This is a genomic window from Bradyrhizobium sp. 197 (assembly GCF_023073375.1).
Taxonomy (GTDB): Bacteria; Pseudomonadota; Alphaproteobacteria; order Rhizobiales; family Xanthobacteraceae; genus Bradyrhizobium.
Genome location: NZ_JADPJJ010000071.1, coordinates 109405 through 158202, shown reverse-complemented (window position 1 = coordinate 158202; position 48798 = coordinate 109405). Strand labels below are relative to the sequence as shown.

Here is a 48798-nt window from a genome sequence, read left to right as displayed (position 1 = left end):
GCTCCGAGACCCGCATAATCCACCGAACCGCCGTATACGGACCCGTACGTACGGTGGTGTGGGAGGGGCGACGCCGCGAGGCGTCCCCCTATCCCGATTTGGGGAATGATCGTTTCACGCCGCCAGAATGACGGGAGGCCTCACCACACCTTCCCCAGCCGCTCCATGTGCGGCTCGCCGTGTTCGTCGAGCGACCAGAATATCCGCGTCACCTTGCCGACGAGATTGTCCATCGGGATGAACCCCATCACGGACATCATGCGGCTGTCGGTGGAGTTGTCGCGGTTGTCGCCAAGCGCGAAGAAATGACCTGATGGCACCGTGAAGACGCTGGTGTTGTCGAGATAACCGTCGACGCAGTCATATGTCATATAGCTCGCGCCGTTCGGCAGGGTCTCGCGCCAGCGCTTGATCTTGACGCCGGCATCCACACCGCAGGCGGAGCCCCCGGGCGCGCTCGCGAGAGCGACGCGCGTCACCGGGCGGTCATTGAGGAAGAGCTGGCCCTGCCGCATCTGGATGCGGTCGCCGGGCAGCCCGACCACGCGCTTGACGTAGTCGACCGAATTGTCCTTCGGCGTCCGGAACACCACCAGATCGCCAAACTCGGGCTCGGCCGCAAAGACGCGACCCGAGATCCATGACGGCGCGAAAGGAAAGGAATAGCGGCCATAGCCATAGGCATATTTGGCGGCGAACACGTAGTCGCCGACGACCAGCGTCGGCCTCATCGAGCCTGACGGGATGTTGAACGGCTGAAACAGGAAGATGCGAAACAGGAACGGCGGCGACCACAGCACCGGGATCAAGAGGATCAGGATGACGATCGCCTTCCATTCCCGCGATTGCGCCGACGGGCGAGTGGTGTCCTGGAGAGTGGTCATGCACCTGCCCCGATCAAGCCTGTGGTCGTCGCCAGACTACGCAACCTTCGCGTGCGCGCAATCTCATAACTTGGTCGCGCGGCGTGTGGATCGCGTTCACGCTCAGCGGCGGTCGATCAGTCGCGCGAAAGATCCCTGAAGCAGTGGCGCACCCATTCAATGGTGAGCCGCGTCGCGGGATCGCGCTTGAGGTGGTTCTGTACCAAAAGCCAAACGTCGCGGCGCCGGGGCAGCAGCGTGGCGCGCAGACTGTGGTCGGAGAGCAATCCTCCGCAGCTATGTTCGGGCAACACGCCGACGGCTTGGTGCGACTGGATCATAGTCCGGACAATGCGGACATTGTCGGTTACAGAGCGCGCGTTTGTCAGCCGCCTGGCGCGCAAATACTGCGCCTCGGGAATGGCGTCAAGCTCATCGGGAAAGCCGCAAACGACAGGCTCGCCACCCCCGAAATCGATGGGCTCGAAGAAATACAGTCTGACCTCGCCGAGCTTGGAGATGGTGAAGTCGCCCTTCTCCGGCTTCCGCAAGCGGATGGCGAGGTCGGCCTGCCAGCGCGAGAATTTGACGTTGCCGCTGGAGGTGAGGAACTGAAGAGTGAGGCCGGGGTGATCGCGCAGGAAGGCGCAGGCATGCGGCGCCAGCAGCTCCTCGGCGACCGCATTGGTCGAGGCGATGCGCAGGCGGCCGACCGGGCCGGGCTGACTCTCACCGATGCGATCAATCGCGGCGACGTGTGCCGCCATCGCACCGACATGCTCGAGCACCGCCTCGCAATGCCGGGTCGGCCGTCGCAGGCCGTCGACGGCATCGAACAGCGGTACGCCGAGATCGCGCTGGATGCGTGCGAGACGGCGGCCGACGGTGGTCTCGTCGATGCGCAGCCGCGCGCTGGCGCCGGCATAGGTGCCCTCGTCCCTCACTGCGGCGATGATGCGCAGATCGTCCCAGTTCATGGGCACGAGCCTAGCAGGTGCGGCCGGTGGCTGCAAATCTGCAGCCATAAGCTGCAATAGTCCTGCACAATGGCAGGTCACCGCCGCGCTAATGTTGCGTCACCAATACTCCCTTAGAAGGCCTGACCAGCATGACCGCTCCAAAAACCCTGCTCGAATTGTCCGGCGCTGATCTCAATCCGCCCAAACTCAGCGAGTCCTGTCTCGTGCTGATCGACATCCAGAACGAATACCGCGCCGGCCCCCTCGCTTTGCCAGACGCCGAGCCCGCAATCGCCGTCGCTGCGAAGCTTCTCGCCCGCGCCCGGAAGTCGGGCGCCGCGATCTTCCACATCGCGCACAAGGGCCGCGCCGGCAGCCTGTTCGATCGCGCCGCCGATCGCGGCGCCATCGTCGCCGAGCTCGCGCCACTTGCGGGTGAGTTCGTGATCGAGAAGGAGCTGCCGAACGCCTTCGCCGGCACCGCTCTGCAGGCGCAGCTCGCCGCGAGCGGACGCAAGAACATCGTGCTGGCCGGCTTCATGACGCATATGTGCGTCAGCTCGACCGCCCGGGCTGCGCTCGACCTCGGCTTTCGCACGACGATCGATGCCGATTCCTGCGCCACGCGCGATCTGCCCGACGGCCGCGGCGGAACGCTCGCCGCAAGGACCATTCACGAGGTCGCGTTGGCCGAATTGTCGGATCGCTTCGCGATCATTGCGCGCGGCGAAGCGCTAAGCTGACGGAGCGTTCGTGATGCTGCAACTCTATTTCTTTCCGATGGCCTGCTCGCTCGCCAGCCGTATCGCGCTGACCGAGGCCGGCGTCGAGGCGCAGTATCTCCTCGCCCATATCTGGACCAAGACAGTCGTGGACGACGGCAGCGATTTCCTCGGCGTGTCGCCGAAGGGCGCGGTGCCGGTCCTGGTTCTGGAGAACGGCGAGCGGCTAACCGAGAGCGCGGCGGTACTGCAATACATCGCTGATCTGAAACCCGAGGCCAGCCTCGCGCCGCGCTTCGGCGATCCCGAGCGCTACCGCTTGCAGGAATGGCTGAGCTTCATCGGCGCCGAGATCCACAAGGCGTTCCTGTTTCCGACCTTCTGGTACAAGGACGACGGCTCGCTCGCCAAGCCGCGGGCAAGGATTACACAGACATTGTCGGTGCCATCGGCCCATCTTGCGGACCGCGAATTTCTCGTCGGTAACAGATTCACCGTCGTGGATGCCCACCTCATTTGGGCCTTGCTGCTGCTCCGTCCGGCAGGCGTCGACATTGCGCAATGGCCGTCCTTGTCGGGCTATCTCGCGCGCATGCAGGCGCGCCCCGCAGTGCGGGAGGCGATCGCAACCGAGATGGCGCTGCGCAAGACCGTGGCGGCGAGCCCGGCATGACGGGATGCCACGGCCGCCAGATGTGAGGGTTCCATAACGACCGCAGCCGGGCTGAAACGAAGCGCAAAAAAGGGCCGCAACAAGCGGCCCTTTATATCATCTGGAATGAGCCAAGATCACTCCACTCGCGCCAGCACCGCGAGCCTGCGGATGCCCTTGTTACGATAGGCGTCGAGGAACGCGTAGTAGTCCTTGAACGACACGCAGCCGTTGGAGTCGCCATTCGGGCCGAGCATGAAGGTGTGCGCGAGCAGGCCGTCGCGGCCGTAAATCGCGCTCTCGCCGCCGATCGGGGTTAGGCGCAGCGCAGGCACGCCGTGAAACAGCGCCTCGCGCGGCTTCAGGTCGTAGATATGTGGCGGCGTCACGCCGCGCATGCGGATGCGCGAGGAACGGGGATCGTCGAGATTGGAGCCGAGGCCGGAATGTGCCTCGAGCTTGGTGCCGTCGGGCAGATACACCGTCTTCGCGCTGATGTCGTAGACCGCGGTGGAGCGGTCATAGGGCGCCGAACCGCCGAGCATGGGGTTCTGCTCCTTCGGCGCGATGGAAGCGGTCACGCTCGCATCAGCCGAGGCATAGGCGAGCAAGCCGCCGGACGGCTCACGCTTGCCCCAGAGCTTTTCCACCATCGACTGCCGCGGCCCGGTAACCGACATCACCGCGGCCTTGGCGCGATCGGCGAACGATTTTGGCTTCGCCTCCGGCGCCGGCACGATTTCGGCCGGATCTGCCGAGGCAAGCTGCACCGGCGCGTCGGCGCGCTTGGACTTCGCAGCGTCAGCGATCTTGGCGGGACCTGACTTCAGGACTTCCGCGACCCTCGCGATCACGCTCGGCTTCGCCGTGGCTTCGGCTACCTTGGTTGCGGGCGCAGCGCTCGCCGCATTCGATGTCACGCCTTGGGTCGCAGCGGCGGCAAAGCGATCGTTGAACATCTCGCGCGAGATTGGCGCGGCCACCTGCAACCGGTCGGGCAAGAGCGCAAAGGCTTCCTTGACGGCCTCACCGGCCTCGCGCAGTGCGACCCTGGGCGCCCGCTTGATCACGGGCTCGTCGTAGGCGCTGCTGCCGACGGTCGGATAGACGCTGGCGGCAAAAATATTGCTGTAGACGGTCCAGCCGGCACCAAGCACGACGCAGCCGATCACGGCGGCGCCAAGCGCGTTTTGGGTGGTCATTTTTCGGGAAGGCTTCCGATAAGAATTGCTCGATAATTCTTTGGACTTCCGTGCCGCGATACCTTGCGCAGCGATACTCGTACTCATTCGCCTTGCGTCCAGAACGGTGTCACTCAATCCCCCTTCGAAGCGCCGCTGGTCACGATCCGGGAACAGCATCTCGCAGAGGGTCGGAGCGTCATTAGGGCCACTTTTAGTTAAATGCGGATTAAGTTCGGGCGAATGTGGGGCAATGCATTAACGTCGTCCCATTTTGGGAAAAAAGCCCGCAGAACTACGGACTTAAGCGCATCTGTTAACTATAATTCTCGGCCGGATCGGTGCGGTCAGCGAACGTCTCCGACCGCATTTCTAAACGCATCCAACCAAGTCGCTTTCGTGGTCTTCGATGCCGCCGACCATAGCGGCGAAGCGTTGCGCCAGGCTGGTGGACGCCGCCTTTGTCACTCCGCGCGTGATGCGATGTGCTTCGCCTCTCCCCGTCAGAACGGCCGTCAGAACGGTGGGAGGAGAAAGACCCTGACCGAAAGTTGATCGCACGAGTCTGGAAAAGACCGTGCCGAGAAAATAGCTGCTGCCTCGGCACTTTTCAGCAGCCTCTGCGTGCGATACGGTACCGTATCAACATCGCCTTGAACTGCGCCGGGCACGCAAACGGAGGCTGGCATGAGAGGGATCGCACGCGCTGGATTTTTCACTCTGGCATCGTCGTTTCTGTTGATCGGATCTGCGATTGCGCAGCCTGCTGCCAATGCCGGCTGCACGGCGTCACCATCGACCGCAGGCACACAGACCTGGCGTTGCGACAACGGCATCACGATCGTTGCGGAAAGCGGCGCCAGATTTGAACTTAACGACGCCAACCGCGACGGACATATAGACTCCGTGGAGTTGAGCAGCAAAGCGCTGCTGGTCGAGGTCCCCAAGAAGCCCGGCGGCACCCCCTTCAAGGTGCTGACGCCGCAGGCGATCGCCGCGGTGCGCGGCACGAAATGGGCGGTCGATGTCACGGAGGCCAAGACCTCCGTCTTCGTCGCCGACGGCCGTGTCGGCGTCAGCCGCAGGAGCCGCGGACGCGGCGTCGTTTTAGCCCCCGGTGAAGGGGTCGACGTGGAAGCGACCGGTCCGTTGACCGTCAAGACATGGGGCCAGCCGCGCGTCGATGCGCTGATGGCAAGACTCGGTCAATAGGACTTGGCCAATAGGACTTGGCCAATAAGGCTTGGTCGATACGGCCCGATCAGTCAGGCCCTGACAACAGAGAAGATTGCAGTACGACGTAATGAAAAGACGCGTTCAGATCCTGATGGCACTCGCCCTTACCGCCCTGTGGGGCGCGGGCATCTATGCCGGCCACGCCAACGGTCATCTTCGCTTTCTCGATCGCCTCGAGGCGACGCTGGCGGATTGGCGGACGCAGGTCCGCGGCGTACAGGCTCCACCCGATCTCGTCACCATCGTCGCGATCGACGACACCGTCGTCAAGCGCGGCGGCAGCTATCCGCTGCCACGCGCCGATCTCGCCCGTGTCGTCGACACCATAGTGCAATTCAAGCCGAAGGTCGTCGCGATCGACCTGCTGCTGGTCGACCGCAGCGCTGCGATCGGTGACGCCACGCTGGCAAATACGCTGGCTACCGGTCCCATGGTCCTCGCCGCTGCGGCGATTTTCCCGTCCGCCAGCGAGACCGTGGCACCCAGCAGTCAGGGCCCCCTCGCCGTGCTGCCGCAGGCCGAGCGCTTCCTGCTGCCCTTGCCGGCATTCGCCGACCACGCCGAGGTCGGCGTCGTCAACGTTGCGACCGCACAATCCGGCTCGCCGCTCTCGGTGCCGATGCTGTTCCGGACGAGCGACAAGGTCGAGCTGTCATTTCCGCTGCGCGTCGCGATACGCGCGCTCGACAAGCCGCTGACGATCGCGCCGGACCACCTCCTGCTCGGCGACCGCACGGTGCCGACCGATACCGATTTCGCGCTGCCGATCACCTATTACGGCCCGCGCCGCACCATCCGCACTGTCAGCGCGCAGAGCATCTTCGACGGCACGCTCAATCGCTCGGCGATCGAGAACCGGATTGTCGTGATCGGCGCCTCGGTCGCAGGCGGCGGTGACTTCTATCCGACACCGTTCGATTCCCTGATGCCCGGCGTCGAGGTGGTCTCGACCGCGATCACCCATCTCGTCGCCGGTGACGGCATCGTGCGTGACCGCAAGGTCCACATCGCCGACGCGCTCATCGCGATCCTGTTGCCAATGCTGCTGGTGGGCCTGCTCGCCTGGCGGCGCAGCGCGCTCGGCCTCGTCGCGGCGGCCGGGGTGATGATCGCCTGGGCCGGGCTCAATCTGTTCGCGTTCACGCACGGCGTCTGGCTGAATGCCGCGACCACGCTCGCCGCAGCAGTGCCGCCGGTGGTGATCTTCGCCGGCGCGCAATTGTGGGCGGGAGGCCGCCGCACGCAATATCTCGCCGCCAAGAGCCGGTCGCTCGCGCAATTCCAGGCCCCCGCCGTGCAGGACTGGCTGGCGCGCGATCCGAATTTCCTGTCAAAACCCGTCCGGCAGGACGCGGCCGTGGTTTTCATCGATCTCTCCGGATTCACGGCGCTGAGCGAGCGGATCGATCCGGACGAGCTCCAGGACATTCTGAAGGCGTTTCACGCGCTGATCGACAAGGCCGCGGTCGATTGCGGCGGCATGATCAGCGGCTTTCTCGGCGACGGCGCCATGATCCTGTTCGGCCTGCCCGGCGCGATGCCCGACGACGCCGCACGCGCGCTGAAATGCGCGATCGACCTGCACCGCGGCGTCGAACGCTGGATCGCGTCATTGCCCCCTGCGATCAGGGATCAGCTCGACTTCAAGATCGGCGCGCATTTCGGCCCGATCGTCGCCTCCCGCCTCGGCGAAAGCCATCAGCACATCACGGCGACGGGCGACACCGTCAACGTCGCGAGCCGGTTAATGGAGGTCGCCGTCCAGAACGACGCGCGGCTCGCGCTCAGCGATGTTCTGCTGGATACGGCCGACTTCCACGGCGCTCCCGACGGCATTCTGACGGGCCCCCTGCTCACGCAGGTCCGCGGCCGCTCCGGCATCGTGACCGTGTGGTTCTGGCGCGACCAGAACAGGCCGAACCAGGCCATGACCAAGGCTGAGATGATCGACTGAAGGCTCCGCCGTCGTCCCGACGAAGAGCTACCGCGCTTCCGGCGGCGGCGAGCGGTCCAGCACGTCGCCCTTGGCGCCTTCGAGCAGATCGATGCCGTAGGTCTCGACCACGAGCGGACCGCGCTTGCGCTGCAATTGCGCAATTTGCGTCACCTTCGCAAAGAGCTCGTGGACGGCGGGATGGCCGTCGCTGCGCAGCTCGTCGACATAGATCAGCTTGCCGGCAAGCAGCTTTGGATCTGGCTCGGCCATGTTGACCCACCGGATGCGCTGGTTCTGCTGGGCCACGCAGGTGCCGCGCGGCAGATAGAAAGCGAGCCAGCCCGTGGTGCCGTAGTCAGGCGCAAGCACGCAGGTCGCGCCATTGCGGGCGCGCACGGCTTCGATCTCCGCGGCAAGCTCGCGCCAGCCGACGCCGACGCTGCGCACGGTCGCATCGCGGCGATAGAGGGACAGCCAACCGGTGTTGGCCTGCACGATCAGCGCGGCAAACATCACGATGCCCACGGGCGCAGCCCAGCGCAGGCAGAAATCCGCCAGGCGCCGCTGGCGCGGCTTCCACTGCACGAGATTGGCGGCGGCGGCCGCCGCGATAACGAAGGGCGGATAGACCGGCGCGAACCAGTTGGCCTCGACGCGGGCATGCAGCGAATGCCAGACGAAATAGGCGACGACGGTCCAGAACATCGTCTCGATCAGCACGCGCGAGGCCAGCGCGCCGGCGCGGCGCCAAGTCAGCGCGTGCAGCCCCATTGCGCCGAGGATGAAGACGAGCGGAGTTGCGAACGCGATCTGGGTCGGGATCAGCTCGGCGATAAAAACCGGCCGAAAGTCCTCGATCTTGGCGCGGCCGAGCTGCTTTGCGAACGAGACCCATTGATGGTCCGCATTCCAGAGGATCACCGGCGAGAACAGCGCGAGCGCAACGAGGCCACCGAGATAGGGCCAGGGCGAGAGAAACCAATGCCGCAGTTTCGGCACGGTCGCGAGCCAGATCAGGATCGCCAGGCCAAAGAACATCGCGGTGTATTTCGACAACAGCGCCGCGCCGACGGCTACGCCGACCGCGAGCCACCAGGCGCCGCGACCGGTTTCCAGCACTTTTGCGAGAAAGAACAGCACGAAGCTGGAGGCAACCAGAAGCGGCGCATCGGGCGTGACGATCAGCGTTCCGACCGAGGCCAGCAGCGTCACGTTGAGCAGGATGGCGCTGGTCGCCGCCACCCGCGCGCCGCCGAACAGGATCGCGGCGGAGCGATAGATCGCGTAGCTCATCGGCAGCGCGAGCAGGATCGATACCAGGCGGACGCCGAGCTCGGTGTCGCCGGCGATCATGGTGCCGGCGCGGATGACGTAGGCAACCATCGGCGGGTGGTCGTAATACCCCCCGGCTAGGTTCTTCGACCACATCCAGTAATAGGCTTCGTCGAAGGTGATCGGCGTGAAGGCGGCTGCGACGAGCCGCAAGCCGACCAGCGCAAGGATCACCAGCGCCGTATTGCGGACGATCCGCGCGTCAGCCCCGCCCATCGTGAGCTACTTCTTGCGCCAGACGAACAGTCCGGACATCGCGTAGTTCCACACCACGCCCATCAGCGCACCGGCCGCACCCGCAAGCCACCAGATCGGCTCCTGGTCATAGACCGAGAAGGCGACGCCGACATTGGCGAGCAGGCCGACGCTGCACACGATGTAAAAGGCGATCAGGCCGCGTAGCAGCGCAAAGCCCTTCAGCCGCTGGTCGCGATAGGTGAGGAAGTTGTTGAGGACGAAATTGCTGGTCATCGCGATGATGGCGCCGGAGGCCTGCGCTTCCGCGAACGGCTGCTTGAACAGCTCAAGCGATATGAACAGGGTGGTGAGATGCACCACGAGGCCGATGCCGCCGACCATTGCGAACAGCAGGAAGCGTAGCGAGACAGCATCGTTGGTGAACTTCGCCAGCACCAGGCCGAGAAAATCCAGCGCGACCATGGAATCAAGTTTGCTTTCGCCGTGCTGGCGCTCTCCGAACGTGTAAGGAATTTCGATGGCGCGCAAGGTGCCGTTCGCGCTCGCGACGAGGTCGAGCAGGATCTTGAAGCCGTGCACGGAAAGTTTCGGCGCGAGCTGCTCGAAGCGGTCGCGGCGAACCATGAAGAAGCCGCTCATGGGATCCGCGATCTCGACCCGCAGCGCCTTCCTGGCGAGTTCGGTCGCCAATGCACTGGCGCCGGCGCGCTGCTTGTTGAAGCCTTCGCTCTTGTAGCCCTCGATGTAGCGGCTGCCGACCACGAGCTCGGCCTGCCCGCTCGCGAGCAGCGACAGCATTTTCGGCAGCTGCGTCTCGTCGTGCTGGAGGTCGGCGTCGATCACGGCCGCATAGGGCGCGCTTGAGGCCAGGATGCCCTCGATGCAGGCCCCCGACAGGCCGCGGCGGCCGATACGGCGGACACAGCGCACGCGGCTGTCGCGCCGGGCCAGCGCGCGCACGACGTCCCAGGTGCCATCAGGCGAATTATCATCGACGAACACGACTTCCCAGGCGATGCCGGCCAGCGCTGCCTGCAGCCGCCGGTACAGCACCGTGACATTGTCGCGCTCGTTGAAGGTCGGGACGACGACCGACAATTCCGGCGATGGGGAAGCCGCCTGCGGGGCCTGCGGCGTGTTGTCGGAGCCCGGTCTGATCGCTTCGTTCATGAGGGCAGCGTATATCCGCCGCGTCTTGCGCTGCCAAGAACTTGCGCTGCCAAAAACTTGCGCTACCAAGCCGGGGGTTCTCTGGAGAACGGCCCAAAAGGGGCCCTAAAATGCCAACGACCCCGGAACGGCGGGCCGCGCGTACATCCGGCGCAGCCTGAGCTATCCCAAGGTCGTTCCAGCGCCGGAGTTTTTCGCTCAACGTCGCCGTTAGAAACTAAATAGGAACTACAAAGCCGGTTTGCAAGGGGCGAAAGGCGCCCTTTTCAGGCCTTTATTGGTTCGGGACTTCCTTGATCACCGGCCCGCGAGGCGCGGGCGCGGCAGGGGCCGCCGGCGCCGCAGCCGCGGCCGGGTCAACTTTCACGGGCTTGGGCGGCTTGCCGTATTGGCCGATCGGCCCGAAAACGACGGCGACCGCAAGCACGATCGCGGCGACGATCGCCCCCAAAATGCCACCCACCGACTCAGACGACATGGAAGCCCATCCCTGTTCCAGATGCCCTCACTGATACCATGGATCAGCGCACAGCCGGAAGGGCTTGCGGGACGCCAACGCTCAAGGGGGGCTATTTCTGCGGCGGCCTGTGCTTGACGAAGGCCGTCACGATGTCCTTCTGCGCCGCTTCCACGGCCCTGTTCGCGGTGGCGAGATGGGCGCCGTCATCGATGGTCGGATACTGCGTGGTGAGAAAGTCGAGCAGCGCCACACGGTAATATTGCCGCTCCGACGGACAGGCGCCGGCGACCGAGCGGCCGAAATCCTGCTCCGACTTGCCCTGATTGCTATCACGCGAATATTCCCGCGCCAGGCAATGCCAGTAATCGTCGCGGCCCTGCATGGCGAGCTTCTGCGCACCCTTGGCATCGTCATCGTCGGCCATGACTGAAGATATCATGGCAGCAGATGTCATCATAACGAGCGCCGCTCCCACCATCAGCATCCGCATCTTGTTCTCCTTTTTTTGCGGGTCCTGTCGCGACCTTAGACGGGGCGTCGCAACTGGCCAATCACATCTGGTTTGACTAGGATGAGGTCCCTCCCCTCGATGCGAGTCCTCCCGTGGCCAAAGCAAAAACCGCGTCCAAAAATCCGGCAACATCTTCATCGGCATCGGCGGCTGGACTTTCGAGCCTTGGCGCGGCGTGTTCTATCCGGAGAAGCTGACGCAGGCGAAGGAGCTGTCCTACGCGGCCTCGAAGCTGAGCTCGATCGAGATCAACGGCACCTATTACGGCTCGCAGAAGCCGGAGAGCTTTCGCAAATGGGCAGGCGAAGTGCCGGAGGGTTTCGTGTTTTCATTGAAGGGACCGCGCTTCGCCACCAACCGCCGCGTGCTGGCGGAAGCCGGCGATTCCATCAAGCGTTTCTATGATTCCGGCGTGCTGGAACTCGGCGATCGTCTTGGCCCGGTGCTGTGGCAGTTCGCGCCGACCAAGAAATTCGACGGCGCCGATTTCGGCAAGTTCCTCGAGTTGTTGCCGCGCAAGCTCGAGGGGCGCGCGCTGCGCCATGTCGTCGAGGTCCGTCACGACAGTTTTTGCACGCCAGACTTCGTCGCGCTGATCCGCGAATTCGAGACGCCCGTCGTGTTCGCCGAACACGGCAAATATCCGGCGATCGCCGACGTTGCCGGCGATTTCGTCTATGCGCGGCTCCAGAAGGGCAATGACGAGATCAAGACCTGCTATCCGCCGAAGCAGCTCGATGCCTGGGCCAAGCGGTTTCAGGACTGGGCCGAGGGAAGTGAACCCGATGACCTGCCGAAGGTCGACCAGGCCAAGCCGAAGAAGGAGCCGCGCGACGTGTTTGCCTATGTCATCCACGAGGGCAAGGTGCGCGCGCCGGCCGGCGCCATGGAACTGATCGCGCGAGTGACCTGAGGTGTTTCATGGCAAAGGCAAAAAAACTCTTCACCATTGGCTATGAGCAGACGCCGCCCAAGGCCGTGCTCGACGAGCTGGAGCGAGCCGGCGTCAAGCTCGTTGTCGACGTGCGCGCGGTAACGTCATCGCGCCGGCCCGGCTTTTCCAAGAATCAGTTATCCGCAGGCCTCGATGAACGCGGCATCGCCTATGTCCATCTCGCCGCCCTCGGCACACCCAAGGAAGGCCGCCTCGCCGCCCGCAGCGGGCAATACGATGTGCTGGAAAAGATCTACGCAAAGCACCTGAAGACGCCGCAGGCCAGGGAAGAGATGGACGAGCTTGCGGCGCTCGTGAAGAAGGCAGGCCCCGTGTGCCTGCTCTGCTACGAGCGCGACCACACCCACTGCCACCGCCAGATGATCGCAGAGGTGATCGAGGAGCGGGATGGGGTGGAGGTGAGGAATTTGGCGGGCCGGCAGGTCTAGCCCTCTTCGCGCGGGAGGACGAAACGACGGCTTTAACCGTAGCCGTCATCCTGAGCTGGCCGCTTCCTCAGCGGCCCTCGAAGGACGACGGCGTGACGCCAATGCAGCAGTCGTCCATCCTTCGAGGCCCGCAAGTGCTCGCACCTCATGATGACGGGCTTATCTTGGGCTGTGGCGCGAGCCCGAAATGACGGGTGGACAGGCCTATCCCTCACCCGCCAACCGGAACGTCCCTTCCATCATCTGCACGCAGCTGCCGCCGACATGGGCTGAGACGATCTTGCCGTCCTGCTTGCGCACGCGCGTCAGCAGGATGCTCGGCCTGCCCATGTCAAAACCCTGGCCGACCGTCAGCTTCAATTCACCGTCGCGCGCCGAATCGAGATCGGCGAACAGCGCGGCGGCTGCGACCGTGGCACTGCCGGTGGCGGGATCCTCCACGAGGCCGTTGGCGCCGCGCATGAACATCCGCGCCTGGCGCTCGCAAGGCGCCTCTGCCGCAGGCACATCGCGCGTATAGAACCACGCCGAGAATGCGTCATCGCGCGGAAATACCCTGCCGAAGGCCGCCGCGTCGGGCCTCGCCCGTTTGAGCGCATCGCGCGAATGCACCTCGATCACCAGAAACGGCGTTCCAACGCTGACGACCTGCGGCGCGTGACGGTCGACCTTGATGTCCTCAGCGCTGAGCGAGATGCAGCGCGCGGCATCAGCAGCAGACAATTGCGACAGCCGAGACAGCGGCTGCGGCGCTGTAAGCTCGGTGCTGATGACCTGGCCCTGCTCTCGAAAGATATCGACCGGCACCAGCCCGGCCTTCTCCTCGAACCGCAGGCACGACTTCGGGTCCTTCGCGATCGTCGCCAGCACGAAGGCGGTACCGACATTGGGATGGCCAGCGAAAGGAAGCTCCCTGACCGGCGTGAAGATGCGCACCTCGGCATCATTCGCCTTGTCGCGCGGCGGCAGCACGAAGGTCGTCTCGGAATAGTTGAACTCGGTCGCGATCGACTGCATCTGCGTGGTCGACAACCTGCCGGCATCGAGCACCACGGCGAGCTGGTTGCCGCCGAAGGCGCGGTCGGTGAACACGTCGACGGTGATGTAGCGGCGCTGCATCTTCACTTCCTCATGCAAGTCGCGACCGCGACCGGCCGCGTCGCCGGCAGTCTACAAGCCGTCGACGTCGGCCGTCATGCCCCAATATTCGGAGCAATCGGAGCAATTGCGGTGACGGGTTGAAAGCCGAGAAGCGGCTTCCACAATGCAAGACCCGAAAGCTAGCAGAGATAGTTCATCCCACGCCTTCACCGCGCGTTACCCCAGCTGAAACACCGGGACCTTCTGCTCATAGCCGCGCACCTCGACCTCGCCGAGCGCAACGGCATCGTCGCAGTCCTCGCCAAGCGCCTCGCGAACGGCGGCGGAGATCAGAAGCTGCGAGCCGAACTCCTTGTTCAGCGCCTCCAGCCGCGAAGCGAAGTTCACGGCGTCGCCAATGACCGTATATTCCTTGCGCCGGGGCGAGCCGATATTGCCGGCGACAACCTCGCCGAAATGGATGCCGATTCCGATTCTGAGCGGCCAGCTCGTCTCGGCGTTGATGCGGCCCATCGCGGTCAGCATCTCGCGGCCTGCGGCGACCGCGCGATGCACGGCGTCGGAGGCCTCCAGCGGCGCGCCGAACAGTGCGAGAAAGCCGTCGCCCAAAAATTTGTTCACGATGCCGCCCTCGCGATCGAGGATATCGACGAGCACGGCGAAGGCGCCATCGAGCCGGTCGACCACCTCTTGTGGGGTGCGCGTCTGCGCGCCGGCGGTGAAGCCGCGGAAATCGACGAACATCACGGCGACGCGGCGAAGGTCGCCGCCGGCGCTGGTTCCCGCCGCCATCAGCCGCTCCACCACCTGAGGAGAAACGTGCTGGCCGAACAGGTTCGTCACCCGGTCGCGCGCGGTGGCCGCGGCAATGCTCGCAGCAAACTGACGCCGGAGTTGCGCACCGACCGCGCCCGCGAGCACGCCGCAGACCAGGATGATGGTGCTGCGCACTGCATGGAAATAGGTCTGCGGCTCACCGACGCCGCTGGCGCGATCGTAGATCAGCGCCACGGCGAGCAGCTCGGCTGCGGCGACAAAACCAGTGAAGGTCGAAAGCCGAAAATCAAGCCGCAGTGTCGAGAGAATGATGAAGATGAAATACATCAGCGGCACGGCAAAGCCGAGCGCCTGGCTCGCGCCCATGGTCCGGATCTGCAGGATCAAGATCAGCGTCGGCAGCGACGTTTCGATCAGTGCACCGATATAGCGCCTGATCACCGGGAGGTCGCGATCGAGCCGGAGGTTCCTTCTGATCTGGACGTGCACCCAGACCTCGAACAGGATGAAGCCGACCAGCAGGCCGTAGACCTCGGCCAGGCCTTCCGTCCCGCGCCAGACCCGGTTCACGACGGCTGGATCGACCAGATAGATGGCAGTGAGAAACACGGTCATGACGCAGCCCGTGAGGATCAGCGTCCGCACCCGCAACAGCTCGGTGCGCAGCACCTCTCGCGTCAGCTCGCGCTCGAAATCCTCCGATAGCGCGGCGTGCTGCCGCGTCTTCCTGCTCGCGAACCTGACCATTCCACCCCTCGATTCCGGGGCATTGTGCCTTAATCCAACGTGCGGCGGAAGCGCGTCACGGCAATGGTCATGGCGAGCAGCATCAGGACCGCTAATGCCAGCGCATCGAAACGCAAATTCTGCATGGTCGCGCCCTTCAGCATGATGGCGCGGACGATGCGCAAATAGTGCGTCAGCGGCAGGCACTCGCCGACATATTGCGCCCAGACCGGCATGCCCGCGAACGGAAACATGAAGCCCGACAACAAAATGCTCGGCAGGAAGAACATCATCGACATCTGCATGGCCTGGAGCTGGTTCTGCACCAGCGTCGAGATCGTGTAGCCGATCGCAAGATTAGTACTGATGAACAGGGTCGACAGAACGGCCAGCAGGAACAAGTTGCCGAGTATCGGCACGCCAAACAGGACGACGCCGATGCCGATGATCAGGAAGGCCTGGACGAACCCGACCAGCACGTAAGGGATGATCTTGCCGAACATCACCTCGACTGGCTTGATCGGCATCGACAGCAGGTTCTCCATCGTGCCGCGCTCGACCTCGCGCGTGACCGAGAGCGCGGTGAAGATCAGCATGGTCATGGTGAGGATGGTGCCGACGAGACCGGGAACGATGTTGAGGCTCGACGCCGCGGCGGGGTTGTAGCGCGCATGTGCGCGGATCTCGAACGGCATCTCCGGGGGATCGCCGATGTAGAGATCGTGCTTGAGTGCGGTCTGCACGATCATGCCGAGTGAGCCGATCGCCGCGCTCGCTGCGATCGGATCGGTCGCGTCGGCGGCGACCAGCAGCGCCGGTCTGTCGCCGCGCCGCACCGCCCGCTCGAAGCCGCGCGGAATCTCGACGCCGAACAGAACCTTGCCGGATTTCAGGAGATTGTCGAAATCCTCGACGTCGTGCACCTCGTAGAGGAAGCGGAAATATTTGGTGTTCTCCAGCGCCTTCAGGATCGAGCGGGCGAGATCAGAGTCCTCCTGGAGCAGCACCGCACTCGGCAGATTGTGGGGTGTGGTGTTGATGGCATAGCCGAACAACAGGAGCTGCATCACCGGCAGCATCACGATCATCGCGAACGACACGCGATCGCGCTTGAGCTGGATGAACTCCTTGACCAGCATCGCATAGGAGCGTGTCCAGAAGCCAAAGCGCTCCCGGATCGCGTGCTGTGGTTCGGGATGATCGACGGCGCTCATTGGAAATTGTCCTTGGAACGGCCCATCAATTCGATGAACACGTCCTCCAGTGACGGCGACGATTTATTCCAGTGCAGCCCGCTTTTCGCCTGCCACGGCGCGACGCTGGCTTCGAGCGCGGCGAGGTCGCGCCCCGAAACGTGCAGCGAGGTACCGAACGGCGCCACCATGTCGATTCCGGGCTTGCCGGTGAGGCCAGCCGCGAGCTCGTTCAGCCCCTCGCCTGTCACGGTGTAGGTCGTCAGCGCGGATTTGGCGATCACCTCCTCCACGGTGCCGTGCGCCAGCAGATGGCCATAGGCGATATAAGCAATCTCGTGACAGCGCTCGGCCTCGTCCATGTAGTGGGTCGAGACCAGCACGGTGAGACCGTCGGCCGCGAGCGCATGGATCTCGTTCCAGAAATCGCGCCGCGCCTTGGGATCGACGCCGGCGGTCGGCTCGTCCAGCAGCAGCAATTTTGGACTGGACAGCGTGCAGGCGCCTAGCGCCAGCCGCTGCTTCCAGCCGCCGGAGAGTTCGCCCGCGAGCTGCTCCTCGCGGCCCGAGAGCCCCAGCCGCTTGATCATGTCGCGCGCGGCGCCGCGCGCATCGCGAAGGCCATACAGCCGCGCGACGAATTCGAGGTTCTCGCGGACAGAGAGATCCTGATAGAGGCTGAAGCGCTGGGTCATGTAGCCGACCTGGCGCTTGATCTTGTCAGCGTCGCGCCGGATGTCGTAGCCGAGACAGGTGCCCTCGCCGCTGTCGGGCGTGAGCAGGCCGCAGAGGATGCGGATGGTCGTCGTCTTGCCCGAACCGTTCGGGCCGAGGAAGCCGTAGATCGAGCCGCGCTTCACCTGCATCGACAGATCGTGCACGACTTCGCGGCCGCCGAACGACTTGGTCAGGCCCTTGACGTCGATCGCGATGCCGTTGTCGCCGCTCATCGCTTGTCCGCCACGGGCGTTTTTGGAGTGAGATAGACGTCGATCGGCTGTCCGACCCGCAACGCGTCGGGCCGCGACGGCCGCGCCTGAATCAGGTAGACGAGCTTGTTGCGCTCCTCGAGGCTGTAGATGACGGGCGGGGTATATTCGGCCGAAGTCGCAATGAAATAAATCTTTGCGGTGAGATCGGCCGCGCAATTGTCGCACGCGATCCGCACCGTGTCGGCGATCGCAAGCTTCGGCAGCTCGGTCTCCGGCACGAAGAAGCGCAGCTTCATGTTGCCGGGCGGCATGATCGAGAGCACGGGCCGCTGCGCCGCCACCATCTCGCCCTCACGAAAATAGATCTGCTGGACGGTGCCGGCGACTGGCGCAAAACCTTTGCGCCGCGCCATCCGCGTCTCCGAGGTCGCCACCCGTGCCTCGGCAACGCGCAAGGAGGAGACCGCGGAATCGAGATTGGCCTGCGTGCCCGAGCCGGTCTTGCTCAGCGAAGCCGCGCGATCATAGGTTTGCTGCGCATTCGCCAGCGTCGCCTTGTTCTGGTTGAGGTCGGCAAGCTGGAGATCGTCGTCGACGGAATAAAGGTGATCGCCGACCTTGACCTCGTCGCCCTCGCGGATGTTCAGCTTCGTCACGCGGCCGGCCTCGTCCGGGCTGACATAGATCATGTCGGCCTCGACCCAGCCCTGGAAGCCGGGATCGCGCTTCTCCTTGCAACCGGCAAGTCCCGTTGCGAGGGCTAGAATCGCGATCGAACAGAACCGCGCCGAAAACTGAATCGCGTTTGGCGGCAGCAACGGCTGTCGACCCCTCACCCTGAGGAGCCGCGAAGCGGCGTCTCGAAGGGCGAAGGGCCACAGCCGGGCCTGCATCCTTCGAGACGCGCGTTCCGCGCTCCTCAGGATGAGGTGAGAGATGTTTAGCGACGACCTCATGTCGTCCTCCGTTCGCCAAAAATCAAATCGAGATGGACCCGCAGCATGTCCTGCGCATCAAGCGGCGCGTGCCGCGCAAACAGGCTCTGCCAGATCACCGCGATCATCGCCGGCGCGACCAGGATTTGCGGGTAGCGCGCGAGGTTCTTCTCGCGGATCTCGCCGCGGGCAATGCCGAGCTCGATCAGCGCGCGCATGCCGGCCATTCCGCGCGAGACGACCTCGCGGTAGTAGAAGTCGGCGACGGAAGGAAAGCGCGGCCCCTCCGCTACGATCAGTCGCACGAGATCGCCGCGCCTGGTGCCGATGACCTCCTTCAAAAAATTGCTGGCAAAAGCCTCGACGAGATCGCGCACCGAGCCTGTCGGCGGCGGCAACGCATTCAGCTTCGCCACGACGGGCACGATCACGGTGCGCACCAACTCCTCGAACATCGATTCCTTGTCCTTGAAGTGCAGATAGATCGTGCCCTTCGCCACGCCCGCGCGCTTCGCAATGTCGTCGAGACGCGTCGCGGTAAAGCCGCGCACGATGAACTCCTCCATCGCCGCGTCCACGATCGCCGCGCGCCGTTCCGCCGCACGCGTGGCGCGGCTCGACGCGGGCGCCTCGTCGCTTCTGGCGACCACAGAGACCTTCGCATTGGCTCGAGCTGCGGATGGGGCGGCGGTTTTGGTCGGCTTCCTTGTCATGCCAAATTTGTGACTGACTAGTCAGTCATTGTCAAGTCAGGGCCACAGACGTAAACCGGCTAATGAATTAGTCTTGACTAATTCATTAGCCGGTGCTAATTGAACTACTATGATTGAAACCGCCCGAAACCCAGTCACCAGCGTCATGCGCGCCCTCGCCGATCCAACCCGGCGCGCGGTGTTCGAGCGCGTGTTCGAGAGCAACGAGATCAGCGTCGCCGAACTCACGCGCGGCAGCGGCGTGACCCAAGGCGCGATCTCGCAACATTTGAAGTCCCTCAAGCAGGCCGGCCTGGTTGCCGAGCGCGCCGAGGGCCGCAACGTCTATTACCGCGCCGCGCCGCAAGGACTCGAGCCGCTGGTCACCTGGATGGACCATTACGGCGTGTTCTGGCGCGAGCGCTTCCAGAACCTGCGTGACCTCTTGAAGGAGATCGATCCGTGAGTGCTGTTGAATTGAAAGCCGAGACAAAAGACATCGTCATCGACGAGGTGCTCCCTCACGCGCCGGAGACGATCTGGAAGGCGCTGACCAGCGCCCAGCTGATCGCGCGCTGGCTGATGCCGCCGACCGGTTTCGAGGCCGTCGAAGGCAACACTTTCACCTACCAGACCACGCCGGGCGGCGCCTGGGATGGCGTCATCCATTGCCGCGTCCTGGAAGTCATGCCGAACCGGCGCCTCGTCTACGCCTGGAAGGGCGGGGATGAGCGCAACACCGGCTACGGCGCGCCGCTCGACACTGTCGTGACGTGGTCCCTCACCCCGGTCGAGGCCGGCACGCGGATCCGTCTGGTTCATGCGGGCTTCGTCATACCCAGGAACGAATCGGCCTACACGGGCATGAGCGGCGGCTGGAAGAAAGTCGTCCGCCAGCTCGACGAGATCAGCGGCGAAGACAAATAAGAAGACAAGTAAGGAGTTATCTCAATGACCAAGCCCTTTACCGGCGGCTGCGCCTGCGGCTCGATCCGCTATTCGATCGCCAGTGAGCCCCTGTTCAGCAATCACTGCCAGTGCCGGGACTGCCAGCGGGAAAGCGGCAGCGGCCATGGCTCGTACATGACCTTCGCGCGCGCCGGTGTCACAGTGACGGGCGAGGCGAAGCACTGGGACATGGTCGGCGACAGTGGCAACGTGAAGACTCGCGGTTTCTGCTCCGTCTGCGGCTTGCCGGTCTACATGACCTTCGCGGCAATGCCTGACATCTTCACCATCCGCGCCGCAAGCCTCGACGAGCCCGCCCGCTACAAGCCGCAAGTGGTGACCTACGCCGCGCGCGGTCATGACTGGGATCGCCTCGACCCGGACCTGCCGAAGTTTGAGGGCATGCCGCCGGGGTGAGGCACTGGCCCCACGTGGGGGTGTGCTCCCTCTCCCGCTTGCGGGAGAGGGTTGGGGAGAGGGTGTCTCACCAACGGGACAATCCCCTAGTGGAGAGAACCCTCACGCCGACCTCTCCCGCAAGCGGGAGAGGTGAAACCAACCAGCACCTACGTCAGCTATGGAACTTCAAGCCATCGACGATCTTGTCGATCACCTTGCGCTCGGCGCGCATTGCGAGACCGACGAGATTGAGGTCAGTGCGCGCCACCGCCCTCACCGCCTCGCGATTGGCGGCATCGTGCGTGGTCCTGAACATGTCCTCGGTGTAGACCGCCGCCGCGACGTTGCGCGTCAGGGCCCGATCGAGCGCGCGCGCGAGCGCCTGACCGTCGGCGCCGTAGATCAGGATCGGCTGGCCGATCAGCGCGTGATATTTGGTGCCTGATGCATCTTCATAGGGTTCGCCGATGCATTCCGGAAAGGCCGCGGCGATGCCGCTTGTGAGGAAGGACGCGACGTTGAGCTTCTGCCAGGCCGCAAGATCGGCGCGGATCACGATGGCGACCTTGGTATCGAACTGCATGCATATCCCTAACTGTTATTCCGGATACGATGCTACGCATCGCCCCGGAATGACAGCAAGAGGAATTACCCCTTGACGTCGCAGGCCCAGGCGCGGATCACACATTCCTTGCCGCCGAACTTGTAGCATTCGCGCGTCGCGGCATTGAGCGAGGCCGAGATCTTCGGCTTGACGGCATAGCCATAGGCGCCGCAGGGATTGGAAAGGTCGACCGACATCGCCGCGCAAGCACGCTTCATCGTCACGGTCGTGCAATCGCCCTTGCATTGCTTCTGCGCCGCCGCACGCGCTTCGTGCTCGGCACCATAATCGAAGGCCTGGCCGTAGGCGCCGCACTTGCCGACTGCAAATGCGCCGGCGGCGTGCGCATCCGTGATGTGGCGCGCGCCGGCGACAAAAACCGACAGCGCAAAGAAAAACATCGCGCAACGGTGCGCGACGACGTTCGAAGGCATGGAAATCCCCTCCCCCAAGGCAGGCGAAGGCGACTGTAAGCCGCGGTCGTTTCCAGATGGTGAACGGAGGGTTGAAAACAGCCGTGTAGGGCGGATTGGCCGAGCGCAATCCACCAAAGTACCTCACCGCGGAAGCAGAAGTGGTGGGTTACCCTAGCGGACTGCGCAAGCGCGCAACCGCAAGGCTAACTATCCCCGTCTTGCCGCTTCCAGCGCCTGCGGCGTGTCGATATCGAGGAAGGCACTCTTGCCGTCGACCGGCACTTCGGCAACCGCTTCGGTATGCTTGACGATCAGGTGGCGCGCGCCGACATCGCCGTCGAGCGTCATCAACTCCTTGAAGAAGCGGCGCGACCACAGCACGGGGTTGCCGCGGCGGCCTTCGCTGACCGGCACGACGATGAGATTGCCGCGGTCCGGCGCAAAGCCGTCGATGAGGCGGTCGATCAGGCCGGCATCGATCAGCGGCATGTCGCCGAGGCAGACCACAGCACCGTCGGAAGCCTCGGGGACGGCCGCGATGCCTGCCTTGACCGAGCTTGCGATGCCGCCGGCAAAATCCGGATTCTTGACGAACCGCACCTTCAGGCCTTGCAGTGCCTGCTCGACCAGCTCGGTCTGATGGCCGGTGACGACGATCACCTCGGATGCTTTCGACGCCAGTGCCTGTTCGGTCGCAATCCGCACCAGCTTCCTGCCGTCGAGCTCGGCGAGCAGCTTGTTCGGTCCGCCCATGCGGGTCGAGCGTCCCGCCGCGAGCACGATGGCCGCGATATTGCTGTTCCCTTCGATCTCCGGCTTGGCGCGCGGCTGCGGCCGCGTCACGATCTCCATCAGGAGGCCGCCGACGCCCATGCCCATCAGCTCGGAACGCGTCACCTTGATGCCGGCGAGGAGCCGCATCAGCACCCAATCAAAACCGTTCTCGACCGGCGAACGCGCGCAGCCGGGCGCCCCCAGCACCGGCACGCTGCCGGCACGGGCGATCAGCAGCAGGTTGCCGGGATCGACCGGCATGCCGAAATGCTCGATCTCGCCGCCGATCCCGGTGACGGCCGCCGGGATCACGTCGCGCCGGTCGGCGATCGCAGACGCGCCGAACACGATCACGAGTTCAGCGCCAAGGGCGAGCAATTCCTTGATCGCGGCGGACAGCTCCCGCTCCTCGTGCTGGACTCGCCGCTCGGCGATGATGCCGGCGCCGGCCGGCGCCAGCCGCTCGGCGGTGACACGCAATGTCTTGTCGATCACCTTGGAGGACAGGCCCGGCAGCAGCGTCGAGACCACGCCGACGCGCTTGATGACATACGGCGCGATCTTCAGCACGTCGCGGCCCGCGGCCTTCACCGCGGCATCACGCAAGTTTCCTTCGACGCCGAACGGGATGATCTTGACGGTGCCGACCATCTCGCCCTCGACCACCGGCTTGAAGGCGGAGAGCGTCGCGAAGGTGATGGCCTCGTCGATATTGTTGATGCGGTCGACCGCGCCGCGGTCGATCACCAGCACGCCCGGGCGAGCCGCAAACAGATTGGCGCGGCCGGTGAAGGCGCGCTCGACATGAATGCCATCGCCGCCGACGGCGAGCGCGATGCTGGCGGCGGCAATGTCCTCGGAGACATCGCCCTCCTCCATCCGCACCACCACGACGTCCTTGATGCCGGCCCGCTCCAGCGCCTCGATCTCGGCCGGGCCGATCGTCGTGCCTTTCTTCAGCACCAGCGGTCCCTGACAAAGGGTGTGGACGGTCACCCCGCCGATCGCATCCTTGGGGCTCGCCGGGCCGAATTTCATGCCGCTTCTTCTTTTTCTTTGGGCGGCAGGCGAAGCACCGCCGTGATCTCGGCCATGATCGACACCGCAATCTCGGACGGCGAGACCGCGCCGATTGCAAGCCCGATGGGCGCGTGGATGCGCGCGATGTCAGAGTCATTGGCGCCTTGCGCCCGCAGCCGGTCGCCGCGCTTGGCATGCGTCTTCCGCGAGCCGAGCGCGCCGATATAGAAGCAGTTGCGCTCGAAGGCGTGCAGCAGCGCGGGGTCGTCGATCTTGGGATCGTGCGTCACCGCGACGAAGGCCGTGTAAGCATCGACGTTGAGCGGTGGCAGCGCCGTGTCGGGCCATTCCGCGACCAAGGGAACGTCGGGGAAGCGCTCGGGGCTCGCAAAGGCCGTGCGCGGATCGACCACGGTGACGTCGTAGCCGAGCGAGCGCGCCAGCGGCGCCAAGGCCTGGCTGATATGGACGGCGCCGACGATGACGAGCTTTGCGGTCGGCGCGTAGACGTTGAGGAAAATCTTCTTGCCGCCGGCTTCGACACCGGCGCTCTTGCCCATGCGCAGTTGTTTGTCGAGCTCAGCTCGCAAGGGATCCTTGGCAAAATCGCTGGCCTTCACCAGGCGCTGCTCGCCGCTCTCGGTGTCCGTCACCAGAATGACTGGCCGGCGCGCGGCGCGCTCGGCATTGAGTTCGTGCAAAATTGCGAGCTTCACGGCTAGCCGACCTTCTCGACGAAGACGCGGATGGTGCCGCCGCAGGACAGCCCGACATTCCAGGCAGTCTCGTCGGCCACGCCAAACTCCAGCATCCTGGGCTTGCCGCTCTGGATCACATCCATGGCCTCGGTCACCACGGCGCCCTCGACACAGCCGCCGGAGACCGAGCCCAGGAACGTGCCCTCGTCGTTGATGACAAGGCTCGAGCCCGCCGGGCGCGGTGCCGAGCCCCAGGTCTCCACCACGGTTGCGAGCGCGACGCCACGGCCGGCCTTCTGCCAGTCTTCCGCCGCCTTCAGAATATCCTCGTCGCGATCGAGCATGGCTACCTCTCAAGCTGCGGAGCGGATCAGGCTGCGGTGATGCGGCGGCAGCGGCCGGGAGAGCGTGCTGATCAGCTCGTGGATCGAACTCAAATTATGCACGGGACGGAATTCGTCAACGTGCGGGAGCATCATTTTGATGCCCTGCGCCTTGGCCTCGAATCCGCCGAACCGCAGCAGCGGGTTGAGCCAGATCAGCCGCCTGCAGGAGCGGTGCAGCCGGTCCATCTCGAAGGCGAGCTTGGAATCGGCTTCCCGCTCCAGCCCGTCGGAGATCAGCAGCACGATGGCCCCCTGGCTCAACACGCGCCGCGCCCACAATTTGTTGAAATTGTGCAGCGAGGCCGATATCCGCGTGCCGCCGGCCCAGTCCTCGACCGAGGCCGAGCAGCTCGCCAACGCCTCGTCAGGGTCGCGCTGGCGGAGCGCCCGGGTCACGTTGGTGAGCCGGGTGCCGAACAGGAACACCGAGACTCGCTTGCGGGCGTCGCCGACAGCATGGAGGAAATGCAGGAACAGGCGGGTGTACTCGCTCATCGAGCCCGAGATATCCAGCAGCGCCACGATCGGCGCCGGTTTCTCGATCCGCCCGAGGCGATTGATGTCGATGATCTCGCCGCTGGTGCGCAGGGACGCGCGCAGCGTGCGGCGCAAATCGATGCGCAGGCCGTGGGGATCGGGCCGGTGCCGGCGCGTGAGCAGTTCGGCCTGCGGCAGCCGCATCCGCTCGATGGCGCGCAACGCCTCGGTAATCTCCGCCGCGCTCATCTGCGCAAAGTCCTTCTTCTGGAGGATCTCCTTGTCGGAGACCGACAGGCGCAGATCCTGCTCCTGGTGCTGCGGTGTCTCCGTCATGCGCGGCTGCGACATCGCCTCCTGCACGCGGCGCGAGCCGGCTTGCGGCTTCTTCTTGGCCTGCTCCGGCAACGCCACCGAATCCAGCATGTGCTTCCACTCTTCCGACGCGCGGAAGAAAAGGTGGAAGGCCTGTTTGAAGATCAGCGCATGCTCGTGGCGCTTGACGAAGATCGCCTCCAGCGTGGTGAAGACGTCGGCGCGGTTGCCGATGTCGATTACCTGGAGCGCGCTCATGGCATCGATAACGGCGCCCGGCCCGACCGGCATGCCCGCCGAACGCAATGCGCGGGCGAAGCCGACGATATTGTCGGCGAACTGCTCGGTTTGCTCAGGTGCCAAGTGATTGATGGCCATGGTTCAGTACTCTCACTCGTCATCCCGTCGCGGCGCGCCGAATGACGAGCTCAGTCGTGACGCGGAGGCGTCAATTCTCGCTCGTCGCTTCCTTCAGCACCTTCTGCAAGCTGTCGCCCTGCATCCGCGTGATGTCGTCCTGATACTTGAGCAGCGCACCCAGCGTGTCGCCGACCACTTGCGGGGTCAGCGAGCGGGCGTCGAGCTCGGACAAAGCGGTGGCCCAGTCGATGGTCTCGGCAACGCCGGGGGATTTGTAAAAATCCTGGTTACGCAGCACCTGGACGAAGCGCACGACCTGCTGCGACAGTTTTGCGGAGATGCCAGGCACGCGCGACTTGACGATCGCGAGCTCGCGATCGGCGTCGGGATAATCGACCCAATGATAGAGACAGCGCCGCTTCAGCGCGTCGTGAATCTCACGGGTGCGGTTGGAGGTGATGATGACGATCGGAGGGTTCGGTGCCTTCACCGTGCCGAATTCGGGGATCGTCACCTGGAAGTCGCTGAGGATTTCGAGCAGATACGCTTCGAATGCCTCGTCGGCGCGGTCGAGCTCGTCGATCAGCAGCACCGGCGGCCCGGCGACGTCAGGCTCGAGCGCCTGAAGCAGCGGCCGCTTGATCATGTAGCGCTCGGCGAAGATGTCGGACGACAATTGATCGCGATCGGTGTCGCCGGCGGCTTCCGCCATCCGGATCGCGATCATCTGCGCGGCGCTGTTCCACTCGTAGACTGCCGAGGAGACGTCGAGGCCTTCGTAGCATTGCAGGCGGATCAGCTTCCGTCCCAACGCCGCCGACAGCACTTTTGCAATCTCGGTCTTGCCGACGCCGGCCTCACCTTCCAGAAACAGCGGCCGGCCCATGCGCAGCGACAGATAGGTCACCGTGGCCAGCGATCGCTCGGAGAGATAGCCGCGCGACGTCAGGAGTTCGAGCATCGCATCGACCGATGCCGGCAAGGCACCGGACGTATTGGCCATTGAAGTCATGAAAAAGCCAGTCTCGCTACGCCCTCACCGGGGACAAGTTTGGGCCGAGGCGTGAGGATCACTCACTCCTTGGCGTTGGCGGCGTCGAGGGCACGCCGCGTCAGCACTCCGATGAGGTGCGCGCGGTATTCGGCACTGCCATGGATGTCGCTGTTGAGGCCGTCCGCCGGCACCTCGATGCCATCAAGCGCCTTCGCGGCGAAGCGCTTCTTCAGAGCTTCCTCGAAGGCGGTGACACGGAACACGCCATCCGAACCGGCGCCTGTGACCGCGACCCGCACGTCGGAGGGACGCCGCGCCACGAACACGCCGACCAGCGCATAGCGCGAGGCCTGGTTGCGGAACTTGATATAGGCCGCCTTCTTCGGCAGCGGGAACATCACCTTCGTGATGATCTCGTCGGCTTCGAGCGCGGTCGTGAACAGGCCCTGGAAATACTCTTCCGCCTTGAGGCGGCGCTTGTTGGTGACGATGGTGGCGCCGAGCGCCAGCACCGCAGCCGGATAGTCCGCGGTCGGATCGTTATTGGCGAGCGAGCCGCCGAGCGTGCCCTTGTGGCGCACGGCCGGATCGCCGATCTGGCTGGCAAGATCGGCCAGCGCCGGGATGGCTTCACCGACGATCGCGGAGCTTGCGACCTCGGCATGCCTGGCGGTGGCGCCGATCACGAGCGCGCGGCCCTTCATCTCGATCGTGTTGAGCCCCTCGATGTGGGAGAGGTCGACCAGATGCGGCGGGCTGGCGAGGCGCTGCTTCATGACCGGAATCAGCGTGTGACCGCCGGCGATCACCTTGGCGTCCTCGTTCTTCACCAGGAGGTTGGCGGCCTGCCGCACGGTCCCGGGGCGATGGTATTTGAAATCGTACATCTGAATGTCCTGATCGCAGAGTGCGCGCGCGGTTACGCGAGGTCGGATTTCGCCATCGCCTTGGCGCCGGCGGAGATCGAGGTGACGATGTTCTGGTAGCCGGTGCAGCGGCAGAGATTGCCTTCCAGCTCCTCGCGGATGGTGTGATCGTCGAGCTCGTTGCCCTTGCGATGGACGAGGTCGATCGCGGTCATGATCATGCCGGGCGTGCAGAAGCCACACTGCAGGCCATGGTGCTCGCGGAAGGCCTCCTGCATCGGATGCAGCGGCGCGCCGTCGGCGGCCAGCCCCTCGATCGTCTTGACCTCGTGGCCGTCAGCCATCACGGCCAACGTGGTGCAGGACTTCACGGCCTTGCCGTCGAGATGCACGACGCAGGCGCCGCACTGCGAGGTGTCGCAGCCGACATGGGTGCCAGTCAGGCGCAGATTTTCGCGCAGGAACTGCACCAGCAGGGTACGGGGATCGACATTGGCCGTTACAGGATTGCCGTTCACGATGAGGGAGATTTTTGCCATAAGCACTCTCTATCAGCGCCCCGACGGGTCCCGTCGAAGCGGTTCTTATAATTATTCCAACCCATCATATGGGCCATTATGCCCCGGGGCAACATCACAGGGAACGCAAGGCGCCATGCCGAAAGGCGCAATGCTTAAGGTATCGGCCTTCAGCCCTGTACCGCCTTGGCGAAGTTCGCGAAAAATTCGTCGCCCAGTTTCTTGGCGGCGCCGTTGATCAGGCGCTGGCCCAGCTGCGCCAACTTGCCGCCGATCTGCGCCTCGACCTCGTACGACAAAAGCGTACCGCCGTCCTTCTCCGCAAGCTTGACCACGGCGCCGCCCTTGGCGAAGCCGGCCACCCCGCCCTCGCCTTCGCCGGAGATCTTGTAGCCGTTCGGCGGGTCGAGATCGCTCAGCGTGACCTTGCCTTTGAAGCGCGCCGACACCGGGCCGACCTTCATTTTCGCGGTCGCACGAAAGCCGCCGTCGTCGGTCTTCTCCAGCTCCTCGCAGCCGGGGATGCAGGTCTTCAGCACCTCGGGATTGTTGAGCTTCTCCCACACGGCCTCGCGCGGCGCCGCAAGCTGGACTTCGCCGTTCATCGTCATGGCCATGGGGTGCCTCCCGGGATGCGTCACTATGATGCTGCTCAAGTAACGCACGGAGGCCACAAAGGAAAGGGTGGCACCCGGCCACGTGCAATGCATATTCGCACCTGCAAAAAGCTTGCGCCCGATGGTTGGGGATTGGCAGAGCCGAGGCATGGTGATTAGGTCCCGCACAATATGAGCACATCCCTCTCCCCCCTGCTCGCGCCGATGCTGTCGAGCGCGGCCATGCGTGCAGTCTGCGACGACCGGGCGACCCTTCAGAATATGCTCGATTTCGAGGCAGCCTTGGCCCGAGCCGAAGCGGCCACGGGAGTGATTCCCGCATCCGCGGTGGGCCCTATCGAAGCCGCGTGCAAGGCTGATGCCTTTGACATGGCTGTGCTGGCCGAGGCCGCGACGCGATCCGGCAATCTCGCGATCCCTCTGGTCAGGACGCTGACCTCCAACGTCGGCAAGGCCGACGCGGAGGCCGCGCGCTACGTGCATTGGGGCGCGACCAGCCAGGACGTCATCGACAGCGCGACCATGCTCACGCTGCGCGCCGGCATCGTTGCGCTGGACGCCGACCTCAGCCGCGCCATCAAGGGCTTTGCCGCGCTGGCACGGAAGCACCGCAACACCGCGATGGTGGCGCGGACCTGGCTCCAGCACGCGCTGCCGATGCCGTTCGGGCTGAAGGCCGCCGAATACGCCGCAAGCCTTGCCCGCGCCCGCTGCCGCCTGCGGCGACTCTCGCGCGACGGCCTCGCGCTGCAATTCGGCGGAGCGGCCGGCACGCTCGCAGCACTCGGCGACAAAGGGCTCGTGGTGGCCGAACGGCTGGCGCAGGAGCTGAACCTGCCGCTACCGGAAGCGCCCTGGCACACGCATCGCGACCGGATCGCGGAGGCGGCATCGAGCTTTGCGATTCTCGCCGGCAGCTGCGGCAAGATCGCGCGCGATGTCTCGCTGCTGATGCAGACCGACGTTGCCGAAGCGTTCGAGCCCGCCGGGGAAGGCCGCGGCGGCTCCTCGACCATGCCGCACAAGCGCAACCCGGTCGCCGCCGCGAGCGCGCTGGGCTGCGCGACCATGGCGCCGCAGCTCGCCGCGACGATATTCGCAGCTCAAGTGCAGGACCACGAGCGGAGCGCCGGGCCCTGGCATGCGGAATGGCCGACGCTGCCGCAACTGATGCTGGTCACCTCGGGCGCGCTGGCCGCGATCGTCGACATCGCCGAAGGCCTTGATGTCGATGCAGCGCGCATGCGCAGCAATCTCGAAGCGACGCACGGCCTGATCATGGCGGAAGCGGTCACCTTTGCGCTGGCCGAGACGATCGGCAAGAGCGATGCGCATCATCTCGTCGAATCCGCGAGCAAGCGCGCGGTTGCCGAGAGGAAGCATCTGCGCGAGGTGCTGTCGGCCGATTCGCAGGTCACCGCGCATCTTTCGCCGGAAAAAATTGCGGCATTGTTCGAGCCGATGGCCTATCAAGGGGCTTCCCAAACCCTGATCGACCGCTTGCTCGACAGCCTCGAGCGCGAATAGAGCAGCCCTGAGCGGAAACAAGACGGAGACGCCCGCATGCCCATGATCGATGCCGACGGTTGCCTGATCAACGTCTCCGTCGAGGGCCGCGACGGCGGGCCGACCTTGATGCTCTCCAACTCGCTCGGCTGCACGCTGCAGATGTGGGAGCCGCAGATGAAGGCGCTGACGCAGATATTCCGCGTCATTCGCTACGACCGCCGCGGCCACGGCAAGTCCAACGTTCCGGCCGGCCCGTACACGATGGAGCGCTTCGGCCGCGACGTCCTGGCGATCCTCGACGACCTCAACATCGAGAAGGTGCATTGGTGCGGCCTCTCGATGGGCGGCATGGTCGGGCAATGGCTGGGCGCCAACGCGCCGGAGCGGTTCGGCAAGCTGATCCTCGCCAACACCTCCTGCTACTACGCCGAGCCGACCAAATGGCTCGAGCGCATCGACGCCGTGAAGAAAGGCGGTATCGCGGCGGTCGCTGATGCCGTTATCGCCGGCTGGCTCACCCAGGATTTCCGCGAGCGCGCACCTGACGTCTCCGCCAGGATGAAGTCGATGCTGCTCGCCACTCCCGTCGAAGGCTATCTCGCCTGCTGCGAGGCGCTGTCGACGCTCGACCAGCGCGCGCTGCTGCCGAAGATCAAAAGCCCGACGCTGGTGATCGCCGGCCGCCACGACATGGCGACGCCGATTTCGGCGGGTGAATTGATCCGCTCGAACATTCCCGGCGCGAGCATGACCATCATCGACGCCGCCCACATTTCCAATGTCGAGCAGCCGCACGCATTCACCGACGCGGTGGTGGGCTTTTTGACGCAACGCTAGTCACAGCCGTCATTGCGAGCGCAACGAAGCAATCCAGAATCTTTCCGCGACAGACTGGATTGCTTCGTCGCTTCGCTCCTCGCAATGACGGGAGGAGGATGAATATGGACGACCAGAAACGCCGCGATGCCGGCATGAACGTGCGCCGAAAAGTGCTGGGCAATGCCTGGGTCGACAAGTCGATCGCGGGCCGCAATGCGTTCAACACCGACTTCCAGGACATGATCACCCGCTATGCCTGGGGCGAGATCTGGACGCGGCCGCATTTCGACGAGCGCACGCGGCGGGTGCTGGTGATCGGCACCATGGTCGCGCTCGGGCAATGGGACGAATTCCGCCTGCATGTGCGCGCGGCGCTCGCCGAGGGCGGCTTCACGCCCGACGACATCAAGGAAATCCTGCTGCAGCAGGCGATCTATTGCGGTGTGCCGGCGACGAACCACGCCGTCAAGGAAGCCTCAGCGATTGTGCAGGAGCTCGGCCTGCTCAAGACCTAGCGGCGGAGTAGCCTCGATGGTCTGCGGGACCGCTGCCGGCCGCTCGATCACAATCACGATGGCGGCACCGAGCAAGAGCAGGAGCTCGGTGGCGTGCAGCCGCAGCGCGGCCATCTCGCCGACCTTCGAAGCCATGATCATGCTGGCAAACGAGATCAGGCTGCCGATCGCAAGCGCAATGCCGAGCGCCTCGTCGCTGCCGCCGTTCTTACGGATGCGGGGAACGCAGAGCAGCGCGAGGTAGATCGCAAAGAACGCCACCACGGTCGCTCGGCCCAGCGCCAGCAGCCAGGCGGCGCGCACGGTGTCCATTCCCGCCATCTGAAGATGGTCGCTGAGGAAAAGAGCCACTGCGACGCTCGGCCGCTCATAGAGACCGTGCACCGGCGCCACCATGATGTTGAAGGCAACGAGGGTCCAGGCCGGGATGAAATAGGCCGCCAGAAGTACGCCGTTGACCGAACCGATCCGCCAATTTCCGAACATGCCGCTTCCCGTTTCGCTTGGCCCGCGCCTTCGATCGAAGGCTTTGCCGGGAGCTAACTCGCATCAGACTGTGGCGGCAATTTAAACCCTTTGTTTACCTTAACTGCCCGGCCGGGCGGCGCGGCGCACGAAAAAAGCCCCGCCTTGCGGCGGGGCCTTCTGCGATGCCATTGTTCTTGGCTCTCAACTCTACTTGTTGTCCTGACCGTGCTGGCCGGACTTACCACCCTGCTGCTGGCCCGGCTTGTCACCCTGGCGCTGCGGATTCTGTTGCTGCTGGCCCGGTTTCTGGCCGCCGCCCTGCTGCTGACCGGGGTTCTGGCCCTGCTGGCCGGGATTCTGGTTCTGCTGCTTCGTCATATCGGGAAACTCCCTTGTCGGACGTTCGAGGCGAGATAACGGCCGGCCCCGATTTTGGTTGCTCCGCGGAACCCGGTTCCTCGCGCCCTTCGGAACCGGATCATGACGTCCGTAACGAAATCAGTTCTGTACAAGCCTTTATGCCGAGGCCATGGCCAGTTGCAGCCGCCAGTTCCCTCCTGTTACAAAACCAGGAGAATGCTCAGGGGTTGCCGGGGCCCGAGAACTCTTCAAAGAGCTCCCTTTGAGCCCTCGTCAGGTTTGGTAACGGCAGCCCATGGATTATTTCGCCCAGCAGCTCATCAACGGCCTCGTGCTCGGCTCCATCTACGGCCTGATCGCGATAGGCTACACGATGGTCTACGGCATCGTCGGCATGATCAACTTCGCTCATGGCGACATCTTCATGATCGGCGGGTTCATCGCCCTCATCACCTTTCTGCTCCTGATCTCGACCGGCCTGACCGCGATCCCAGTGATCCTGCTGATCGTGCTTCTGGTCTCGATGGCGATCACGGCACTTTACGGCTGGACCATCGAGCGCATCGCCTACCGACCGCTGCGCCACTCCTTCCGCCTCGCTCCGATGCTGTCGGCGATCGGCATGTCCTTCGTGCTGACCAACTATTCGCAAGTGGCGCAAGGCGCCCGCGTCAAGCCGATCCCGCCGCTCATCACCGGCGGCTATACGCTGCATGAGAGCGCGGACGGCTTCGTGATCCAGCTCTCGAACATCCAGATCATGGTTGTCGTCACCACCATCGTGCTGCTGGCGATCTTCACCTGGCTGGTGTCGCGCACCCGGCTTGGGCGCGACATGCGCGCCTGCGAGCAGGACCAGACCATGGCGGCACTGCTCGGCGTCAACGTCGACCGCACCATCTCCATGACCTTCGTGATCGGTGCTGCGCTCGCCGCGGTGGCCGGCCTGATGTACCTGCTCTATTACGGGCTGGTCGATTTCTTCATGGGCTTCGTCGCCGGCATCAAGGCGTTCACCGCTGCCGTGCTCGGCGGCATCGGCTCGCTGCCGGGCGCGATGCTCGGGGGGCTCGCGATCGGGCTGATCGAGACGTTCTGGTCGGCCTATTTCTCGGTCGAGTACAAGGACGTCGCCGCCTTCTCGATCCTGATCGTCGTGCTGATCTTCATGCCGACCGGCCTGCTCGGCCGCCCCGAAGTCGAAAAAGTCTGACGGTCGCGCGCGTGAAAACTCCCTCGATCAATACGGCCAAAGCTCCATCGGGCATCCCCGCTCTCCTGAAGACCGCCTGCTTCAACGCGTTGATCGCGCTGGTGCTGTTCTCGCTGATGATCGGCATCCGCACCGAGGCGGGTTCCGACGGCCAGCTCACCTACTGGACGCGATTCGGCGACCTCGCATCTATCGTCGCCGCCGTGTTCGGCGGCTCGATCGTGATCGAGCTGCTCAGGCAATGGATCGGCCCGACCGGCGCCGAGAAGCTGGTGCCGCCTGCGTTGCAAAGCGGCATGTCGTTCGTCGGCCGCTATCTCGCACCGGCGCTCCTGATCTTCACGCTGCTGGTGCCTGTGATCTTCTATGACCAGCGCTACATCCTCGACCTCGCAATCCTCGTGCTCACCTATGTCATGCTGGGCTGGGGACTGAACGTCGTGGTTGGCCTCGCCGGCCTGCTCGATCTCGGCTACGTCGCCTTCTATGCGGTGGGCGCCTATTCCTACGCGCTGCTCGCCACCAATTTCGGCTGGTCGTTCTGGGTCTGCCTGCCGCTTGCCGGCATCCTTGCCGCATTCTGGGGCGTGCTGCTGGGCTTCCCCGTACTGCGCCTGCGCGGCGATTACCTCGCCATTGTGACGCTTGCCTTCGGCGAGATCATCCGCCTGGTCATCATCAACTGGCAGGACCTCACCGGGGGCCCCAACGGCGTCTCCAGCATTCCTCGCCCCTCCTTCTTCGGCATCCCGCTCGACAACAGCGACAACGGGCTCGCCGCCAAACTCGGCATCGAGTATTCGCCGACCCACCGTATCGTCTTCCTGTTCTATCTGATCCTGGCGCTTGCGCTCCTCACCAACTGGGTGACGATCCGGCTGCGCCGCCTGCCGATCGGCCGTGCCTGGGAGGCGCTTCGCGAGGACGAGGTCGCCTGCCGCGCGCTCGGCATCAACACCACGACCACCAAGCTCACGGCATTCGCGACCGGTGCGATGTTCGGCGGCTTTGCCGGCGCGTTCTTCGCGACCCGCCAGGGCTTCATCAGTCCGGAGTCTTTCACTTTCCAGGAATCAGCGCTGGTCCTCGCCATCGTCGTGCTCGGCGGCATGGGCTCGCAGCTTGGCGTGGCACTCGCCGCGCTCGCCATGATCGGCGGCTTCGAGCTGTTCCGCGGCCTCGAGAATTACCGCATGCTGGTGTTCGGCATGGCGATGGTGCTGATCATGATCTGGCGGCCGCGCGGCCTGATCGGCCATCGCGCACCGACCGTGTATCTGACCAAGGCGCAGGCGATCTCCTCCGACCTCGTCAAGGAAGGGCACGGATGAGCGCCGACGAGATTCTCAGCGTCGACCGGCTGACCATGCGCTTCGGCGGCATCGTCGCCGTGCAGGACCTGTCGTTTGCAGCCGAGCGGAAGAAGATCACCGCGCTGATTGGGCCGAACGGCGCCGGCAAGACCACAGTCTTCAATTGCATCACCGGCTTCTACAAGCCGAGCGGCGGCGCCATTCGCCTCACCCATGGCGACGGCAAGGTGATCGCGCTGGAGCGACTGAACGATTTCCGTATCGCCAAGCAGGCCAAGGTCGCCCGCACCTTCCAGAACATCCGCCTGTTTCCCGGCATGACGGCGCTGGAAAACCTGATGGTGGCGCAGCACAACGTACTGATGCGCGCCTCCGGCTTCACCTTCCTGGGCCTTGTCGGCGCCCCCGTCTATCGCGACGCCGAAAAGCAGGCGATCGATCTCGCCACCGACTGGCTCAAGCGAGTCAATCTGCTGGATCGCGCCGACGACGCCGCTGGCAATCTCGCCTATGGCGACCAGCGCCGGCTGGAGATCGCGCGCGCGATGTGCACCGAGCCCGCGCTTCTGTGCCTCGACGAACCCGCCGCCGGCCTCAACGCGCGCGAGAGCGCGGCCCTGAGCGAGCTGTTGCTTTCGATCCGCAACGACCTCGGCACCTCGATCCTGCTGATCGAGCACGACATGTCGGTCGTGATGGAGATCTCCGACCATATCGTGGTGATGGACCATGGCGTGAGGATCGCGGAAGGCTCCCCGCGCGAGGTTCGGGACGATCCCAAGGTCATCGCCGCCTATCTCGGCACCGATGAGGAAGAGGCCGTGGCCGTGATGGAGAGCGGGTCGTGACGCCGGCCCCCGCTCCCCTGCTCGCGATCCGCAGCCTTCGCGCCGCCTACGGCAAGATCGAGGCGCTGAAAGGCGTCGACGTCGAGATCAACGCCGGCGAGATCGTGGCGCTGATCGGCGCCAACGGAGCCGGCAAGTCGACGCTGATGATGACGATCTTCGGCAAGCCGCGCGCCCGCGCCGGCCAGATCCTGTACGAAGGCCGCGACATCACCGGCGTTCCCACCCACGAGATCGCGCATTTGCGCATCGCGCAATCGCCGGAAGGCCGCCGCATCTTCCCGCGCATGAGCGTGGCGGAAAACCTCCAGATGGGGGCGGACGCGACCGAATGTACCGACGCCGAACGCGAGGCGACGCTCCAACGCGTGTTCGCGCTGTTTCCGCGGCTGAAGGAACGCTACGCCCAGCGCGGCGGAACCCTATCCGGCGGCGAGCAACAGATGCTGGCGATCGGCCGCGCCTTGATGAGCCGTCCTCGCCTGCTGCTGCTCGACGAGCCTTCGCTTGGGCTGGCGCCGCTGATCGCGCGCCAGATTTTCGACGCGATCCGCACTCTGAACCGGCAGGACGGCTTGACCGTGCTGATCGTCGAGCAGAACGCCAACCATGCGCTCAAGCTCGCCCATCGCGGCTATGTCATGGTCAACGGCCTGATCACGCTGGCCGGGACCGGCGCCGAGTTGCTGCAGCGCCCCGAGATTCGCGCCGCCTACCTGGAAGGCGGGCGGCACGGCTGAGGCGCCCGAGAACGAACCCTCAAGAGCCAAGCCTGCGGACCCGCGTGCGGCTGAATGTGGCGAGATATCTGCGCCAATGCCCGTATTTTGCCGGTGACTTCTCCCAAGATTCATTCAAGAATGGCGCCGGTTTGAACCGGGCATGCCCGGCAACGTCCACAGGCGACCACCCTCGAGGTATCTCATGAAATCACTGAAGCTCATCGGTCTGGCATTCGGCGCTTCGATCGCGCTGTCGAGCGCGGCGTTCGCGCAGGATGTCAACATCGCAGTCGCAGGTCCGATGACCGGCGGCGAGTCCGCCTTCGGCCGCCAGATGAAGAACGGCGCCGAGATGGCCGTGGCTGATATCAACGCCGCCGGCGGCGTCAACGGCAAGAAGCTCGCGCTCTCTGTCGAGGACGATGCCTGCGATCCCAAGCAGGCGCGCTCGGTCGCCGAGAAGATCGCCAGTGCCAAGATGCCGTTCGTCGCCGGGCACTATTGCTCGTCGTCGTCGATCCCGGCTTCGGAGGCCTATGCCGACGGCAACGTGCTCCAGATCACCCCCGCCTCCACCAATCCGAAGTTCACCGATAGCGGACTGTGGAACGTGGCGCGCGTCTGCGGCCGCGACGACCAGCAGGGCCTGGTCGCCGCCCAGTACATCGCCAAGAACTACAAGGGCAAGAACATCGCCATCCTCAACGACAAGACCACCTACGGCAAGGGTCTTGCGGATGAAACCAAGAAGGCGCTGAACAAGGCCGGCGTTACCGAGAAGATGTACGAGTCCTACAACAAGGGCGACAAGGACTTCAACGCGATCGTCTCGCGGCTGAAGCGCGACAACATCGATCTCGTCTATGTCGGCGGCTACCACCAGGAGAGCGGCCTCATCCTTCGCCAGATGCGCGACCAGGGCCTCAAGACCGTGCTGATGGCCGGCGACGCGCTCGCCGACAAGGAATACGCCTCCATCACCGGCCCCGCCGGCGAAGGCACGCTGTTCACCTTCGGCCCCGATCCGCGCAACAAGCCGACCGCGAAGAAGATCGTCGACGCCTTCAAGGCCAAGAACATCGACCCCGAGGGCTACACGCTCTACACCTATGCGGCGATGCAAGTCTGGTCGCAGGCGGCCAAGAAGGCCGGCACCACCGACGCCAAGAAGGTCATGGCGGCTATCAAGGCCGGCAAGTGGGACACCGTGATCGGGCCGATCGAGTATGACGCCAAGGGCGACATCAAGCAGCTCGACTACGTCGTCTACAAATGGGACGCCAAGGGCGGCTACGCCGCGATCAGCGGCAACGGCACCTGAGCGCACTTGCCGGGCCCGAAGGCCTCCTCCAATCATCGTCGCGCCCCGGGTTACCCCGGGGCGTTGCTTCCTGCGGCAAGGTCAGACGGCTGCGGGCAGTTCGCCGTCCGCCGCGGCCTGGGCCCTCCGCAGCGCTTGCAGAAGATCGTTCGGCCGAAATGGCTTTTGCAGGCAGACCACGTTGGCGAGGTGGGGCGATTGTTCCATGAAGTCCAGCGCGGTCATCCCCGACACGGCAATGACCGGGAGGCTGGGTGCAAGCTCGCGCAGAGTCGAGATAACCTCGACGCCGCTGGTGTCACCGAGGAAAATGTCCACGATGGCCGCGTCGAAGGAGGCCTCGGTGAACGCTTTCACTCCGGCCGCGCCGCTGTCGGCCTCAACGACCTCGTAACGGTTGACGCGCAGCACGATCGCGACCATCGCACGGACGTCCTTCTGGTCGTCGATGATGAGAACGCGGGCCATAGGGAACAACTCCCGGATCCTGAAATCAAAATGCCTGATTCAAACCTGGAACCCATAGCAGTGGGAGGGTATTATGGCACCGTCCAGTAAAGCGCATCTTACCCGATCCCTAGTGCGCGTTCCCAACAAGATTAAGTAAGCTGTAACCTTCGGTTGAGTCGCGGTGGGTTTTGTCATGATGCGTGCCCAGAACGAGCTACCATGGACGGAATTTCATTGGGCCAAATGAGACTGGCGAAGATGCTCAAGACCGATTTGCGAGAGCTGGACCTGTCCGCGACGACCGAGCGAAACACATTCCTGTCGACCTTGCCGGCCACCGCGACAGACCGCACCGCAGCATTGGCGATCGTCGGCATCGCCTCGATCCTGTTCGCGCTGGCCGTACCGTTCGCAGGTATCCCGCTGCTGCCTGTGCCAGCCTTCGTCGCGAGCTATCAATCCGCCCTCGCCGCCGCGGACATCATCACCGCGGTCCTTCTGCTGTCGCAGTTTGCGGTGCTCCGGACCCGCGCACTGCTCGTGCTCGCGACGGGCTATCTGTTCACCGCCGCGGCGGCCACATGCCACGCCCTCACCTTCCCGGGACTTTTCTCGCCGACGGGGTTGCTGCGTGCCGATCAGCAGACCGCGGTCTGGCTCTACATGATCTGGCACGGCGGCTTCCCGCTCTGCGTGCTGGCCTATGCCTGGCTGAAGGAGGCCGACGGCGGCGCCAGGATATCAGGCTCGCCAAGCAAGGCGATCTGCGCCAGCGCGCTCGGCGTCGTTGCGGTCACGATCGTCTTGACCTGGATCGTCACTGCCCAGCACGATCTGCTGCCGGTCCTGCTGCGCGACGGCCGTTACACGCAGCTCATGATCGGCGTGGTGTCCTTCGTTTGGTCCCTGAGCTTCGCCGCACTGGTCTCGCTGTGGTTCCGGCGTCCGCATTCGATCATCGACGTCTGGCTCATGGTCGTGATGTGCGCCTGGCTGTTCGACATCGCACTGTCGGCGATCGTCAACGTCGCGCGCTTCGATCTCGGCTTCTACGCCGGCCGCTTCTACGGCCTCTGCGCAGCTACCTTCGTGCTTGCGGTGCTTCTGATCGAAAATGTCCGCCTCCAGGCCCACACGGTGGGCCTGGTCGGCAGGCTGCGCCAGCAGTCGGCATTGGATCGCGACTACTACGGCAAGCGCCTTGCCCTGTACGGCGCCGTCGTCGAATCCGCCAATGACGCCATCATCACGAAGACGCTCGACGGTGTCATCACCGGCTGGAACAAGGCCGCCGAACATCTGTTCGGCTATGCCGCCACGGAGGCCATCGGCAAGCCGATCGACATCATTGTGCCGGACGACCGCAAGGCCGAGGTCAGGGGTATCCTGAACCGGGTCGGCGGCAACGAAACGATCGCCCAGCACGAGACGGTCCGCATCCGAAAGGACGGCCGTCGGCTCGACGTCGTGCTCAATATTTTTCCGCTCAAAACAGCTGGCGGAGAGATCATCGGCGCCTGCAAGATCGCCCACGACATCACGGAGGAGAAGCAGTCACGGGAGAAACTGCGCCGCGAGATCGAGGAGCGGCAGCGCATCTTCGAGACCTCGCAGGATCTCATCCTGGTCACCGACGGTTTTGGCAATTTCGTCCAGGTCAGCCCGAGCGTGAAGGATATCCTCGGATTCGGTCCGGAGGACATGGTCGGACACAGCGCAACCGAGTTCATCCATCCCGACGATCTCGACAGGACACGAAGCGAGATGCGCGCGGCGCGGCGCGGCGCCGTCAAGCGCAGCTTCGAGGCGCGCTACTACCACTACGACGGTCACGAGGTCACGCTGAATTGGATGGGCACCTGGTCCGATCCGGTCAAGCGCCATTTCTTCATCGGCCGCGACCTCACCGAGAAGCAGGCGGCCGAGGCGCAGTTCAGGCACGTACAGAAGATGGATTCCATCGGTCAATTGACCGGCGGTGTCGCGCACGACTTCAACAATGTGCTGACCGTCATCACCGGCACGATCGGCATTTTGGCGGATGCGGTCGCTGACCGTCCCGAACTCGCCGCCATCACCAAGCTGATCGACGATGCCGCCGAACGCGGCGCGCAACTGACCAAGCATCTGCTCGCCTTCGCCCGCAAGCAGCCGCTCCAGCCGCGCGAAATCGACGTCAACGCCCTGACGCTCGAGGCCGCAAAGCTCCTGCATCCCACCCTCGGCGAGCAGATCACCATCCTGCCGCAGCTCACCGAGGATGCATGGCCGGCACTGATCGACCCGGGTCAGCTTTCCACCGCGATCCTCAATCTCGCGCTGAACGCGCGCGATGCCATGCCCGACGGCGGCACGCTGGTGCTGGAGACCCGCAACATCTTCCTCGACGACGGTTATGCCAGCATGAATCCCGACGTGCTGGCCGGCAATTACGTGATGATCGCCGTCAGCGACACCGGCTCCGGAATCCCGCCGGACTTAATCGACCGGGTGTTCGATCCCTTCTTCACCACCAAGGAGGTCGGCAAGGGCACCGGCCTCGGGCTCAGCATGGTGTTCGGCTTCGTCAAGCAGTCCGGCGGCCACGTCAAGATCTACAGCGAGGAAGGCCACGGCACGAGCGTGAAGATCTACCTGCCGCGCTCGAGCGGCGTGCAGGAGACCGAGTTCGAGGCGCTCCAGAACGCGCCCGTCACCGGTGGCGACGAGAAGATCTTGATCGTCGAGGACGACGCGCTGGTGCGGCAATATGTCGTGACCCAGATCAAGAGCCTCGGTTATGCCGCCCTCGAGGCCGGCAACGCGGCCGAGGCCCTCATCATCATCGACTCCGACAAGGACATCGACCTGCTGTTCACGGACGTCATCATGCCGGGCAACATGAACGGCCGCCAGCTCGCCGATGAGGCGGCGCGCCGGCGCCCCGACCTCAAGACGCTGTTCACTTCGGGCTACACCGAGAACGCCATCGTCCACCACGGCCGGCTCGATTCCGGCGTGCTGCTGCTGGCAAAGCCCTACCGCAAGTCCGAGCTCGCCAAGATGCTCAGGACCGCGCTCGCCGGTTGAGCCTGCGCCATCCCTGCGATATCGCTGAAGCGATCGCCTTTCAGCCTGCGGAGCCGTCTTGAAAAACCTTCTCACCGATATCGCCGGCGTCCGCGTCGGCCATGCCGAGGATGCGAAACTCGCCTCGGGCGCGACCGCGATCATCTTCGACCAACCGGCGGTCGCGGCGATCGACATCCGCGGCGGCGGACCGGGTACCCGCGAGGATGCCCTGCTCGATCTTGCCAGCACGCAAGAACGGGTCGATGCGATCGCGTTGTCCGGCGGCTCCGCCTTCGGGATCGAGACCGGCGGCGGCGTGCAGGCCTGGCTCGCCGAGCAGGGTCGCGGTCTTAATATCCGCGGCGCGGTGATCCCGCTCGTGCCGGGTGCGATCGTGTTCGACCTGCTCAATGGTGGCGACAAGGCCTGGGGGCGCTTCGCGCCCTATCGCGATCTCGGTTACGCCGCGGCCTTGGCCGCAAGCCACGATTTCGCGCTGGGCAGCGTCGGCGCCGGCCTGGGTGCCACCACCGCGACCTTCAAGGGCGGGCTGGGGTCGGCTTCCGCGGTCCTGGCCAACGGCATCAAGGTCGCCGCGATTATCGTCGTCAACGCGGTCGGCAGCGCCACCGTCGGCGACGGGCCGTGGTTCTGGGCAGCGCCATTCGAGGAGAACGGCGAGTTCGGCGGGCGCGGCCTGCCGTCCGCGTTCACACGGGACATGCTGGCGATGCGCATCAAGGGCGGGCTCGCCGCGACCGCGCGCGAAAACACCACGATCGGCCTCGTCGTCACCGACGCGAGGCTGACCAAGGCACAGGCCAAGCGGCTTGCGATGATCGCGCATACCGGGTTTGCCCGCGCGATCTATCCGGTGCATGCCCCGACCGACGGCGACGTGCTGTTTGCCGCCGCGACTGGCGAGAAGCCGGTCGAGCCGTTGGTCGGCCTCACCGAACTCGGCACGGTCGCCGCCAACGTGGTCGCGCGCGCGATCGCACGTGGCATTTACAATGCGACAGCACTGCCGTTCGCGGGGGCACTACCGGCGTGGAAGGATCGCTTCGGCCCGTAAGTAGCACTCCCATCTGGCAACACATCACACGTCATCGCCCGGCGGAGACCGGGCGATCCAGTATTCCAGAGACGATAAATGATTGAACCGAAAGGCCGCGGCCTACTGGATGCCCCCGTCTCCGCGGGGCACGACGACGCAATTTGCGGAGAGAGAGAGCTTCTCGCTCACACGCTCATTGACATGGACGAGCCGGCAGCCGCTGAGGCGCCTTGCCCGTGCCCGCCTTGCCGCTGCATCAACTGCGCAAACAGATCATAAGCCGAATTACCGGAGGCGCTGGAGGCGCCCGGGACCGTTGTCGACATCTTGAAGCCGTCGGTATAGGTGACGGTGGTGGTGGACGAGCCGTCGGCGCCGGTTGTCGTGGTCGAGGTCGAGCCGCCGCTCGACTGCGAGGAAGCATCCGAACCGGTGCCGGACGCATCGCCCGCACCTTGCGCGTGATGGTGGCCGTGATGGCCGCTCTTCAGCGCCTTCGACATCTCGTCGAGGCTGACGCTGCCGTCGGAATTCGAATCCAGCTTGGAGAACACGTCGTCGGCCTGCGCCGTGTTGGTGCCGCCGGCACCCAGCGCATTCTCGAATTCGGATTTGGTGATCTTGCCGTCGCCGTCTCCGTCGACCTGCGAAAAAAGGTCCTTCAGCGCGGCGTCACGGCTCGTCGAGGACGTCGACGTGGAGGACGTGGAGTTCGACGAGGTCGAGCTGACTGTGCTGCTCGTACTGTCAGAGGACTGGCTCTGCGCGGCGAACAACGCGTTCATCGTCTCCGGCGAGATCTGCGGATATTTGCCCGAATTGACCGAAGAGGTCGCGCCTCTGGTCGTGCTGTTGCTGCCGCTGTCGATCGCGAACGGATTGGTCGCGCCTTTCGAAGACCCCGTCTTCTGGGTCGACGAGGACGATTTCGAATTCGTCAGCGACTGGATCGCGTCGAGCGCACTCGATGCGGCACCAAGGGCAAACAACATTGCAAAAACTCCAACCGATGCGGCATGCCGCGGCCAATGTCCTGGAGGTGACGTCAGCAAGCGCCGTGCCAACGAAAAAAGCTCAATGAAATCCGCCTTCGCCGCACTTTGCACGGCCCGGGAACACCGGCAATTCATGCCGATCGCGGCAGAAATTTCCGCCCACAGAAAGCTCGCCACCCCTGCATTGCCCGGCTGAGAGGCCCATGTTAGGCGAGTTCATCTTTCACGGCCGCCACGGGAAACCGCGCTATGACCCAAGCCTTCGCCCCCCGCCCCCTGGCAATCGCGCCCTCGATCCTGGCCTCGGATTTCTCCAAGCTTGGCGAGGAGGTGCGCGCCGTGGACGCCGCCGGCGCCGACTGGATCCATCTCGACGTGATGGACGGGCACTTCGTTCCGAACATTTCCTATGGCCCCGACATCATCAAGGCGATGCGCCCGCATACGAAGAAAACCTTCGACGCTCATCTGATGATCTCACCCTGCGACCCCTTTCTCGAGGCCTTTGCGAAAGCCGGCTGCGACCACATCACCGTGCATGCGGAGGCAGGTCCGCATCTGCACCGCTCGCTCCAGGCGATCCGCGCGCTCGGCAAGAAGGCCGGCGTTTCGCTCAATCCAGGCACGCCGATCAGCGTGCTCGAATACGTCATCGACCTCGTCGACCTTGTGCTGGTGATGTCGGTCAATCCCGGCTTCGGCGGCCAGGCCTTCATCCCCTCCGCGATCGGCAAGATCCGCGATATCCGCGCGATGACGGCAGGCCGTCCGATCGATATCGAGGTCGATGGCGGCGTCGGTCCCGACGTCGCAGGTCTCCTGGCCGCGGCTGGCGCCAACGCCTTCGTCGCCGGCACGTCCGTGTTCAGGGGCGGCACGCAGGAAGCGTACAAGACCAACATTGCCGCGATCCGCAACGCGGCCGCAGGCGCACGCGGCGAAGCGATCTGAGGCGTCACGCGCTTTCCGCGAATGAGCGGCTTCTACGGATGCTGCGACGCGCAATGCCTAAAATTGCAATCTTGATCCGTACTCCTCCGGGCTTCCCTGATTCGCGCAAATCACCGCTAGTGATTCTTGCCTGTTTTCGCGGGAGCACATCATGACGACGACCCTGGTTTGGACTGGCGTGGCGTTGTGGCTTGGTTTCAGTGCGTTTGTTGTGTTTGGGCCGTCGGCCGGACCGGTGCAGGTCCCGGCATGTTCGTTGCGTACCACCCGTCGCCATTGGATCTGACGCAAGTGCAGTTCGCGCTCGTGAAGCGTCAGCCGAAGCGCAGGCGCCGCATTCCGCGGCGCCCGCACCCGGACCTCGATTATTTCTTCGGTCGGCTCGAACGCTCCGAAGGCGAGATGCGCGACGACACCGGGCCCGAAGCGGCGGACCTGGATCACCCGCTCCGGTCACCGCGCCGGCATTGAATTCTTTTCTGGACCAAGCACATGAAGCCGCACTGCCCGAACTGCCTGAAGGAAATGACCAAGGCATCCGCGTCGCGCAACCTCTTCAACTGCGAGCCCTGCCGCGAGCTCATCCAGTTCTTCGGCGGCAGCGCGGATCACGGCGAGCCCGGCCCCCAGTTCTCCTGGCCGATCCGCCGCAAGCGCTCCGCCCACGCGGCCTGAACCTTCCAGCATCCAGAGCACGGCCCTATCCGGCCTCCTCGCCCGCATCCGCAGCCAGCCGCGGCGGCCGCACCACGGTGACAGTGCAGGCCGCTTCCGAGGCCACCTTGGCCGAGACGCTGCCGAGCAGCGTGCGGCGGAACGAGCTCTGCCGCGCGCCAATGATGAGGTGGTCGACCTGGTTGACCTCGGCGAATTCCAGGAGCGCCGCAGCGGGATCGACCGCTTCCAGCACATGAACCGACAGCCGGCTCTCATCCAGCTTGAGCGGCGTCGCCCAATGCCTCAGCGCCACCAGGCGGTCAATATGCTTGTTGGAGCCCTGCTCGTCGAGCGTCCGATCGATCGCGATCCGGTTGAGCTTGAGCACGTTGACGCAAGCGAGCCGCGCCGACGGCAGCGTCGCGAGAATGCGCTCGGTGGTGACGCGCAGCGCCTCGTTCAGCTCCGGCGCGCCTTCCACCGTCTCGAGCGCAACCGCGAGGATCGGACTCGATGCGATTTGGGCTGCGACATCCGATTTCGCGCGGGGCGCCATGACACCCTGGTTGAACCGGCGGCGCCAGGCGACGCTGAGCGGATCGCGCTTCAGCCGCTCCGAACGCGCGGTGAGCTTGATCTGGTCGGGATGGGCGAGATCGAACGCGAGCTGTGACGCCGTCGGATAGCGCCACACCGGCTCGATCTCGAGGCACCTCAGCACGACCTCCTGGAGCCAGGGCGGATAGTCGGCGCGTAAGCCGCGCGGCGGGTACGGATCGCGCCACAGCCTCCTCCTCATCGCACGCAGCGTCTCGCCCTCGCCAAAGGGACGCTCGCCCGTCGTGAAGAAATAGAGCAGCACGCCGAGCGAAAACAAATCGCTGCGCGGATCATCGCGCACGCCTGACAGCCGTTCCGGCGCCATATAGGGCGCAGTGCCGTAAGGCAGGCGGAATTCCTCCTGCAGCAGATCCGGCAGATGGTTGTGGTGCGACAGGCCATAGTCGATCAGCACGGCCTCGCCGCTCTCGCGGAACATGATGCTGCTCGGCTTGATGTCGTGGTGGATCACGTTCTGCCGGTGCAAATCGGCGAGCCCCGTCGCGATCCTGGCGACGAGCCGCCGCGCCTCGTCATACGGCAGCGGCAAGTCGGGCAATCGCTTGTAGAGCGTGGTCCCGGAGATGCGCTCGATCACGACATAAGCCTGGTGGGCGAAATCGCCGGTGCCGAAACATGAAGGTACATGCGGCCCGGCCAGCCGCGGCAGGATCATCATCTCCATCTCGAAGGAGACGATCGCCGCAGGGTCCTCGCCCTCCGACACCCGCGGAATCTTCATCAGCAGCGGCACGTCGATGCCGGGATGAGTGACCGTCCACAGCGTCGCCATCCCGCCGGCATGGATGCATTCGCAGATGGTGTAGCCGTTGATCTCTGCGCCTGATTTGACCAGGGGTTTCGGCATCGCCTCTAGCGCCCCTGCGACAGCCGGTCGGCAAGCCAACGTGGCAGGCCGTTCTCGCGGATCCGGTTCGCGGCCGTCTCGACATCGTAGGGCGCGCGGCAATAGGTGATCAGGCAAGAGACCGTGTCGAACAGCACGAAAGCGGCGGATGGATCGCTATCACGTGGCTGGCCGACCGAGCCGAGCACCGCAAGCCATTGCCGCCCGCGCAGTAGCGGTACGGAGACGTCGGTCTTGGGCACCAATCCCGACATCTTCGCCGTCACCGACATCGAATAGATCGCCGGACGGTGGATGTGGCCGCAGAACGTGACATGGGCCGGCGTCGCGATCAGGCTCTTGGCGGCGTCCGCCGTCGATCGGACATAGTGCCAGCTTCGGGGGCTGGAGGCTTCCGAATGCACGAACAGGCGATCGCCGTCCTGCACCAGCATCGGCAATTCCGCCAGGAACCGGCGCTGCACGGTGTCGAGCCGACCGCGGGTCCATTCGATCGCGATCTGCGCCTCGGCATTCATCGTCTCGGCCGAGGAATTGACCGCCTGGTCATGGTTGCCGCGCACGGCGACGGCGCCTTGGGCAACCAGCTCCATCGCGGTATCCACCACCCATTCCGGATCGGCGCCATAGCCGACGAAGTCGCCGAGCAGGATGAATCGCTCGGCGCCACGCGCCCGCGCGACCTTCAGGCACGCCTCGAACGCCTGCCGGTTGCCATGGATATCCGAGAAGACAGCGAGAAGCACGCACCCTCCACCCCAAATGTCTTGCCGGAAGCCGATAAGGCCAAATTGAGCGACGTCAAGATGCGTCTGCGCGGTTCGGTTTTCCAGCGGGTCCCTGCGGCAAGGGTGAAGGGCCTATTGCTCGTCCTTCGGCGGCATCCGGGGTGGCGGCACAGGGGTGAAACCGGCGCCTTGCGCGCCGGCCTGCGGAGCGCTGAACTCGCCGGTCGAGGAATCGCCGCCGCTCGTCTCCATGATGGTCTTGGGCGTCACATATTCCCGGACCATGTCGATGAGGCTGCCGTCGCCGCCGCCGAAATCGGCGGCGCGGCCGCCTTGCGGATGTCCCAGCGCGATCTCGTTCTCCGCTGCATGGGTCTTGTCGGCCAGACTGTCGTTGTAGGGGATGCGGAAGGCTCGGGGGATGCCGCTTGGGCGATTGTCCTCATCCAGTTGCTCGACCCACAGATAGATCGAGCCGGGATCGCCCTCCAACGAATGCGGCTCGACGATGCGGGACTTCAGCAGCTTGAAGTTCCCCGGCAGCCGATCGGCGCTGGCCCAGCCGAGCAGCCCGCGCATTTCCGTGAAGCTCACGACATAGAACGCACTGATCACGACCACCGCGACTGCCTTGAACGACCAGTGCAGCCGCGCATAGACCAGCACGATCAGCAGCAGCGCGCCGATGACGGTGTAGGCTATCGATAGCGTGAGGATGATCGTTTGCAGGCTAGTCACGGCGCACCCTCGCAGCGTTCTTGCTCACACCGGTGCTCGGGTCGAGATCGGCGCCGTTGCGCCAGCCGCTGCGAAAGGTCTCGAGCAGCGATTTCGGCCGCTGGTCCACATTGACCACCTTGCCTTCGGCATCGAGCCGGAACCGCACCGCGGTCTTCTCGTCGCCGGTGTGATCGAGCATGAACTTGTTGTCGAAGACCACCTGCGCCGTCGGATTGAGCTTCTGCACCTTCACATTGGCCTCGACCGGGACGCCGGTCGTCGCCACGAAATGCGATACGTTGACGGTGTATTCGCCGGGAACGATGCCGCGCACCGTGACGATCTCCTCGCGGATCGGCGAGGCGATCTTCTTGCCGTTGACCATGATGAAGTCGTTGGCCCCGCCGCGGTCATCGCGGTCGAGCGTCAGGAAGCCGGCCTCGCGGTGGCGATACCAGGCGATGTTGCCGGCGGGATCCTGCACGAACAGGTCGAGATCGTCGGGATGGCTGTCCGGCCAGTCCAGCGTGATCATGAACTCGGCCTTGGAGTCGATCTTGCCGTCCTTGGCATCCGGCGAGACCGCGAGCAGTGCGAGGAAGAACAGGAACGCGATCACCTGGAGCGCCTTGAACAGCATCACGCCCAGGGGATCGAACGGCTCCTCGCGCGGATAGAGACCAAAGTCATCCATCATGACGGCGTTCCAGCGCCCTTGCGCTCCAGTACCGGCGTCACATAGGTCTCGGTCAGCACCACCGCGTCCGAGAACACCTTCTGGGTCGCGGCGTCCAGCATGTAATACTGGATGCGGACCAGGATCGAGCCGACGAGGCCCGCCAGCGTCGTGTACATCGCGACCGCCATGCCGTCGCTCATCAGCCCCATCGAGGATCGCATTGCGACCTTGTCGGCGGCATCGAGCCCCGCGATCGGCGCCAGCATGATGATGAAGCCGACGATGGTGCCGAGCAGGCCGAGCTTCATCAGCGTATCCGAGACGAAGGCCCCGAAGCCGTTCGACCCGCGCAGCCGGTCGGCGAGCGTCCGCAACAATAGCGTCTGGTCGACCGGGCGGTAGTCCTGCGCCGTGGCCTTGGTCACGAGACTCTCGATGTGGTCCCGCACCAGGCCGCGCGGCAGCGCGGTCGCGCCGGCGTCCAGCGCCTTGCCGCCCTCGGGCGCCGCGAGCACCGCGCGGCAGCGCCGGGCCGCCGCGCCCTCGCGGGCAATTGCCCGCGTGCGCAGGAAGCAGTGACCGCAGGTGAGGACATAGAGCAGC

The 48798-nt window shown here is 64.6% G+C and carries 54 protein-coding genes (1 of these 54 only partly in view); 22 read left to right on the top strand and 32 right to left on the bottom strand.

Annotated features, from left to right (window positions below; genetic code table 11):
• Window positions 1–140: 140 nt before the first annotated feature.
• Both lepB and IVB27_RS16825 read right to left on the bottom strand, forming a co-directional pair.
• Window positions 141–884 (bottom strand): signal peptidase I, encoded by a 744-nt coding sequence (gene lepB / locus IVB27_RS16830; RefSeq protein WP_247444528.1) that lies wholly within the window; start codon window positions 882–884, stop codon window positions 141–143.
• A 116-nt stretch (window positions 885–1000) separates the two neighbouring features.
• Window positions 1001–1840, bottom strand: a complete 840-nt coding sequence (locus IVB27_RS16825) for a LysR family transcriptional regulator (protein WP_247444527.1) — start codon at window positions 1838–1840, stop codon at window positions 1001–1003.
• A gap of 131 nt (window positions 1841–1971) precedes the next feature.
• Between IVB27_RS16825 and IVB27_RS16820 the strand changes: the two genes are divergently transcribed.
• Together IVB27_RS16820 and IVB27_RS16815 are read left to right on the top strand one after the other, a co-directional pair.
• Entirely contained in the window at window positions 1972–2565 is a 594-nt protein-coding gene (locus IVB27_RS16820; protein ID WP_247444526.1) for a cysteine hydrolase family protein, read from the top strand.
• Between the two features lie 13 nt (window positions 2566–2578).
• Entirely contained in the window at window positions 2579–3217 is a 639-nt protein-coding gene (locus tag IVB27_RS16815) for a glutathione binding-like protein (protein WP_247444525.1), read from the top strand.
• Between the two features lie 116 nt (window positions 3218–3333).
• Here IVB27_RS16815 and IVB27_RS16810 read toward each other — a convergent pair whose 3' ends face one another.
• Complete coding sequence (locus tag IVB27_RS16810) at window positions 3334–4398, bottom strand: DUF2778 domain-containing protein (RefSeq protein WP_247444524.1); 1065 nt, start codon at window positions 4396–4398, stop codon at window positions 3334–3336.
• A gap of 666 nt (window positions 4399–5064) precedes the next feature.
• Here IVB27_RS16810 and IVB27_RS16805 point away from each other — a divergent pair.
• Both IVB27_RS16805 and IVB27_RS16800 read left to right on the top strand, forming a co-directional pair.
• A complete protein-coding gene (locus IVB27_RS16805) occupies window positions 5065–5589 on the top strand; it encodes a FecR domain-containing protein (protein ID WP_247444523.1) in 525 nt (174 codons plus the stop codon).
• Window positions 5590–5680: 91 nt separating this feature from the next.
• Window positions 5681–7567, top strand: coding sequence for a CHASE2 domain-containing protein (locus tag IVB27_RS16800; RefSeq protein WP_247444522.1), 1887 nt, complete (start codon window positions 5681–5683; stop codon window positions 7565–7567).
• A gap of 27 nt (window positions 7568–7594) precedes the next feature.
• Here IVB27_RS16800 and IVB27_RS16795 read toward each other — a convergent pair whose 3' ends face one another.
• The 4 genes from IVB27_RS16795 to IVB27_RS16780 all read right to left on the bottom strand — a co-directional run bounded on the left by IVB27_RS16795 (window position 7595) and on the right by IVB27_RS16780 (window position 11199).
• Window positions 7595–9097, bottom strand: a complete 1503-nt coding sequence (locus tag IVB27_RS16795; protein ID WP_247444521.1) for a glycosyltransferase family 39 protein — start codon at window positions 9095–9097, stop codon at window positions 7595–7597.
• Between the two features lie 6 nt (window positions 9098–9103).
• Window positions 9104–10249, bottom strand: coding sequence for a glycosyltransferase family 2 protein (locus IVB27_RS16790; protein WP_247338940.1), 1146 nt, complete (start codon window positions 10247–10249; stop codon window positions 9104–9106).
• Between the two features lie 274 nt (window positions 10250–10523).
• Entirely contained in the window at window positions 10524–10727 is a 204-nt protein-coding gene (locus tag IVB27_RS16785) for a hypothetical protein (protein ID WP_247444520.1), read from the bottom strand.
• Window positions 10728–10818: 91 nt separating this feature from the next.
• A complete protein-coding gene (locus IVB27_RS16780) occupies window positions 10819–11199 on the bottom strand; it encodes a hypothetical protein (RefSeq protein WP_247444519.1) in 381 nt (126 codons plus the stop codon).
• A 151-nt stretch (window positions 11200–11350) separates the two neighbouring features.
• Between IVB27_RS16780 and IVB27_RS16775 the strand changes: the two genes are divergently transcribed.
• Both IVB27_RS16775 and IVB27_RS16770 read left to right on the top strand, forming a co-directional pair.
• Entirely contained in the window at window positions 11351–12133 is a 783-nt protein-coding gene (locus IVB27_RS16775) for a DUF72 domain-containing protein (protein ID WP_247444533.1), read from the top strand.
• Window positions 12134–12141: 8 nt separating this feature from the next.
• Entirely contained in the window at window positions 12142–12603 is a 462-nt protein-coding gene (locus IVB27_RS16770; RefSeq protein ID WP_247444518.1) for a DUF488 domain-containing protein, read from the top strand.
• Window positions 12604–12807: 204 nt separating this feature from the next.
• On the opposite strand, the gene IVB27_RS16765 is transcribed toward IVB27_RS16770, so the two are convergent.
• The 6 genes from IVB27_RS16765 to IVB27_RS16740 all read right to left on the bottom strand — a co-directional run bounded on the left by IVB27_RS16765 (window position 12808) and on the right by IVB27_RS16740 (window position 18980).
• A complete protein-coding gene (locus IVB27_RS16765; protein ID WP_247444517.1) occupies window positions 12808–13722 on the bottom strand; it encodes a PhzF family protein in 915 nt (304 codons plus the stop codon).
• A 198-nt stretch (window positions 13723–13920) separates the two neighbouring features.
• Window positions 13921–15228: an adenylate/guanylate cyclase domain-containing protein gene (locus IVB27_RS16760; protein WP_247444516.1), complete on the bottom strand. Its 1308-nt coding sequence runs from the start codon at window positions 15226–15228 to the stop codon at window positions 13921–13923.
• Between the two features lie 29 nt (window positions 15229–15257).
• Window positions 15258–16421 (bottom strand): ABC transporter permease, encoded by a 1164-nt coding sequence (locus IVB27_RS16755; protein WP_247444515.1) that lies wholly within the window; start codon window positions 16419–16421, stop codon window positions 15258–15260.
• A complete protein-coding gene (locus tag IVB27_RS16750; protein ID WP_247444514.1) occupies window positions 16418–17350 on the bottom strand; it encodes an ABC transporter ATP-binding protein in 933 nt (310 codons plus the stop codon). The genes IVB27_RS16755 and IVB27_RS16750 overlap by 4 nt, the downstream gene beginning before the upstream one ends.
• Window positions 17347–18288 (bottom strand): HlyD family secretion protein, encoded by a 942-nt coding sequence (locus IVB27_RS16745; protein WP_247444513.1) that lies wholly within the window; start codon window positions 18286–18288, stop codon window positions 17347–17349. Before IVB27_RS16745 ends, IVB27_RS16750 begins: the two co-directional genes overlap by 4 nt.
• Window positions 18285–18980 (bottom strand): TetR/AcrR family transcriptional regulator, encoded by a 696-nt coding sequence (locus IVB27_RS16740; protein WP_247444512.1) that lies wholly within the window; start codon window positions 18978–18980, stop codon window positions 18285–18287. The genes IVB27_RS16745 and IVB27_RS16740 overlap by 4 nt, the downstream gene beginning before the upstream one ends.
• A 109-nt stretch (window positions 18981–19089) precedes the next feature.
• On the opposite strand from IVB27_RS16740, the gene IVB27_RS16735 reads away from it, so the two are divergent.
• The 3 genes from IVB27_RS16735 to IVB27_RS16725 are packed head-to-tail and all read left to right on the top strand — an operon-like array spanning window position 19090 to window position 20324.
• Window positions 19090–19425, top strand: coding sequence for an ArsR/SmtB family transcription factor (locus tag IVB27_RS16735; RefSeq protein WP_247444511.1), 336 nt, complete (start codon window positions 19090–19092; stop codon window positions 19423–19425).
• Window positions 19422–19886, top strand: coding sequence for an SRPBCC family protein (locus IVB27_RS16730; protein ID WP_247444510.1), 465 nt, complete (start codon window positions 19422–19424; stop codon window positions 19884–19886). The genes IVB27_RS16735 and IVB27_RS16730 overlap by 4 nt, the downstream gene beginning before the upstream one ends.
• A gap of 24 nt (window positions 19887–19910) precedes the next feature.
• Window positions 19911–20324 carry a GFA family protein gene (locus tag IVB27_RS16725; protein WP_247444509.1) on the top strand — a complete coding sequence of 138 codons (414 nt, stop codon included), beginning with the start codon at window positions 19911–19913 and terminating at the stop codon, window positions 20322–20324.
• A 154-nt stretch (window positions 20325–20478) separates the two neighbouring features.
• On the opposite strand, the gene IVB27_RS16720 is transcribed toward IVB27_RS16725, so the two are convergent.
• From IVB27_RS16720 to IVB27_RS16675, 10 genes are all read right to left on the bottom strand, one after another.
• On the bottom strand, window positions 20479–20889 hold the full coding sequence (locus IVB27_RS16720; RefSeq protein ID WP_247338973.1) for a PTH2-like family protein: 411 nt from the start codon (window positions 20887–20889) through the stop codon (window positions 20479–20481).
• Between the two features lie 65 nt (window positions 20890–20954).
• Entirely contained in the window at window positions 20955–21344 is a 390-nt protein-coding gene (locus IVB27_RS16715) for a DUF4189 domain-containing protein (protein ID WP_247444508.1), read from the bottom strand.
• Window positions 21345–21533: 189 nt separating this feature from the next.
• Window positions 21534–23138, bottom strand: a complete 1605-nt coding sequence (locus IVB27_RS16710; RefSeq protein ID WP_247444507.1) for an NTP transferase domain-containing protein — start codon at window positions 23136–23138, stop codon at window positions 21534–21536.
• On the bottom strand, window positions 23135–23836 hold the full coding sequence (locus IVB27_RS16705) for an XdhC family protein (protein WP_247444506.1): 702 nt from the start codon (window positions 23834–23836) through the stop codon (window positions 23135–23137). Before IVB27_RS16705 ends, IVB27_RS16710 begins: the two co-directional genes overlap by 4 nt.
• Window positions 23837–23838: 2 nt before the next feature.
• Window positions 23839–24162 (bottom strand): XdhC family protein, encoded by a 324-nt coding sequence (locus IVB27_RS16700; protein WP_007602422.1) that lies wholly within the window; start codon window positions 24160–24162, stop codon window positions 23839–23841.
• 9 nt (window positions 24163–24171) lie between these two features.
• Window positions 24172–25374: a vWA domain-containing protein gene (locus IVB27_RS16695; RefSeq protein WP_247444505.1), complete on the bottom strand. Its 1203-nt coding sequence runs from the start codon at window positions 25372–25374 to the stop codon at window positions 24172–24174.
• A 70-nt stretch (window positions 25375–25444) separates the two neighbouring features.
• Complete coding sequence (locus tag IVB27_RS16690) at window positions 25445–26368, bottom strand: AAA family ATPase (protein ID WP_247444504.1); 924 nt, start codon at window positions 26366–26368, stop codon at window positions 25445–25447.
• A gap of 62 nt (window positions 26369–26430) precedes the next feature.
• Window positions 26431–27237, bottom strand: a complete 807-nt coding sequence (locus IVB27_RS16685) for an FAD binding domain-containing protein (RefSeq protein ID WP_247338985.1) — start codon at window positions 27235–27237, stop codon at window positions 26431–26433.
• Window positions 27238–27269: 32 nt separating this feature from the next.
• Window positions 27270–27755: a (2Fe-2S)-binding protein gene (locus IVB27_RS16680; RefSeq protein ID WP_247338997.1), complete on the bottom strand. Its 486-nt coding sequence runs from the start codon at window positions 27753–27755 to the stop codon at window positions 27270–27272.
• A 149-nt stretch (window positions 27756–27904) separates the two neighbouring features.
• Complete coding sequence (locus IVB27_RS16675) at window positions 27905–28351, bottom strand: SRPBCC family protein (protein ID WP_247338999.1); 447 nt, start codon at window positions 28349–28351, stop codon at window positions 27905–27907.
• A 171-nt stretch (window positions 28352–28522) separates the two neighbouring features.
• Here IVB27_RS16675 and IVB27_RS16670 point away from each other — a divergent pair, with 171 nt between their 5' ends.
• The 3 genes from IVB27_RS16670 to IVB27_RS16660 all read left to right on the top strand — a co-directional run bounded on the left by IVB27_RS16670 (window position 28523) and on the right by IVB27_RS16660 (window position 31194).
• On the top strand, window positions 28523–29878 hold the full coding sequence (locus tag IVB27_RS16670; RefSeq protein ID WP_247444503.1) for a 3-carboxy-cis,cis-muconate cycloisomerase: 1356 nt from the start codon (window positions 28523–28525) through the stop codon (window positions 29876–29878).
• A gap of 36 nt (window positions 29879–29914) precedes the next feature.
• Window positions 29915–30697, top strand: coding sequence for a 3-oxoadipate enol-lactonase (gene pcaD, locus IVB27_RS16665; protein ID WP_247444502.1), 783 nt, complete (start codon window positions 29915–29917; stop codon window positions 30695–30697).
• A 104-nt stretch (window positions 30698–30801) separates the two neighbouring features.
• Window positions 30802–31194 carry a carboxymuconolactone decarboxylase family protein gene (locus tag IVB27_RS16660; protein WP_247444501.1) on the top strand — a complete coding sequence of 131 codons (393 nt, stop codon included), beginning with the start codon at window positions 30802–30804 and terminating at the stop codon, window positions 31192–31194.
• Here IVB27_RS16660 and IVB27_RS16655 read toward each other — a convergent pair.
• On the bottom strand, window positions 31156–31680 hold the full coding sequence (locus IVB27_RS16655; protein ID WP_247444500.1) for a hypothetical protein: 525 nt from the start codon (window positions 31678–31680) through the stop codon (window positions 31156–31158). The genes IVB27_RS16660 and IVB27_RS16655 overlap by 39 nt on opposite strands.
• A gap of 189 nt (window positions 31681–31869) precedes the next feature.
• A complete protein-coding gene (locus tag IVB27_RS16650; RefSeq protein WP_247444499.1) occupies window positions 31870–32040 on the bottom strand; it encodes a hypothetical protein in 171 nt (56 codons plus the stop codon).
• Window positions 32041–32317: 277 nt separating this feature from the next.
• Between IVB27_RS16650 and IVB27_RS16645 the strand changes: the two genes are divergently transcribed.
• From IVB27_RS16645 to IVB27_RS16625, 5 genes are all read left to right on the top strand, one after another.
• Window positions 32318–33235 (top strand): ABC transporter permease subunit, encoded by a 918-nt coding sequence (locus tag IVB27_RS16645; protein ID WP_247339012.1) that lies wholly within the window; start codon window positions 32318–32320, stop codon window positions 33233–33235.
• An 11-nt stretch (window positions 33236–33246) separates the two neighbouring features.
• Window positions 33247–34566 carry a high-affinity branched-chain amino acid ABC transporter permease LivM gene (locus tag IVB27_RS16640; RefSeq protein WP_247339014.1) on the top strand — a complete coding sequence of 440 codons (1320 nt, stop codon included), beginning with the start codon at window positions 33247–33249 and terminating at the stop codon, window positions 34564–34566.
• Window positions 34563–35396, top strand: a complete 834-nt coding sequence (locus IVB27_RS16635) for an ABC transporter ATP-binding protein (RefSeq protein ID WP_247444498.1) — start codon at window positions 34563–34565, stop codon at window positions 35394–35396. The genes IVB27_RS16640 and IVB27_RS16635 overlap by 4 nt, the downstream gene beginning before the upstream one ends.
• A complete protein-coding gene (locus tag IVB27_RS16630; RefSeq protein ID WP_247444497.1) occupies window positions 35393–36136 on the top strand; it encodes an ABC transporter ATP-binding protein in 744 nt (247 codons plus the stop codon). Before IVB27_RS16635 ends, IVB27_RS16630 begins: the two co-directional genes overlap by 4 nt.
• A gap of 184 nt (window positions 36137–36320) precedes the next feature.
• A complete protein-coding gene (locus IVB27_RS16625; RefSeq protein WP_247339034.1) occupies window positions 36321–37439 on the top strand; it encodes a branched-chain amino acid ABC transporter substrate-binding protein in 1119 nt (372 codons plus the stop codon).
• Window positions 37440–37520: 81 nt separating this feature from the next.
• On the opposite strand, the gene IVB27_RS16620 is transcribed toward IVB27_RS16625, so the two are convergent.
• Complete coding sequence (locus tag IVB27_RS16620; protein ID WP_247444496.1) at window positions 37521–37907, bottom strand: response regulator; 387 nt, start codon at window positions 37905–37907, stop codon at window positions 37521–37523.
• A gap of 240 nt (window positions 37908–38147) precedes the next feature.
• Between IVB27_RS16620 and IVB27_RS16615 the strand changes: the two genes are divergently transcribed.
• Together IVB27_RS16615 and IVB27_RS16610 are read left to right on the top strand one after the other, a co-directional pair.
• The gene (locus IVB27_RS16615; RefSeq protein ID WP_247444495.1) at window positions 38148–40958 is read left to right on the top strand and encodes a PAS domain S-box protein; all 2811 of its coding nucleotides are present in this window, start codon (window positions 38148–38150) and stop codon (window positions 40956–40958) included.
• Window positions 40959–41016: 58 nt separating this feature from the next.
• On the top strand, window positions 41017–42015 hold the full coding sequence (locus IVB27_RS16610; protein ID WP_247444494.1) for a P1 family peptidase: 999 nt from the start codon (window positions 41017–41019) through the stop codon (window positions 42013–42015).
• Window positions 42016–42182: 167 nt separating this feature from the next.
• On the opposite strand, the gene IVB27_RS16605 is transcribed toward IVB27_RS16610, so the two are convergent.
• Window positions 42183–42989: an EF-hand domain-containing protein gene (locus tag IVB27_RS16605; protein WP_247444493.1), complete on the bottom strand. Its 807-nt coding sequence runs from the start codon at window positions 42987–42989 to the stop codon at window positions 42183–42185.
• Between the two features lie 252 nt (window positions 42990–43241).
• Here IVB27_RS16605 and rpe point away from each other — a divergent pair, with 252 nt between their 5' ends.
• The 3 genes from rpe to IVB27_RS16590 all read left to right on the top strand — a co-directional run bounded on the left by rpe (window position 43242) and on the right by IVB27_RS16590 (window position 44618).
• Window positions 43242–43943, top strand: a complete 702-nt coding sequence (gene rpe / locus IVB27_RS16600; RefSeq protein ID WP_247444492.1) for a ribulose-phosphate 3-epimerase — start codon at window positions 43242–43244, stop codon at window positions 43941–43943.
• A 249-nt stretch (window positions 43944–44192) separates the two neighbouring features.
• Entirely contained in the window at window positions 44193–44414 is a 222-nt protein-coding gene (locus IVB27_RS16595) for a hypothetical protein (protein ID WP_247339075.1), read from the top strand.
• A gap of 21 nt (window positions 44415–44435) precedes the next feature.
• Window positions 44436–44618, top strand: coding sequence for a hypothetical protein (locus tag IVB27_RS16590; protein WP_247339077.1), 183 nt, complete (start codon window positions 44436–44438; stop codon window positions 44616–44618).
• Window positions 44619–44643: 25 nt separating this feature from the next.
• Here the strand turns inward: IVB27_RS16590 and IVB27_RS16585 are convergent, their stop codons facing one another.
• From IVB27_RS16585 to IVB27_RS16565, 5 genes are all read right to left on the bottom strand, one after another.
• Entirely contained in the window at window positions 44644–46068 is a 1425-nt protein-coding gene (locus IVB27_RS16585; protein ID WP_247444491.1) for a serine/threonine protein kinase, read from the bottom strand.
• A gap of 5 nt (window positions 46069–46073) precedes the next feature.
• Entirely contained in the window at window positions 46074–46814 is a 741-nt protein-coding gene (locus tag IVB27_RS16580) for a metallophosphoesterase family protein (protein ID WP_247444490.1), read from the bottom strand.
• A gap of 114 nt (window positions 46815–46928) precedes the next feature.
• Complete coding sequence (locus IVB27_RS16575) at window positions 46929–47534, bottom strand: hypothetical protein (RefSeq protein WP_247444489.1); 606 nt, start codon at window positions 47532–47534, stop codon at window positions 46929–46931.
• Entirely contained in the window at window positions 47527–48213 is a 687-nt protein-coding gene (locus tag IVB27_RS16570; RefSeq protein WP_247339081.1) for a DUF2135 domain-containing protein, read from the bottom strand. Before IVB27_RS16570 ends, IVB27_RS16575 begins: the two co-directional genes overlap by 8 nt.
• Window positions 48210–48798: the 3' portion of a MotA/TolQ/ExbB proton channel family protein gene (locus IVB27_RS16565; protein ID WP_247444488.1), read on the bottom strand. It continues 182 nt past the right edge of the window; only the last 589 of its 771 coding nucleotides appear in the window; its start codon lies beyond the right edge, outside the window; the stop codon is at window positions 48210–48212. The genes IVB27_RS16570 and IVB27_RS16565 overlap by 4 nt, the downstream gene beginning before the upstream one ends.

Bases quoted from the DNA above. Each gene is read 5' to 3' on its own strand.
- lepB (WP_247444528.1), bottom strand. From the start codon at position 884: ATGACCACTCTCCAGGACACCACTCGCCCGTCGGCGCAATCGCGGGAA.
- IVB27_RS16825 (WP_247444527.1), bottom strand. From the start codon at position 1,840: ATGAACTGGGACGATCTGCGCATCATCGCCGCAGTGAGGGACGAGGGC.
- IVB27_RS16820 (WP_247444526.1), top strand. From the start codon at position 1,972: ATGACCGCTCCAAAAACCCTGCTCGAATTGTCCGGCGCTGATCTCAAT.
- IVB27_RS16815 (WP_247444525.1), top strand. From the start codon at position 2,579: ATGCTGCAACTCTATTTCTTTCCGATGGCCTGCTCGCTCGCCAGCCGT.
- IVB27_RS16810 (WP_247444524.1), bottom strand. From the start codon at position 4,398: ATGACCACCCAAAACGCGCTTGGCGCCGCCGTGATCGGCTGCGTCGTG.
- IVB27_RS16805 (WP_247444523.1), top strand. From the start codon at position 5,065: ATGAGAGGGATCGCACGCGCTGGATTTTTCACTCTGGCATCGTCGTTT.
- IVB27_RS16800 (WP_247444522.1), top strand. From the start codon at position 5,681: ATGAAAAGACGCGTTCAGATCCTGATGGCACTCGCCCTTACCGCCCTG.
- IVB27_RS16795 (WP_247444521.1), bottom strand. From the start codon at position 9,097: ATGGGCGGGGCTGACGCGCGGATCGTCCGCAATACGGCGCTGGTGATC.
- IVB27_RS16790 (WP_247338940.1), bottom strand. From the start codon at position 10,249: ATGAACGAAGCGATCAGACCGGGCTCCGACAACACGCCGCAGGCCCCG.
- IVB27_RS16785 (WP_247444520.1), bottom strand. From the start codon at position 10,727: ATGTCGTCTGAGTCGGTGGGTGGCATTTTGGGGGCGATCGTCGCCGCG.
- IVB27_RS16780 (WP_247444519.1), bottom strand. From the start codon at position 11,199: ATGCGGATGCTGATGGTGGGAGCGGCGCTCGTTATGATGACATCTGCT.
- IVB27_RS16770 (WP_247444518.1), top strand. From the start codon at position 12,142: ATGGCAAAGGCAAAAAAACTCTTCACCATTGGCTATGAGCAGACGCCG.
- IVB27_RS16765 (WP_247444517.1), bottom strand. From the start codon at position 13,722: ATGCAGCGCCGCTACATCACCGTCGACGTGTTCACCGACCGCGCCTTC.
- IVB27_RS16760 (WP_247444516.1), bottom strand. From the start codon at position 15,228: ATGGTCAGGTTCGCGAGCAGGAAGACGCGGCAGCACGCCGCGCTATCG.
- IVB27_RS16755 (WP_247444515.1), bottom strand. From the start codon at position 16,421: ATGAGCGCCGTCGATCATCCCGAACCACAGCACGCGATCCGGGAGCGC.
- IVB27_RS16750 (WP_247444514.1), bottom strand. From the start codon at position 17,350: ATGAGCGGCGACAACGGCATCGCGATCGACGTCAAGGGCCTGACCAAG.
- IVB27_RS16745 (WP_247444513.1), bottom strand. From the start codon at position 18,288: ATGAGGTCGTCGCTAAACATCTCTCACCTCATCCTGAGGAGCGCGGAA.
- IVB27_RS16740 (WP_247444512.1), bottom strand. From the start codon at position 18,980: ATGACAAGGAAGCCGACCAAAACCGCCGCCCCATCCGCAGCTCGAGCC.
- IVB27_RS16735 (WP_247444511.1), top strand. From the start codon at position 19,090: ATGATTGAAACCGCCCGAAACCCAGTCACCAGCGTCATGCGCGCCCTC.
- IVB27_RS16725 (WP_247444509.1), top strand. From the start codon at position 19,911: ATGACCAAGCCCTTTACCGGCGGCTGCGCCTGCGGCTCGATCCGCTAT.
- IVB27_RS16720 (WP_247338973.1), bottom strand. From the start codon at position 20,889: ATGCAGTTCGATACCAAGGTCGCCATCGTGATCCGCGCCGATCTTGCG.
- IVB27_RS16715 (WP_247444508.1), bottom strand. From the start codon at position 21,344: ATGCCTTCGAACGTCGTCGCGCACCGTTGCGCGATGTTTTTCTTTGCG.
- IVB27_RS16710 (WP_247444507.1), bottom strand. From the start codon at position 23,138: ATGAAATTCGGCCCGGCGAGCCCCAAGGATGCGATCGGCGGGGTGACC.
- IVB27_RS16700 (WP_007602422.1), bottom strand. From the start codon at position 24,162: ATGCTCGATCGCGACGAGGATATTCTGAAGGCGGCGGAAGACTGGCAG.
- IVB27_RS16695 (WP_247444505.1), bottom strand. From the start codon at position 25,374: ATGGCCATCAATCACTTGGCACCTGAGCAAACCGAGCAGTTCGCCGAC.
- IVB27_RS16690 (WP_247444504.1), bottom strand. From the start codon at position 26,368: ATGACTTCAATGGCCAATACGTCCGGTGCCTTGCCGGCATCGGTCGAT.
- IVB27_RS16685 (WP_247338985.1), bottom strand. From the start codon at position 27,237: ATGTACGATTTCAAATACCATCGCCCCGGGACCGTGCGGCAGGCCGCC.
- IVB27_RS16680 (WP_247338997.1), bottom strand. From the start codon at position 27,755: ATGGCAAAAATCTCCCTCATCGTGAACGGCAATCCTGTAACGGCCAAT.
- IVB27_RS16675 (WP_247338999.1), bottom strand. From the start codon at position 28,351: ATGGCCATGACGATGAACGGCGAAGTCCAGCTTGCGGCGCCGCGCGAG.
- IVB27_RS16670 (WP_247444503.1), top strand. From the start codon at position 28,523: ATGAGCACATCCCTCTCCCCCCTGCTCGCGCCGATGCTGTCGAGCGCG.
- pcaD (WP_247444502.1), top strand. From the start codon at position 29,915: ATGCCCATGATCGATGCCGACGGTTGCCTGATCAACGTCTCCGTCGAG.
- IVB27_RS16660 (WP_247444501.1), top strand. From the start codon at position 30,802: ATGGACGACCAGAAACGCCGCGATGCCGGCATGAACGTGCGCCGAAAA.
- IVB27_RS16655 (WP_247444500.1), bottom strand. From the start codon at position 31,680: ATGTTCGGAAATTGGCGGATCGGTTCGGTCAACGGCGTACTTCTGGCG.
- IVB27_RS16650 (WP_247444499.1), bottom strand. From the start codon at position 32,040: ATGACGAAGCAGCAGAACCAGAATCCCGGCCAGCAGGGCCAGAACCCC.
- IVB27_RS16645 (WP_247339012.1), top strand. From the start codon at position 32,318: ATGGATTATTTCGCCCAGCAGCTCATCAACGGCCTCGTGCTCGGCTCC.
- IVB27_RS16635 (WP_247444498.1), top strand. From the start codon at position 34,563: ATGAGCGCCGACGAGATTCTCAGCGTCGACCGGCTGACCATGCGCTTC.
- IVB27_RS16625 (WP_247339034.1), top strand. From the start codon at position 36,321: ATGAAATCACTGAAGCTCATCGGTCTGGCATTCGGCGCTTCGATCGCG.
- IVB27_RS16620 (WP_247444496.1), bottom strand. From the start codon at position 37,907: ATGGCCCGCGTTCTCATCATCGACGACCAGAAGGACGTCCGTGCGATG.
- IVB27_RS16615 (WP_247444495.1), top strand. From the start codon at position 38,148: ATGCTCAAGACCGATTTGCGAGAGCTGGACCTGTCCGCGACGACCGAG.
- IVB27_RS16605 (WP_247444493.1), bottom strand. From the start codon at position 42,989: ATGTTGTTTGCCCTTGGTGCCGCATCGAGTGCGCTCGACGCGATCCAG.
- rpe (WP_247444492.1), top strand. From the start codon at position 43,242: ATGACCCAAGCCTTCGCCCCCCGCCCCCTGGCAATCGCGCCCTCGATC.
- IVB27_RS16595 (WP_247339075.1), top strand. From the start codon at position 44,193: ATGTTCGTTGCGTACCACCCGTCGCCATTGGATCTGACGCAAGTGCAG.
- IVB27_RS16590 (WP_247339077.1), top strand. From the start codon at position 44,436: ATGAAGCCGCACTGCCCGAACTGCCTGAAGGAAATGACCAAGGCATCC.
- IVB27_RS16585 (WP_247444491.1), bottom strand. From the start codon at position 46,068: ATGCCGAAACCCCTGGTCAAATCAGGCGCAGAGATCAACGGCTACACC.
- IVB27_RS16570 (WP_247339081.1), bottom strand. From the start codon at position 48,213: ATGATGGATGACTTTGGTCTCTATCCGCGCGAGGAGCCGTTCGATCCC.